Genomic DNA, 57,671 nt, shown 5'->3' on the forward strand with positions numbered 1-57,671 from the left:
CTTCTATAAAAACAGCATTTTTATGGGTGATTAGTGTTTTGGTTTTTTCAACACCATTACCTATAAAATACACTTTTCCTTTTTCTAGATAGCTGGCAAAAGACTGTTCGTCTAGAATTTGTGCTTCAATTTCTCTTACTGTATTATAATTAGCATCAAATACAGCAGAATACACTTCCATACGTCTTGCATCAAGCATTGGTACAATAAGACCTTGTTCTAGTTTAACCTGTCTAGCAAGTGCCTCTAAAGTAGAAACAGAAATTAAAGGTTTATTTAAAGCAAAACACAAACCCTTTGCAGCAGAAACTCCAATACGCAAGCCTGTATAAGAACCAGGTCCTTTACTTACTGCAATAGCGTCTATAGCTGAAGCTTGTAAATTATTTTGCTTTAGTAAGCTTTCTATATATACATGCAAACGCTCTGCATGTGAGTATTGCTTGCTATTATCTTCTTGTAAAGCAAAAGTCTCTCCTTCTTTAGAAAGAGAGACTGAGCAGTTTGTTGTTGCTGTTTCTATGTTTAGTATTATTGCCAAAATATAGTATTAATCGTCTTGGTTTTTATCTTTTGTATCTTCTTCTTTTTTAATTTCTACAGCATCACCATTTTTTAAAGACTTTGTAACCGTGTTGTATGGTCCTGTTATAATTTCGTCGTTTTCTTGCAAGCCTTCCATAATTTCAATATTAGTATTGTCTTGCACTCCTGTTTTTACAACGCGTAATTTTGCTTTGTCTCCATCTTTAACAAAAACACATTCAAATTTTTCTTCGCTATTGCTTTCAATAGCATCTTTTTTAATTGCTTTTTTTGTTGAAGAGGTGTCTGTTTTAATAACAATAGCGCTAATTGGCACACCAACAACATTTTCACGTTTGTTGGTAATGATATCTACAGTTGCAGTCATACCTGGTCTAAAAGGCGAGTAATTTTCACTCTTTCCTTCTAATAAATCTTTATACGATTCTTCAAGTATTCTAACTTTTACTTTAAAATTTGTTACCTGATCAGAGGTTAAAACACCATCTGCAGAGTTTGCAATTTCAGTAACTAATCCTTTAAATTGTTTTTTTAAATATGCATCTACTTCAACAATGGTAGAGTCTCCAATATTAACTTTTACAATATCGTTTTCATTAACATCAACCTCAACCTCCATGTTGGTTAAATTAGCAACACGCATAATTTCTGTTCCTGCCATTTGTTGTGTACCAACTACACGCTCGCCCAACTCTACATCTAATTTAGAAATAGTACCAGACATTGGTGCGTAAATATTAGTTCTGTTTAGGTTGTCTTTAGCTTCATTTACAGTAGCAGCAGAACTTTGCACATTATAATAAGCAGACTGTTTGTTTGCTTGTGCTATTTCATAAGAAGAAATTACTTTGTCCCAATCTGCTTTAGAGATGATTCCTTTTTCATATAACTGTTGGTTTCTATCGTAGTTTGCTTTTGCTTCTTTAAGTGATGCTTCGGCCTGATTTAAACCTGCACGTACATTTTGTAAAGCGGCTTGTGTTCTGCTTAAACTAGATTGGTAAATATCTGGATTTACACGAACTAATAAATCTCCTTTTTTTACTTGTTCTCCTTCTACAATAGGAAGTTCAATAATTTCACCAGAAACCTCACTAGAAAGTTTTACTTCTATTTCTGGTTGAATTTTTCCAGTAGCAGAAACGGTTTCCACAATATCAATTTTAGTAATTTTTTTGGTTTCTACTTCTTTAAAATTACCTTGTTTACCAAACCATCCTGCTTTTTTTCCTCCAATTAAAAGAGCTAGCAATACAATTACTGCAATTACAATTATGGTTACTGTTTTTTTACTCATGGTTGTTAGTTTAATGCTGTAATAGGAATTCCGAAATAGAATTCTAATACTTTCAATTTAAAAATATAATCATATTTTGTTCTTACTACTTCGCTTTGTGCGTTTTCTAATCTATTTTTTGATTGATTAAAATCAAAAGCATTTAGCATACCTACATTATATCTTTCTTGCGAATAATTGAATGCTAGACTTCTTGCTTCTTCTGTTTTTAAAGCTGCTTCATATGCTTTTAAAGCGCCTTTAGCATCATTATAAGCTTGGTATACGTTAGTTTCTAAATCAAGATTTGCTTGTTCTAATTGATACTGTGCACTTAAAACATTTATTTCATTACGTTTTACATTATTTTTTACAGAAAATCCGTTAAAAATAGGAATGCTTAAACTTAGTGAAAATCCGTGACTTTTATTGTCTGAAACTTGGTCTGTAAATTCTGGTGTATCAAACAATTGAGATTTAAAATAATTGGTACCAAAGCTGTAAGAGCCACTTAATGTTGGTTGTAAAGCACCTTTAGCTATTTTAAGGTTATATTGGGCTATTTCACTATTGTTTTCTGCAATCTTAATATCATATCTAACTTCTTTTGCTTTGGTAATAATAGCTTGAGCTGACTGGTTTAAAATAGATGTTGGTGGTACTTGATAATCATTATCTACAATATCAAAAGTTTCATAATCTTCTAATAAAAGTAATTGTGCCAAACTAATTTTAGATAAAAGAATAGCATTTTCTGCATTTACCACTTGTTGTTCTTGAGTTGCAATGGTTGCTTGAATTTCTAGCAAATCTCCTCTTGGTAAAGCACCTGCCTCTACTAAATCATTAGTACGCTGTAATTCTTGTTGGCTAATTTCTTGTTGCGCTTGTAATACTTTTAATTGTTCTTTATTAAATAATATTTGAAGAAAAGCATTTGCTATGTTTAGCGACATGTTATCTTTTATATTATCTAGTTGATATTGGCTAGCTAATATTTCTAGATTAGAACGACGTAATTGGTTTACGTTTCTTAAACCGTTATAAATATTTACCCCAGAACTAATACCTCCACTAAGGTTTCTTGTTGTAGAGTTTACGGCATCAAAAGTAACTGGATCTTGGTTTAAACCTATATTCCAAGAATGGTTTACACTTGCATTAAGCGATGGTAAAAAGTTACCAAAAGCATCCTTTTTGTTAAGCTCTGTATTTTGTAAATCTAACTCACTTTGTTTTACAGATATATTATTATCTAAGGCATATTCAACACACTCTTGAAGGGTCCATTTTTTATCTTGGGCTTGTGTAGTAATGCTTAAAAAAGCAAGTAGTATAAAAATAAGTTTTTTCATAATAAATGATAAGTCTTTATAAATGTAAATCTGTTACAAATATTTTTTATTAATTCTCTTGTGCGTATTTAGGAACACCTTGTACTTGGTTCCAAACCTTTATTTTATCTTCTTTAGTAATGCCACTTTTTACTTCTACAAAAATACCATCACTAATCCCTAGTTCTATCTCTTTTTTATCAAATTGTTGGTCACCTGTTTCTATTTCTACAAAAGGCTTTTTTGTTTCAGAATCATATTGTACTAAGGCTTCTTTAATAGCCAAAACATTTTCTACTTTATCTAGAATAATAGACGCATTTGCACTTAAACCTGCTCTTATAAATGTAGAATCTATTTTTTGAAGGGTTCCTTTAATTTCAAATTGAATAGCGCCATTTTCGGCAACACCTTTAGGAGCAATATAATCTAAAACAGCATCAAATTTTTTATCTTCAATAGCACCAACAGTGATTTCAAGTGGTAAACCTTCTTTTATTTTACCTACTTCACTTTCATCTACCTTACCTTCAAAAATCATTTTTTTAACATCTGCTAAAGATACAATAGAAGTACCTTCGTTAAAATTATTAGCTTCAATAACCTGGTTTCCTTCTTTAACAGGAACATCTAAAACCATTCCTGAAACGGTTGCTCTTACTTGGGTTTGTGCAATATTACCTAAACCACTTGTGGTTCCTGTTTTAACAATATCATAATTCTGTTTTGCTGTATTTACATTTATTTTGGCTTGTTCAACACTTTGTTTTGCTTGTAAATAACTGTTTTCAACAGCTTCAAAATCATTTGCAGAAATAACACCTTTATCAAATAATGCTTTTTGACGATCATAACTTGTTTGTTGTGTTTGAAGGTTAATATTAGCAGTTTGTAAAGCTGTTTGATTAATAGCAATACTTCCTTTTGCGTTTGTTAATGAAGACACATTAGGGATTACTCTAATTTGCGCTATTAAATCTCCTGCTTTTACATACTCTCCTGCTTCCACAAAAATTTCTTCAACCACACCAGAAATATTAGACTTAATTAAAACCTCGTCTTTTGGTAAAATACTTCCTGTAGCAACCGTTTTTACGGTTATGGTTTCTTCACTAGCTACATCTGTAGTATAGGTTACTGGGTCTTGTTGGTTTTTTTGCCATAAATAATATAGAGCTGTACCAAATACAAGAACTATTAGTGTTAATACAATTATGGTTTTGGTTCTTTTCATTTTTTGATAATTTATACTTTTGATTAATGATTACTTTTATTTTTTATGTTTCGATCCTATTTACCAATAGGAAGGAACATTGTTTTTTTTTTCTATTTCATGTATCTTCAACTTTTCACTGTATAATAATTACTCCATACGTAAAGCATCTACAGGTTTCATTTTGGTAGCACTATTTGCAGGAATTAGACCTGCTAACAAACCAGAAATAATTAATATAAATAATGCTGTAAAAATAACAGACATGCTAACACTTGGGTTTGCAAAGTTCTTTACAGGACCAATTTTATCTAATGTATAGTTGAGAATAAAAATAACAAAAGCGGCAAAGGATATACCTACCATTCCTGAAATGATAGTTAACAATAAACTTTCTTGTAATACTTGTGATTTTATAGACCAAGGAGAAGCACCTAAAGCGCGTCTTACACCAATTTCTCTAGTACGTTCTTTTACTACAATAAGCATAATGTTACTAATACCAATAATACCAGACATAAGCACTAAGGCGCCTACAAAATAACCTACAACAGACAGAATAGAAAACAATCCGTTTATACGACCAAAAGCTTCCGACAAATCAAAATTACCAATAGCACGATCATCATCCGGATGTACTTTATGGCTAGCTTTCATTAGTTCTAATATCTTTGGTTTAACAGAAGTTACTGAAATCCCGTCTTTAGCAGTAATTGCCATCCAACCAACACTATCTCCTCTATTAAATGCTTGACCAAAAGTAGTAAAAGGCATAAAAATAGTATTTGCATCTTCCTCTTGATCACCACTATTTGCAGCTTTAAAAGTACCAATCACCAAAAAGTTAACGCCATTTACTTTTATATAAGAACCTAAAGGATCTTCGTCTTGGTCATACATAGCTTTCACTACATCTTCACCAATAACACAAACTTTACGTTTACTATCTATGTCTGAGTAACTAATAAAGCGACCTTGAAGAATATCCATTGGTTGTTGATTAATAAATTCTGGATAGTCACCATAAATAGAAAAAGCCCCAGTTTTTGTACCTCTAATCACATTATTTGCACCATTAAAACCCCCTAATTGGTGTCTGGGCGAAACGTATTTTAATTCAGGGATTTCTCGTTTAAGCGTTTCAACATCGTTTAATTTAAAATTAAAGCGTCTTCCTTTAGGCAAGCCTTTATATGCTTTTGTAGTACTTTGAGTCCACATAAACATAGAGTTTGTAGCAAAGTTTCCAAAATCTGCAGTTACACCATTTTTTAATCCATTAGTTAGTGCAAGAAGAAGTACTAAAATGGTAATTCCCCAGAACACACCAAAGGCAGTCAAAAAAGTTCTAAACTTATTTGCTGTAAGTGCTTGTAATATTTCGTCCCAACGGTCTCTATTAAACATATTATTCGTCTCTTAATGCTACAATTGGTTTAATTTTGGCGGCTCTATATGCTGGAATAAATCCTGCCAAAGCTCCTGCAAATACTAAAATAAAAACAGTGGTTATTGCTATATTAAAATCTACTTGTGGATATTTTATAAACTCACTATTAATTAAAGGCCCTACAATTTCAAGTAATCCTAAACCTAAAATAAGTCCAAATAACCCTGAAAACATGGTTACAAAAACAGACTCTTGCAAAATCATACTAACAATAGACCAAGGCTCTGCGCCTAAAGCTTTACGTATACCAATTTCTTTGGTACGTTCTTTAACAATAATTAGCATGATATTACCAACACCTACAACTCCTGCTATAATAGTACCAATACCTACAAACCAAAAAACAGCAGCAATGGTTCCTATTAAAGAATAAATATCTTCTGCACGTTCTAGGGTATTATATACTCTTACAGCATTAGTATCATCAGGAGCAATGGTTTGCCTTAATTTAAGATCATTTTCAATAGCCGCAGAAATGGCTTGAGATTCTGCTACAGCTTGGTCAAAATCATCTGCCATTTTTAAGGTAAACATCATGTTTCTAATATTATCTGCACCATTAAAAGCCAGTTGTGCAGTAGGTAATGGTAAAAACACTTTGCTTTCGTCTCGTTCTCCTCCTGGATCATAAAAAACACCTACCACTTTAAAGCTAATACCATAAAGTGAAATATTTTTATCTAAAGGGTCTTCGTCTTTAAATAAATCTTTTGCTACTTTATTACCAATTACGGCTACTTTTTTTAAGTTATCTACATCAGCAATATTAATAAACCGACCTTTGCTTATATCTGCATTTTCAATAAATTGATTTCCTGGTAAGATACCTTGAATTCTATAATTTCCAGATTCATTTTTGTAGTTTACTAAACCTCCCCAAATAGTATAAAATGCAGATTCATTTTCAATGCTTTCGGCATATTTATTAGAAATAGCATTAAAATCATTGTTTTTTAATTGAATACGTCTACCAGGATTTAAACCTTTATATTCTTTGGTTGTTGTACCAGCCCAAACACTCACTAAATTAGTAGCATCTCTTTCAAATTGTGACTTAACACCATTTTGAATACCTGTGCTAAAGCCTAAAAGTATGATTAATATAAAAATACCAGAAGCTACAGAGAGACCAGTTAAAAACGTACGAAGTTTGTTTTTACTTAAAGTTTCAAATATTTCTTGCCAACGTTCTAAATCAAACATGTGCTATAGCTCTTACTTGTTCTACCTTACTATCATCTATAATTAAACCATCTTTTAAGTTTACTATACGTTTAGTCATTTGTGCAATATCTGGCTCATGGGTAACTAAAAGTATGGTTTTACCTTCATCATTAATACCTTGAATAAGGTCCATTACTTCATAAGAAGTTTTGGTATCTAAAGCACCTGTTGGCTCATCTGCCAATAACACTTTAGGATCACTTGCTAGTGCTCTTGCTATAGCTACACGCTGTTTTTGACCACCTGAAAGCTCACTAGGTAAGTGGTGAGACCATTCTGCCAAACCAACTTTTTCTAGATAATGCATGGCTTTATCTGCGCGTTCTTTTCTTTTTGCTCCTTGATAATATAAAGGCAATGCCACATTATCTAATGCAGATTTATAATTGATTAAATTAAAGGATTGAAAGATGAATCCTAAAAATTTATTTCTGTAGTTAGCAGCTATTTTTTCGTTTAGATTTTTAATTGGAACATTATCTAGTGTATAAGAACCTTCATCTGCTTCGTCTAACATGCCTAATATATTTAGCAAGGTAGATTTACCAGAACCAGAAGAGCCCATTATAGATACTAATTCACCTTCTTTTACATTAAAATTAATTCCTTTTAACACATGAAGGGAATTGTTTCCCATATGGTACGATTTATGTAAGTCTTTGATTTCTATCATATTGAAAAATTAGCAATTACAATATTACTTAAACATTGAAATAATTTGTGCCAAAGAACTGTTAAGAAACATTAACACTACAGAAGTAAGACTCTTAAAACGAAAAAATGTTACAGTAAAATAAATTATTCTGCTTTAGACTTTGAAAATTTTTTGTAGATAAAATAAGCGATTCCGGCTACCAATATGTACGGAATAGCCATTAGATACACAATACCATTATTAACTCCTTCTGCTGTAGATTGGCCATCTTCACTCTCAAGTACTGCTCTACACATGGCACATTGGGCATTTGTTTGCAAAAAGATAAACAAAGAGAAAATAAAAAAAAGAATTTTTTGTTTCATACTAGATGGTATTAAAATATTACACGACGCTTAGTATAACATTTAATTGATATAATAAGGTGATATCATAAGATAAACAATAACACCTGTAACAGCAACATATAACCATAACGGAAAGGTTATACGTGCTATTTTTTTATGTCTTTCAAAATTTTTGGTGATTGCTCTTACATAAGTAATTAGCACAAAAGGTATGATTACAATAGACAATAAAATATGTGTAATAAGTATAAAGTAATAAACATATTTAACAACTCCTTCTCCTCCAAATTTAGTAGAATCACTTGTCATGTGATAAGCTACATAAAGCACTAAAAACAAGGCGGAACACATTACAGCTGTGGTCATTAAGTTTTCATGAAGAATAACATTTTTTTTACGTATAGCAAAAAAAGCGATTACTAAAATAATTGCAGTAAAACCGTTTATTGTAGCATAAAGTGGTGGTAAAAAAGTTAGAGGCTCTACATTTGGTATTCTAACTCCAAATAAAATGGCGACAACAATTGGTACAACAATAGATAAAGTAACTATCCATTTATTATATTTTTGCTCGTCTTGTATGTTTTGATCTTGACTCATAATTGTTACTTTTCTATTTTAGTTTTAAAAAAGAAATACTAGTTCTTTACTTAAATTGAATAAGGTATAGTATACTATTATTCGTTTAGTAGTTTGTTAATATCTTCTTTAAGCATGGTAATTTGCTGTTCCTGACCTTCATCATCTACTTGTTCTTCTTCAGATATCATTCCGTTATAATAAATAATAGGATTACCATTTACTAGTCTAGAACGAATAAAACCGTTTTTATCTACTAAAGCAAAGTTTCCAGAGTGCTCAAAACCACCTTCTACTTCTGCTTCTTCTGCTGTGTATAAATTAAAACCTTTATTAGCTAAGTCATAGATTACCTCTTGATCTCCTGTCATTAAATGCCAGTTAGGATTAGTTATTCCATATTTTTTAGCATAATCCTTTAATACTTCTGAGGTGTCATGTGCTGGATTTATAGTAAAAGAAGCAACACCAAAGTTTTTATTATCTGGAAATGTATTTTGAATATCTACTAAGTTTCTACTCATTCTTGGGCAAATGGTAGGGCAGGTTGTAAAGAAAAATTCAATAACATACACTTTACCAAGGTAATCTTTGTTGGAAATGGTTTTACCATCTTGATTTTTAAAACTAAAGTCTGGTACTTTTTTAGGTTGTCCATTAATTTCTAGAAATGCTAAATCTGAAGTTCTTATGGTTCTATCTTCATTAGAAACACTTACGCTTCTACTCTCTTCTCTAGTAATATCTTTATTAGTAACTCTATCTACTATTTTAGGTATAAAAATAATACCAAATACTAATATGGTTAGCGCTATACCAATATATGAATAATTTGATTTTTTGCTCATGTTGCTATTATGTATAATTTAAAAATAGGAAAACCTTAAATTAAAAGACCACTTAATGGTATTTTAGGTAACATTCTCTTTATTTTAAGTGTATTATTCGGTTAGGTTTTTTAAATCGTTTGCTCTTCTGGTTTCCGAATTGAAATTCCCTTTACGTTTTTGTCTGTATTCTGTAAAAAGAATTCTTACATCTTCACTCATTTTATTTTTAAGCTCTGCTACTTCAATACAATTGTAAGATTTTAATTGGTATGCAGGCTTGTTTTTTGCTTTCTCATTATCTGTTCTATCATCTATTCGTCCTCTTAAATGTAATTCTTTATCAATAATAACCACATCATTAGTAGCAAGGTTTGCGTCTAAATCTTTAATTAGGTGTAGGCTATTATACACTTTTTTAATTTCTTGTTCGGAAGCAAAAACGTATTTCCAATACTCTAAGTATTCGTATTTACTAAGTTCCTTTTTAAGTTGCTCCACTTGAGATGTAGCACTTTGTGGAACAACCATAACTATTTGAAATTTTTTAAAACCTTTAAACTTATCATACATCAACTCTTTTAAGTTAGACATAGCAATAAGTTTATCTATGGGTTTGTTACCTAAAAATCCAAGAATAGTAATATGATCTTTAAGTTGAATAGTATCTTTTTCTAAGGAAGAAAACGAAGTAATGTCTAAAACATTATCTTCTAATATATCTAAAGCAATGTAATTGTGTTTTGCAGGATATAAAAACAGTAAAAATAACACTGGAAGGAAAAATAAAATTCCAAGTATTACATTTCTTTTAATCAGCTTTTTGTTCATAGTACAAAAATAAAAAAAGGTGGTTTAATAACCACCTTTTATATATAATTTAACTGAAAATTCTTGTACTAAAAATCGGTTTTAATGAAACCTGTTCTGTATACAGACTCAATATAACCACCTTCTTGTAAAAGAATAAATACAAGGTAAAATATTAAGAATACTGCAGTCCATACTACCATTCGTCTTAAAGGTTTTACTTCATCACGCATGTGCATAAAATCCCAAGTAATGTAATATGCTTTAACTATGGTTAAAATAATAAATATCCAGTTTAAGGCTTTCATACCTAAAACGTGCCCCATTAAAGCTTCTGGTTTTAAAATACCTAATACAACTTCTATAACAGTTACAAAAGTTAAGAATGCTAATACACCCCAAATTTTAGCTGTATTGGATTTAAATTTCCATAACCCTCTAAATATCTCTAATTTATGTTCGTGTGCCATTTTTTTTAAATAAATCTTTAATTAATTAAACTAGGTAGAAGAAAGTAAATACAAATACCCAAACTAAATCTACAAAGTGCCAGTAAAGTCCAACTTTTTCAACCATTTCGTAGCTTTTACGTCTTTCATAAGTTCCTAAAATAACATTAAAAAATATGATAATATTTAGTACAACTCCTGAAAATACGTGAAAACCGTGAAAACCTGTTATAAAGAAAAAGAAGTCTGCAAATAAAGGAGAACCGTATTCATTTACATGAAGGTTTGCACCTTGTACAAATAGTTTTCCGTTTTCATTTAATTGTTTTATAGACTCTTCTCTAGACAATACTGTTTTCTTGCCTTCTGCATTTAAAATTTGTGTTCTTACTAAAACCTCTGGATGCGCTTCTAAACCTTTCGTTATTTCAGACATTGTAAATGCTGGCAACTCGCTTTCGCTTTCAAACCACAGACCATTTTTACTTTGGTGTTGTGTTCTTTGTCCAGCTTCTACTTTAGCAAAATCTGCTACAGCTACTCTGTGTCCATCAGTATCAACAAACTGTAAAATATTACCACCTTTAGTTTGTACAGCACCAAATTCACCTTTAATAAAAGTATTCCATTCCCAAGCTTGAGAACCAACAAATATTAAACCACCAATTACTGTTAAAAACATATAAATGGTTACTTTGGCTTTATTTAAATGGTGACCTGCATCTACAGCAAGTACCATGGTTACTGAAGACATAATAAGTACAAATGTCATGAAAGCAACATAATACATTGGTGCTTCTACACCATGTAAAAAAGGAAAGTGAGTAAACACTTCATCTGCAATTGGCCAAGAGTCAATAAACTTAAATCTTGAAAAGCCATAGGCTGCTAAAAAAGCGGAAAAGGTTAATGCATCGGAAAGGATGAAAAACCACATCATCATTTTTCCATAACTTGCCTTAAGAGGTTTATTTCCTCCTCCCCAAGTTTTACCTTCTGTTCCAGTAGCTACTGTAGTATTCATATAATTGGTTTAGTTATTAAAGTTGCACAAAAATAATCATTTTATTTATCTAACGAAATATACAACAGTAAATTTTAAAGACTATAAACAAGCTTTAATGTATATTAAATAAATGATCTTTAAAAATGGGTTAAAAATTATCTAACAAAATATAAAAACAAAAAGAGATATACCCATAGAATATCAATAAAATGCCAAAAAGTTGCTGCTAGCTCAAAGCCTAGCATATTTGTTGCATTATACTTTTGTTTAAAATGATTATAAATTACTACTAACAAGCAAATAAGACCTACAATAACATGTATAATATGCACCATTGCTATTAAATAAATATAAGACATAGTAATATTACTGGCTGCACCAGTAAAATAATAACCTAAATCTATGATTTGCTGAAAGCCTTGAAATTGGTTAACAATAAAAACAACACCTAACGCTAAAGTGGCTAATAACCAAATAGTTGTTTGTTGTCTGTTATTATTTTTTAGAGCACGTTTTGCTAAAATAAAAGTAATACTACTTATTACAATTACAACAGTACTCATAATAAAAGCATTAGGCAGTACAAATTCTTTTAACCAATCTGGCCTAGCACTACTTACTACAAAAGCACTTGTCCATCCTGCAAAAGACATTACTAGTGAAATTATACCAAACCAAAGCATCATCTTTTTTGCTCTGCCGTGTTTTTCTTTTAAAGTACCTTGAGTTAAATCCATAATTAACGTAAAAATTTATCTAATACATACACTATTTGTAGTAGTGTAATGTAAGAAACACTAGCAAGCATTAATGTTTTTGCTGCCTGTGTTGTTAATTTTTTATATAATTGAAAAGCATAATATAATAGTCCTAAACCTAGAAGCCCTACAATAACTGCCGAAACAGGTGTTATATATAGTTTTCCTGTAAAACCAAAGGCAGGAATTAGCGAAGCTAAAACCGTCCAAACGGTATATATAATGGTTTGTGTTGCTGTTCCTTTATCTTTTTTTCTGGTAGGTAACATAAAGAAACCTCCTTTTTTATAATCGTCAAACAAAAACCAGCCAATTGCCCAAAAGTGTGGAAACTGCCAAAAAAACTGTATGGCAAATAAGGTTCCTGGTTCTATACCAAAATCATTGGTAGCTGCAACCCAACCTAACATAAAAGGTATTGCTCCTGGAATAGCACCTACAAAAACCGATAATGGTGTTTTTGTTTTTAATGGTGTATACACACAAGCATATAAAAAAATAGAAATCGCTCCAAACATGGCTGTTTGCGGATTTATGATATATAAAATAACAATACCTAAAACAGTAAAAACAGAAGCAATGGCAAAGGCTGTGTTTACAGACATGCGTCCTGCAGCAACAGGTCTATTTTTAGTTCTATCCATTAAAGCATCTAGATCTTTTTCTATAATTTGGTTGAACGCATTAGATGCTCCAACCATAAAATAACCTCCAAAGGCTAATAAAATAAGGGTTTTATAGTCAACAGTATCTACACCTAATAAATAACCAGCAAGCGAAGAAAACACTACACTTAATGCCAAGCGCATTTTGGTAATTTCTTTAAAATCTGAAATTATGCTATGTTGTACTGTAGATGTGGCTGTTGTACTCAAATAAAACGCTTTGTTTTGCGAGTGCAAAGATACTTTGAAAAGTTTGTTTTACAAATCAAAATACCAATTAAATAAATCGGTTCTAATACCAAAATTAAACCAAACGGTATTATTACTAAAAGTAGTTGCCGTTTGTGCTTCTGGATTAAAATCTCTAAAGGTGATATCTGCAAATATCTTTAAATTGGTTGCAGGATTAATTAAGTAGCCTGCTTGTAGGTTTGTATAAAAGGTTTTGGTTTTGTTACCTTGACCAACTGTTACACCTGTATCACTTGGTCTATTGTTATAGCTTAGGTAAATATTATTACCATAACTAATGGTATCATCAAAATCTAAACCTCTACTTCCTATATTTATTTTTGCATTTGCAAACCAGCGTTTATAGTGGTAACGACCAATTAGCACCAACTCGCTAAAGTTTGCTCCCCAAAGATGCGCCATAGATTGGTTGTTATGCCCATAATTTAAAAAAGTACTGTTATGCGAATAAGTATAAGGCCTTACTCTGTTATATTCTGCTTGCAACATTAGGTTATTTACTTTAAAAGCGTTGTAATATTTTAGCCCTAATTGGTAACCAAACTTATTTTTCCAGCTTTTTTCGCCACCAGTAATATCACTTAAAGAAAACTCATCTAACACAAACTGGCTGTATGCATTGATGTTATCGTTAATTTTATATTTTGCCGATAACCCCATGATTGCATTTCCTGCATCTTGCCCAGTTTCAAACTCTATAGCACGATAAAAAATAATTGGGTTTAGGTAATTAATATCAAAACCTCTGTTTTGTGATTTTGCCCAAACAATAGATTCAAAAAAACCAATATTTAAACGTTTTGTAGCATTCCAACTTAAAAAATGGGTTGCCATGTATTTACTTAAATACGCACCTTCTTCATCTGTTCCTGCTGGTGTAACATCTTTTAACCACATCCAGGTATTGGTATATTTAATTTTCCAGAATTTGGTATTGATCTTTAAAAATGGTGAAGGACTAGCCACATCACTTACAAATAAAGAACGATACCCATCACCAATAAAGTTTTTACCATGACCAAACTGCACGTTTAAAAAATTGGTTGGTGAATAGGATAAATATGCTTCTGCAACCGGATAATCATAACCATCGTCTTTAAATCTTTTTGCAATACCACGACCAGGAATAATTGCAACTTCATCTGAAGCTTTTATAGATTCTGCATATTGGTTATAATATTGTGCAAAGCGACCTTGACTTTCATACACCGAAGCATAGAAACTAAACTTTTTTCCCAATCCTCCTTGAATATACAGTCCTCTAGTATTATTGTAGGTTGAACTAAAATCTGCATCTGTATCTTTACCTACTTCTAAATCAAAAATAGGGTCTATAGTAAACCAATAATCTTCTGCTTGATAACGTACTAAATGTTCATTCCATAATTTTCTAGAAAGCAAGGTTTCATTTCCTTTTTGTAATTTTTCATTTTCTGCTTCAAAATTGTAATAATTTGAAACGTCTTCATATACAAATGGCTTAGACGCAGTATGGCTATTGGTACCAACTAAATTTATATTTCTATCAAATTTAGCATAAGCACTATGCGTAAAAGGTATGTTTAATTGGCTAGTGAACTCTTTATTAGTATATGGAACCAGTTTTTTATTTACACTATCATACTCTGTTTTAACAACCTCTTCAATAGATTGTTTTGTATTTTCTTCTTTTTCCTCTAAACTATGCACACTTGTGGTTTGTACATTTGCATTTGCAATTTTAGTTGCTTGATTTATAATAGGAATTTGAATAGGAATAGAATATTGTTTAAAAGTAGCTTTACCATTATAAGTACCTGGTTTAACTTTTGGTATTGCATTAAAAACACGAGTTGCTTCTTCTTTTAGCTCTTGATACATAGCATCTACATAAATAACACGGAAGGCTCCTTCTTTATCTACTTCAAAAAGAACAACGACTTGACCTATATAATTATCTTCAGTTACTATTTCTGGTGTTTTGAAGGTGTTATAAATGTGATTTAACACATTAGTATCAAAACAATTTTGAAGGTTATTAATTTCTACAGATTCGCAATTAGGGAAAACTGGTGGCTTTTCTATAAATGTTTCTTCTTGCGAAAAGGAAAATATTGGAAGCAGAAGAAGTAAAAGAATGAATCTCTTCATAGTAAGTTTGCTATTTTATATAAAGTGGAAAGATACTATTTTTTTATAATTGTAAAGATTAAAAAAAAGTCGTTAACAATAACTTATTAACGACTTTTATATTATAATAAGGGTATTGTTACTTCTTTAATTTTGTGCGTTAAAAATTATGGGTTGCGAATATACCACAGATACATTTTTATTATGTTGTTTCCCTGGTTTCATTTTAGGCAATTTACCAATTACCGATTCTGCTTCTAACTTTAAGGCTTTATGCTTAGATATGGCAGTAACTTCTGTTATTTCACCATACTGATTAATTTTAAAACCAACGTTTATTCTTTGTCTACCAGACAAACCTAAATCACCAGCAATATCTGTATCAAAATATTTTTGAATATGTTTTGCTATATGTTTAGACATACATGCTTTTCTTTGGGCATTAGTTGTAGCGTTTTCACATCCTGGAAAAACAGGAACCACTTCTACAAAATCTACAGAGATTATTACAGGTTCTTCTGGCTCTTCTACTAAATCTCTAAAATCAGGTTCATTTGGTAATAGCGTTGTCGTTACTGGTTCTGTAATAATTTCTGGAGTATCTGCAACAGCATTATCATCTTCACTAATTACAGGGTTAGTAAAAACAATAGGTTTCTTTTTCTTTACAACCGCTACTTTTTGCTCTTCATAAACCTTAAATTTTTCGGGTACATAATCTATAGGTTCCTCTATAGTTTCTGTAAATTCTATAACATAGTTTTTACTAGCAAATTCCATTTCCAGCAGTACATAACTAAACAGTAAGCATACAATTAAACCAACCTGAAAATAAATGGTTGTGTTTTTTTGTAAATTTGCATCATGCTTTTGTGAATTTTTCACGTTTTCCTCTTTTTGGCCATTGAGGTCGTGAGATTTCATTTGATTTCTCATAATATTAAAAGTTTATATGTTAATATTATGCTAAATTCACAATAAGCATACCAAAAAAGAAATCCCGTTACAAATAATGTAACGGGATTTTAATTTATGAGTAAAAACGTATTGTTTAGTCTTGTACTTGAAATGATATTGGAAAACCGTAAGGTACTGTTACAGGTTTACCACGTTGCATACCTGGTTTCATTTTAGGTAATTGACTTACTACTTTTACAGCTTCTTGTTCTAGTTTTGGGTGTGGTGCTCTTGCTCGTACACTTACAATGTTACCACTTTTATCAACTTTAAACTGAATACTAATTCTGTGTTTACCAGCATTTAAACCTAAATCTTGGGCTAGGTCTGTATTAAACTTTCTGTTTACAAATTTGCTAATTTTTTGAGACATACATTTTTTTCTTGCGTTGTTGTTAGGTTCTCCTTCACAACCAGGAAAAACAGGAACATTTTCAATAACTGCAAATGGCACCTCAATATCTTCCTCTACTTCTTCAATTTCTTCAACTTCTTCAACCTCAACAATTTCTTCTTCTTGACTTGTTTCTGTAGATTCAATTACGGTTTCTTCCACTTCTACTTCATCCTCAACAACCTCAATAACTTCTGGTGCTGCTGGTGGTGGTGGTGGTGGTGGTGGTGTTTGTATTTGTTCTGTAATTGGTACTTCTTCATCTAACTCTTCGTCAAGATTTAATTGACCTATATCAATTACAGTCTTATCATAAGTTTTATAATTAATTGCAAAATTTGTTAATAATAACATTAATGCTAAACCTACTAAAAAGTAGAGACCACTGTTTCTACCAACGTTTGCTTTAGGATTTTTCTTAAGTTCCATGTTTCTATTTTTTACTTGATGCTAAAATAACCAATTATTTGGCAAAAAAGCAAGGGTTTATTATTTTTTAACTAGTGCTTTCTTAAACAGTAAGAGAATTATTATAGTTAAGCTCACTCCTAAGGTGTTAGCTAAAATATCATTATTGTCTGCTACTCTTGTTTCTGTTAATACACCTTGTAGTATCTCAATAATTATACCAAAGACAACAGAAACGATAGCTGAAAGGAGTAATGCCTTATTAAAAGCCCACTTAAAATTATTGCTAAATGTAAGAAACCAAAACAACGTTAAACCACTGTAAGCAATAAAATGTAATATCTTATCTGAATTGGAATAATTTAAATCTGGTAACCCTGTAACACTTATTAAACTAACTATTGTTAACATACAAGTGTAAAACAAAGCAATAACAAAAGTATATTTTTTAAGCACCTATAAGTGTTTTATACGCATCTGCACTCATTAAATTTTCAACCTCTGCAAGGTCTGAGCATTTTATTTTTATCATCCAACCATCTCCATAAGGGTCTGTGTTTACTTTTTCTGGCTCGTCTTCTAGAGCTTCATTAAAGTCTGTTATTTCTCCTGAAAGTGGTAAAAATAAATCGGAAACCGTTTTTACAGCTTCTACGGTACCAAATATTTCTTCTGCTTGTAATGTTTCGTCAACCGTTTCAACTTCAACATATACAATATCACCTAATTCACTTTGTGCAAAATCTGTAATACCTATTGTTGCAATATCACCTTCTATTTTAACCCATTCGTGATCTTTAGTATACTTTAATTCTGATGGAATATTCATTTTATTTTATTTAATTATTAGTATTGGCAAATGTATTTAATTGTCTTTTAATTTTAAACTTTTAATTACCAAAATTGTATCTTAATGTTAAACCAGATCTAATGGTTGTTTGCGGAAAGGAAGTAGAAATTGCATATTCTGAAAAAGTATAATCAAAGTAAAAAATACCTGTTAGGTTTTTACTAAACGAATAATCTGCAGTAAACTTACCACTCCATAGCGATTGGCCAGAGGTTATTTGAGTGTTTTCTAAATCTAAATATCTAATAATTGTTTTATTATCTCTAAATGAAACATCTGCTTTAAGGTTAATATCACTAATGATTGTTTTATTAGGTCCTGCAAGTTTAGATTTCATTCTAACATCTTTAATTCTATATCCTAAACCTACTGTATATTCTTTACCTTGAATTTCTGTCACTAAATTATTATCAAAACTTAAGGAAAGCATTCTGTCTTTTTTCATTTCTAAAAGCACTTTAATAGCACTTTTAGATTCAAAATCTATACGAAATAAAGGACTAAACATTTCTGTTAGGTTAATATTACTGTATAAGTTTTTATTTTTAAAATCTCCGTTTTGGTCTAAAGCATCTGCGGGTTGGTTTATATACTCTTCTGATGCATCAGGTTCTACATAATCTAAATTTGTACTAAACTGGTTAATGGTGTAGGCAGATCGATACCCATGAGATAAAGAGAAACGCTTAAATCGTTTTTTAAACCAGTTCAATTTCATAAAACCAGTATACTTTAAATCCCAGTTTGGAATTGGTATATCTCTTAAGGCACTTGTTTTTGTTTTACTTGCATCTTGGCCTTGGTATGCTGCTAAAAAGGATGGTAATAATACAGCCTGACTAGTTTTACTAAATCCTTCTGGAAATCCATCTGCATCTCTAGTAAAGGTGTTATTACCATAGAATTTTTCAGCTAGTCTATTTGCTATTACTAATCTGTTTGATCTAAAATCTTCAAAAGATTTTGATTCATTTTCATCACTTTTACTAAATGCTGTTTTAATTAACGCTGTAGAAATAGTAAGGTTTCCGTAAGTGTTTGGTGTTAAGGATTGGTACTCTAAATCACTATCTACGATATAGTTTTCGGTTAAATTTTCAGAGTAAATTCTATTACCTACTATATCAATTTTAAGATCATTAAAGGGTTCTACATTAACAGCGTAATCAAATTGTTTTGCATGTGTTTCTGTATATTGTTCATTAAATTCTGGGTATTGTGTTAACCAACCATTACGTGCTGCTAATGCTCTAATATCATTTTGACTACCAAAGGTGTAACCAAAAGTAGGTTTTAGAGTTCCTGCAAATCCTGGTGTTTGTAAATATCCAGGAAGATAGGTACCATTAGATTCGTTATAATTTAACTGAATACGTTTAACACTTGTTAGTAAACCAATACCAAAATTTGCTAGTTTACTTGGTTTTTTAGTTGTTTTTTGTTTGTTTTCTTGGCCTGCTACTCCTGGAGGAGTTGCTCTTCTTGCTCTTTCTGCTCTACTTACTTTACCGCTATTTCTACTTCTTGTTTGTTTTATACCAATGTATTTGTAAAACTTGCTCATATCTAAACTAGCATTAATATTATGCTGGTTTGCATTAGATATAGAGTTACCTAAATCATACGTTACTCCGTCTAGCTCTATATCGCTATATAAATCAGAACCTTTTTGCCATTGAAACTCTCCGCTATAAGTATAGGTAGCATCAATAAAACTAAAGGTTGGTATTTTATTTATTGGTATTTGGTAATTTACACCAAGTTTTTGGTATTGTGTATTTGGGTCTCCAAAATCAAAAAAGTTATCCCAAACATCAAGTTCTGGGTCTTGACTTCCGTTTAAATCATTATCTATATAATAATTTCTAACAATTTTATTACTAGATGCCGTATAGTTAAAACTTAATGATTTTGTTAAATTGTAGTTTAAAGTATATTGAAAATCATAGGTATAGTACCTGCTAAATAATTCTTCTAAACCAATATTATCTCCTGTTAAATCTACATCTCTAAATTTTTGTTTATTAAACTGTCTATTAAAATTAGAGCTAACTGTAAAGCTTGATGGCAAAGGATTAAAGTTAAAATCTTTTAATAGTTTCCAGTATTTACCTGTAAATAAAGAGTCGTTCTTTTTAAATGGCTCAATAGAAACTGGCGCAAAATTATAGGCATAGTTTGCTCCTGTACTTACTTGTTGATCTAATGATCTTTCTATTTCAAAATCACGATATTCTTCTTTATTGTATGCGTAGTTAAAAGTTAGATTTTCTACATCATAAAATTGCGGTTTTTTATCTGTAGTTCTATTTTTTCTTACACCAATAAAGCTAATACTTTTTCTTTTGGTATAGGTTTGTGACTGTTCTAAAATTTGGTCTTTTTCTTCTTGTGTTTCTGCTGCATCTATTCTAGTCTGTAGTTCAATATCTTCATATAACTGGTCGTACTTAGGTGTAATACTTTCTTCTCCTTGTCCATAATTAAAAGGTATTTGTATTCCCCATTTTTTTGGTAATAATTGACCAACGTTAACATTAGTAACTACATCATATTGTTGTACGTCTTCTAAGCTACGTTCTTGCGGACCTTGTTCAATAGATCCAAAACCTGAGGTGCTATAACTACCAGATGCACTAACACTTGCAAAATCTGCAATGTTTGCATCTGCACTTACAATAGTAGCCCAACCTCCTTCATTATCCATATCTGCAAGACGAAGCTCGTTAAACCAAACTTCACCACATTTATCTGAATCGCTAACATTTTTTACACCAACCATTAAGCTTCTTATATCACCAAAACTAGGACTACCAAATATAGCTACACGTTGTTGCCCAACAACATATTCTGAAAATTCTGAAACAGGGTTATCACTTAAAACGCCATCTATTACATCATAAAATGTAGCTTCGGTAGCACTAAAATTATCTGCAATTGCTTTTGCTTTAATTTCTTGAATCACTTCTAAATCTACATCTAGTTCATTTGTTTCAGGCCAAAGCTCTGAACTTGTAGTTCCTGTAGAAACACTTAATGGTATTTCTATTTGATAATAGTTTTGAGAAAGGTCATTACCCATTCTAATAAAACCTACTAAATCTCCATCATCTAAATCAGATCTATCCTCTCCTTCTTCTGCATGCATAAACATTTTTAAATGTTTATACTGCCTCATATCTACACTTATATTTTTATAAACTGCTCTAGCATCATGAGACTCTAAGTTACAAACATTAACGACTAAAGATTGTTCGTTTTGTGTAATAACGGTGTTGTTATTATATAATTCTTCAGCCTCTACTCCTGGAGGAGATTCATAATCGCCATCGTTTTCTAATGTACTTATTACACCAATACTAAAATCTGTATTTACATCTAATTCTGGATCTCCTAAATCTTCATCTAAAGTTTGTGTGTACCTTCTCCATTCACTACGTACTAAATCTAAAGAACCAAATCTAAATACAGTTGGTTGGGTAAATTCTTTTACATACATACGTGCAAAACGTATAGAACGTAAATCTGCAATACCACCAATAGCATTTGTGAAGTCTGAAACTGGTACTCTAAATTGATACCAAACAGGAACCACAGTCTGACCATTAGGTAAGCTTCTAGTTTCTTCGTCTTTGATATCTACTATGTAAGGGTTGTTAAGATTTAAATCTGCTGGAGTAAGATCTAATTCATACTCATAATAACTATCAATGGTATTCATTGTGTTATCTCTGTTAATATCTTCTACATCTGGTAGTGTAGTGCTACCTCTATTTGTATTACTAAAAGTATCTGGTGAATTCCCTTCTACATTATTATACTTTTTATATCGTTCAAAAATATCTCCTTCTGTATTTAAAAAATAGGTGTAATTATCATTAGATGGATCTTCTAAATTTGCAAATGCTGGATCTAAATTTCTTTCTTCAATATCATCATAGCCATCATACCCAACATCTTGGTTAGTACGCTCGTCTCCTGTTGAGTCAAATGCATAAACTAAAGATTGATTTAATGGCACTACACTTCCCCAATCTGTTGGTGTAAAAACACTAACATTACCATCATCAGGTAAGCCGTTTTCGTATAATTTTCTACCATCTTTAATAATATCTTCAGAGATGTTACCAAGGTTAAACACTAATTTACCTCCTGGATTAGCAGTATTTTCTTGAAAAGGATCTTGTAACCAAAACTCAATATATTCTACATTTGCTTGTTCAAAGTCTGTAGAGGTTAGTTGGCGTGAAATTCCTGCCCAAGAATCTTGAGGTTGTGTTAAAATGCCATTTGTAATATCGATATCATTTGTTTGAAAATTATAAGGACCACGTTCTGTTGGGTAATATGCTAAATCTAGTGTAGTTAAAACTGTTGTTTGTCCTTGTGCAATATCTTGTTCTGGAAAAAGCTCATTTATAAATACTCTTGAGGTATACAAACCAGACATATCATCATCACTTATTCCGTCTGGTCGTTGGCTACTATAAAAAGTTTGGTCTATATGATACCAGTTTAACATGGCTCTATTATAACCATTGGTTATATTTTGCACATCATAAACACTGGTTCCGTCTACTTGAATTGGTCTACTTGATAAATACCAAGAGCTTGCAGATTTTAAATCTATTGCACTTTGAGATCCTTCAAAATCATCAATATAAGAAGTTACCTCGCCATCAAAATCTGTTCCGCTAGGTGATCCTGGTTTTAATGCAGCAATCTCACCTCTAACCGAAAAATTTGATGGTACATCTGTATCTATATTAGGTAGTTTATTTACTAATCTTGTTAAGAACGGAACTTCTGTAGAGTAGTTTACATTTAACCCATAAATTTGATTACTTATAGGTTCGCTATTGTAATTTGCTTTTTGGGTTACAGGTCTTTCTTTTAAACCAATATAGGTAGCACCAATTACAAAATTTTCATTAAACTTATGTTCTATATTTAAACCAAAAAAACGTTTAGATGTTTGCCCAAAAATAGAATTATTTTCTGTTGTTACTTGAATAGGTGTGTTTGAAGCCTTTAAAGCTTCGTCTAAAATTTGCACAGTTCCTAATTGATAGTTTACTGTATAATCAATACCTTCTACTAACACACGACCTCCTGCTGTAACAACCACAGAACCTCTAGGCACGTTAAATGCTCCTATAGAAATACCATCACTACCAGAAGAAGTATAACTACCTTTTATTTGAAATTTATTTTTTTCAACTTCTTCTAGTGCTGCTGTTTTAGTTTCTTTATATAATACATCATACACATACTTGGCTTGATTGGCGTTATACGAAGTATTTATTTCATAATTTTCACTTCCTAAAGCTAAAACATCAAAAAGGTATTCTCCAAAAGGCTCTACTTTGGTAAAAACTATTTTACCATTTTCTGGAAGAATAGTGATACCAGAAACATAATCAAAGAAACCATCTCCTCCTACCTGAGGGTCACCATTATAGTTTAATTTATCTAAATGAAATAAACGAATTAATGGTGTTTCTGTTATTTCAGAATCATCAGCAGTAGTTGTTGTATTTGCATCAAAGGTTGGAAAATCTGTTCCTGCAACAGGTGTAATAAAGTTTACTGCAGAACCTTCGTTATAAAAAATATTTAATTTAAAATCTTCTTGACTTAATTGGTATGCTCCAGTATCATAAATATTTTTCATCATTAAATCCCAAATTGGTTGTGATGTAGAAGTTATTGGGCTTTTTAATAATTTTAATACTAAATTGTTATTGGTAACTGAGGTAACATCGCCATTAGAGTCTGTGGTAACTCCTGTTGCATCTACACCATCATTAGCAAATTCCCCTACTTGATATACCTGTCCTGCTACAGTAAATTGAAATGCTACAGCTAAAACTTCGTCACTATTTAAACGTTGGTTTAAAGAAATATAACCTAACTGTGTATTTAATGTATACTCTTGATCTTGTGTTAGTTTTCTAGCATTTTCTAGTTTTGCATAATCTGCTCCTTCTGTAACTCCGGCAACATTTATACCTGATTGTACAGTAGCAATATCTCTAATTAAGTCGTTAAGTTGTGATCCTGCACCACCAATATTTGTTGGGTCAAAGGCATTATTACTATTATCTGGATACGCATTTGGCCCTGCAGTTACAGTAACAGCAGATCCTACATGTTCAGATTCCCCTAAATCTTGTAAACCAACAATATTTCTTACATTTTCTGTACTACTACTGCTATTGGTAATCCAGACTTCAATTTTAGTGATTTGTACTTGCGTGTTTATAAATGGATAGTTATTTAAAGTATTATCATAGTTATCTCTAAAATAATGTGCTAAAAAGAAGTGTCTGTTTTCATCATAATCTCTAGCGTAAAAATCAAATTCTTCTAAGGTTCCTCCTCCTTGTGCAATTACGGTTTGGCTATCTGATTTTTGTTCAGAAAAAACCGCTGTTATACTAGTATTACCAAACTGTAATTGTGTTTTTACACCAAATAAACTTTGCGCGCCTGTAATTAAAGAACTGTTAAGCGGCATGCTTACATTACCTACCTCTATTTTTTGAATAATATCATCTTCTGTAGGTGTATATTCTAACTTTACTAAATTTTGAAAATCAAAAGTAGACTCGGTATCATAATTTGCAGTTACTTGCAAACGTGTTCCTACTTTACCTAATAAGCTTAAACTTATACGTTGGTCAAAATCAAAAGTAAAATTACTTCGGTTGTTAGGTGAAAATGAAGGATTGTCTTGTTTTGAAAAAAGGACTCCTAAATCCATTTCTACCGATCCTTGTGGAACAATTTCTATGGTATTACTTCCAAAAATGGTTTCAAAAAGTCCGGAATTTACATAAAACTCTGGGAGTAGATTTTTTTGTTCTTCTTCACTTCCTTCTTTTTTACCCTCAAAAGCATCTACTTTTTGTTTGTAGTAGTTTCTTAAATTTTCTTTAGCTACTAAATCTTGATATTCTTTTGGTGTTAAAATTACGGGATAATTAATATTGAAACTCCCAACAGACTCTGTGTAAATATATCTATCTGTAATAGGATCATAGGTATACTGCGAAACAATACTAGTTGGATTAGGCATTTGCATAGTACCTAAGCTAAAACCAGTACTTGTAGAATCTTGTGGTGTTGGCACTTGTGACCATGCTACAAAAGATAACAAAACTGCAGTTAAAGTAAAAAATTGCTTTTTAATTGCGTTTGCCGATTTATAGTTAGTTGTATTCAAATCTTATTATAAATTTTTTAAAGCCTGCTTTATAATTGCTTCAACGTTTGCTTCTGGTTGCGTTGCAATTACTTTATCTATCACACGTTCTGCCTGCTTTTTATTAAAACCAAGAACTTCTAAAGCTGATAACGCTTCATCTTTACTTGTATTGCTTTTTGCTATTGAAACTTCGTCAATATCATAAATTTTTAACACTTTGTCTTTTAAATCTAAAATAACGCGTTGTGCAGTTTTTGCTCCTATTCCTTTAATAGATTGAATTAAAGCAACATCACCAAGAGCTATTCCTTCTCTAACCTGTTTTGGTGTTAATGAAGACAACATGGTTCTAGCTATATTTGCGCCAATACCACTAACAGAAATAAGAAGCTTAAACATGTCTCTTTCTGCTAAAGAAGAAAACCCAAAAAGTGTATGCGAGTCTTCTTTTACTTGAAGATACGTGTACAGTTTTAGGTTTTCTTGATCAGGAATTTGTGCGTATGTATGTAAAGAAATATGAAGTAAATAACCAATACCATTGCAATCTATAACTACATCTGTTGGTTTTTTTTCTACTAATTTTCCTTGTATGTGTGTAATCATGTAAACTTCGCGTTAAACTCTCAAATGTAATAAAATTATTGTGCATTTCCATTGCGATATGCTAAATCATAATGAAATGTTAATTTTAATCGATAAAACACGAATTAATTATTCGTTTTTTTATTTTTTTTTGCCTCCCATTTTTCTTTTTCTTGTGCATCTATTACAGCAATTGCAGCCATATTTACAATTTCATCAACACTTGCTCCTAATTGAAGGATATGAACTGGTTTGCGCATTCCCATCATAATTGGCCCAATTGAATCAGCTTTATTTAATACCTTAAGTAGTTTGTAGGTAATATTAGCTGCATCTAGATTAGGAAAAATTAAGGTGTTTACTTTTTTTCCTGCTAATTTTGAAAACGGAAAAATCTGTTTTATTTTTTCACTATCTAAAGCAAAATCTGTTTGTAATTCACCATCAACAACCATATCTGGATAGGCTTTATGAAGCATAGAAACAGCCTCTCTTACTTTTGAAGCTTTATCGTTAGTTGAAGAACCAAAGTTAGAATAACTTGTCATTGCCATAACAGGATCCATACCAAACATTTTTACAATTCTAGCAGTCATTTTAGCAATTATTGCTAAGTCTTTTGCTGTAGGATCTATATTAATAGAGGTATCACTTAAAAACAAAGGACCTCTTTTTTTAGTCATCATTAAATTAGTTGTAGCAACACGTGTTGTTCCTGGTGCCATACCAATAAGTTCTAGCATTGGTTTTACAACTGAAGGATAACTTCTTGAATACCCAGAAATAAGTGCATCTGCATCTCCTTCATTTACCATCATTGCTGCAAAATAATTACGCTCACGCATTATTTTTTGAGAAGAATAAAGAGTTACACCTCTACGTTTTCTTTGTTGCCAATATGCATCTGCATATCTGTTTTTTCTTTCTAATTCTTCATCTGACTTAGGATCGATAATAGAAACATCTGCATCAAACTCAATCTCTTCTTTTAGTCTTTCAATTTCGTCTTTTCTTCCTAAAAGAATTGGTATAGCAATACCTTCTTCATAAACAATTTGTGCTGCTTTTAAAACATCTAATTGGTCTGCTTCAGCAAAAACCACACGTTTTGGATTGGTTCTAGCTCTATTAAGTAAGAGTCTTACTATTTTATTATCACTACCTAAACGCTCTAATAATTCATCTTCATATTTTTGCCAATCTTCAATAGGTTCTTTTGCAATACCACTTTCCATAGCAGCTTTAGCTACAGCAGGAGGTACCGTTGCTATTAATCTAGGATCAAATGGCTTGGGTATAATATACTCTTTACTAAAGGTTAATCTGGTTTCTCCATACGCAATATTTACTTGCTCTGGCACAGGTTCTTTTGCTAATTCTGCAAGCGCTTTAACCGCTGCCATTTTCATTGCCTCATTAATTCCTGTAGCACGAACATCTAAAGCGCCTCTAAAAATAAAAGGAAATCCTAATACATTATTTACTTGGTTAGGATGGTCACTTCTACCAGTTGCCATAATAATATCATCTCTAGTATCTACAGCTAGTTGGTATTTAATTTCTGGATCTGGATTAGCCATTGCAAAAACTATTGGGTTTTTGGCCATGACTTTTAACATTTCTGGCGTTACAATATCTGAAGTAGACAAACCTATAAAAACATCTGCATCTTGCATTGCTTCTAGTAATGTATCTATCTTTCTATGTGTAGCAAACTCTGCTTTTTGCGAGGTTAAATTATCTCTATCATCACGAATAACACCTTTGCTATCTAACATGACAATGTTTTCACGTTTTGCGCCAAATGCTTGGTATAAACGCGTACAAGAAATTGCAGCTGCTCCTGCTCCGCTTACTACTATTCTAGCTTCTTCTATTTTCTTTTCAGAAAGTTCTAAGGCATTTAATAATGCAGCTGCAGAAATAATTGCAGTACCATGTTGGTCATCATGCATTACAGGAATATCTAATTCTTCCTTTAAGCGTCTTTCTATTTCAAAAGCTTCTGGAGCTTTAATATCTTCTAAATTTATACCTCCAAAAGTTGGTGCTATATTTTTAACTGTAGCAATAAATTCTTCTACGTTTTCTGTATTTACTTCAATATCAAAAACGTCAATTCCAGCAAAAATTTTAAATAACAGTCCTTTTCCTTCCATTACTGGCTTAGATGCTTCAGGGCCAATATTTCCTAAGCCAAGAACTGCTGTTCCGTTAGAAATTACAGCTACTAAGTTTCCTTTTGCAGTATATTTATAGGCATTATTTTTGTCTTTTTCAATCTCTAAACAAGGTTCTGCTACACCTGGAGAATATGCTAAAGATAAGTCTCTTTGTGTTGTATATTTTTTTGTAGGTACTACTTCTATCTTTCCAGGAGTTGGCTTTGCGTGATATACTAAAGCTTCTCTACGTTTGCTTTGTTTGCTCATAAAAAATGATTTAACTATGACTTGCAAATGTAACTTTTTATGAGGAAAGAGAATAGAAAAACAAATAGAAATAGCTTATTATAAAAACACTATTATAATGTATTGTATATTATTTTTTACCGTTGTGTTTAACGAAATACTGCAATATTTAAATACACATAAAAAACAAAAGTCTTAAAAATCAAAGGGTGATTTTTAAGACTTTGTAAATAAGACTAGTTATGTAAAACTAATCCATTAACACTATTGCACCTTCTGGTTTAGAAAAGAAATCTTTAGTTACTGTTGGAGAAAAACTAAGATCACTTACTTCTATTTTTGTAATATACTCTCCTAATCCGTCTGTATCATTAGTAGACCAATAGGTTTTAAATCCGGTTGCAAACACAATGCCGTCTACCGTTGTTGTTTCTTGTAGTACTGTAGTTTTTTCTGGAGCATGCCCTCCATTTGGAAAGTATTTAGGGTACGAAACAATATATTTAATAGCACTTACCAAGTTTGTTTTTGCATTTACATAAAGAATATAATAATCATCAGGAGCAGAACCAACACCAGCATCATAAGTAGCTTTAATTACCTTTTGTGTTTCTCCTTGAAATTGTTGTTCTGGTAATAACTCAAGACTTACACCAGCACCATCAAGAACAAAAGGGTGTCCTGAAAAATACAATGGAGTTAAAGCCCAAAATTTAGTATCATAAGTAAAGGATGTACTATCTTTAGCTTTTACCCATGATTCTTTACCATCCCAACCAAAAGTAGATGTTGTATCTGTAACACTGTTATGTCTTGCTTTATTACTCCAAGTATCAATTGTTTGGTAAGAGTCTCTAATACCTTTACCATTTACTGGTAAATAATTAAAACGCATAGATAAATACCCATTAGAATACCATGTTTTTAACCCTCCATGTGCTTGCATTGCACTCCATAAAACTTTTCCTGCTTCTGATGCATTAAGCCTTTTATTGGCTGCCGCTACTCTTTCTTGTATCCAAGAATCTGGTATGTTATATTTTGTTTCTAGTGTATCTACTTCAATGCTTGTAGTAGTTTCTTTTTTTGAAGTTTGTTTACAAGCTACAAGGCTTAGCGCTAAAAATAAAATTAGAAGGCTGTACGGTTTTTTCATTATCTATTTTCTTTTTTATTTATTAATTACATTTGGTCGAGATACCTATTTAGACCTTTCAAAAATAAATTAAACTATTTTAAAAAATCAATATTACGTGTTAATCCAGAAAACTTTGTGCGTTTTACAGCAGAATTTTTAAATACTTTAGTAAAGGTATCTTGTGTTATTTCTTGCCAATCTTTTTTGGTCATTTCTAACAATTCTGGGTGTGGATTAAAAAGGGGTTCGTTATGTGGTTTTGCGAATCTATTCCATGGGCAAACATCTTGACAAACATCACAACCAAACATCCAATCATCAAAAGTACCTTTCATACTAACTGGTAATTGCTCTTTTAATTCAATAGTAAAATACGAAATACATTTACTGCCATCTACCACATAGGGTTCTGTAATAGCTTGTGTTGGGCAAGCGTCTATACATGCTGTGCATGTACCACAATGATCTGTGGTTATAGCGTCATATTCTAAATCTAGGTCTATAATAAGTTCTGCTATAAAGTAAAACGAACCTGTTTGTTGTGTAAGCAGATTGCTGTGTTTACCAATCCATCCCAAACCAGATTTTGCAGCCCAAGCTTTGTCTAAAACTGGTGCAGAATCAACAAAGGCTCGTCCATGAACTTCGCCAATTTCTTCTTGAATGAATTGTAAAAGTTGTTTGAGTTTATTTTTAATTACAAAATGATAGTCTGTACCATACGCGTACTTAGAGAGCTTGTAAGTGTCTTGGTTTTGTAATTGAGAAGGGTAATAATTTAGTAATAATGAAATAACAGATTTGGAGTCCTCGACTAGTTTTGTAGGATCTAAACGTTTATCAAAATGGTTTTCCATATACTGCATGTTACCATGCATGTTTTGGTTTAACCAGTTTTCTAATCGAGGTGCTTCTTCTTCTAAAAATGCTGCTTTACTAATGCCACAAGACAAAAAACCGAGGCGTTTGGCTTCGGATTTTATACTGCTGGTATATTTTTGTTTTGTGTTCATTGTTGCATTAACGATTGAGCAATTGTTGGAGCTCATCTCTGATAGCGACTTGCGAAAGCGTGACCTACCGAAGCTTTTTTTGCGTAGGTTGGGAATGCCCTAAAACAAACCGCCTTGTGTTGGACCTTTTACTCTTCCTAGGTGTTTATAAGCAAGTGCTGTTACTTCTCTTCCGCGAGGTGTTCGCATAATGAATCCTTGTTGGATAAGAAAGGGTTCATAAACTTCCTCAATAGTTTCGGCGTTTTCACTAACTGCTGTTGCTAAAGTGGTAATACCTACTGGTCCGCCTTTAAATTTATCTATTAAAGTGGTAAGTATTTTATTGTCCATTTCATCTAATCCATGTGCATCTACATGTAGTGCTTCTAAGGCATAACGTGCAATTTTAATGTCTATACTACCATTTCCTTTTATTTGTGCAAAATCACGAACACGACGTAATAAAGCATTTGCTATTCTTGGTGTACCTCTACTTCTACCTGCAATTTCGACTGCAGCTTCCATAGAAATAGGAACATTTAATATTTGCGCACTACGCTGTACTATGGTGGATAATAATTCGGTATTGTAATATTGTAATCTGCTTTGTATACCAAAACGTGCTCGCATTGGTGCTGTTAATAATCCAGAACGTGTGGTTGCACCAATTAGGGTAAATGGATTAAGATTGATTTGAACCGTTCTTGCGTTAGGTCCTGTTTCTATCATGATATCTATTTTATAGTCTTCCATTGCAGAATACAGGTATTCTTCAACAATTGGGCTTAGTCTATGAATTTCATCTATAAATAAAACGTCACGTTCTTCAAGGTTTGTGAGTAAACCTGCTAAGTCTCCTGGTTTATCTAAAACAGGACCTGAGGTTACTTTTATACCCACTTCTAACTCATTGGCAAGAATGTGTGCTAAAGTGGTTTTACCTAAACCAGGAGGTCCATGAAAAAGGGTGTGATCTAAAGCTTCTGCTCTACCATTTGCTGCTTGAACAAATATTTGTAAATTTTCTAATACTTGATCTTGACCAGTAAAATCATCGAAGGATAATGGTCTTAATTTTTTTTCTACATCAAATTCTTCAGGAGAAAAATTTTGGTCTGTTGGATCTAGGTTTTCGTTCATAGCTTTTCCTAGGTAGGAGGAAATCTCTTTTATGGTTTTATAAAAATCTACAAATTTTTTTAAAGCTTTGTAGGTTACTAAAACAAATATAATGAAAAAGCCTCTCTAAAAATAGAAAGGCTTTTAAGTTTTATTGTTACCCTAAGTCAAGCTCAGGGTGTTTTATTTTAATGTTGAAGTTCTTCTTCTCCTTCTTTTAAAGGAACATTCTGAGGCACGAAATCTACATCATGACCTGGTTTAGAATAATCATAAGACCATCTGTATACATGAGGAATTTCACCTTCCCAATTACCATGTACATGTTTTACAGGTGTTGTCCATTCTAAAGTTGTAGCTCTCCATGGGTTTTGCACTGCGCGTTTACCAAAGAACATACTACTAAAGAAGTTATATAAATAAATTAGCTGTACTGCTCCTCCAATTAAAGCAAATATTGTAATGATTACGTTAGTATTTGCTAAATCATCAAATAAAGGAAAGTTAGAGTTGGTATAATAACGTCTTGGTAAACCAGCCATACCTATAAAGTGCATTGGAAAGAATACACCATAAGCACATATAGCTGTTATCCAGAAGTGAATGTACCCTAGGTTTTTATTTAACATTCTACCAAACATTTTTGGATACCAATGGTAAATTCCTGCAAACATACCGTAAAGAGCAGATATACCCATTACTAAGTGGAAGTGTGCAATTACAAAATAAGTATCGTGAACGTTAATATCTAAAGCAGAATCACCAAGAATAATACCTGTTAAACCACCTGTAATGAAAGTAGAAACAAAACCAATAGAAAACAGCATAGCTGGATTCATTTGAATGTTACCTTTCCATATTGTTGTTATCCAGTTAAAAGCTTTAACGGCTGATGGTATTGCAATTAATAAGGTTGTAAATGTAAATACAGAACCTAAAAATGGATTCATACCTGAAACAAACATATGGTGACCCCAAACTATAGTAGAAAGGAATGCAATTGCTAAAATTGAAGCAATCATTGCACGATATCCGAAAATTGGTTTACGTGAATTTGTTGCCATAATCTCAGATACTAATCCCATAGCAGGTAAGATTACGATATATACTTCTGGATGCCCAAGGAACCAGAATAGGTGTTCAAATAATACTGGAGAACCACCTTGATAATGTAACACTTCACCTTGAATAAATATATCTGATAAGAAGAATGAAGTACCAAAGCTTCTATCCATTATTAATAGTAGACAAGCAGATAATAATACAGGGAAAGATACTACACCAATAACAGCTGTAATAAAAAATGCCCAAATAGTTAAAGGTAGTCTAGTCATAGACATTCCTTTTGTACGTAAGTTAATTACAGTAACAATATAATTTAATGAACCTAATAAAGAGGAAGCAATAAATATTGCCATAGCTACTAACCATAGTGTCATACCCATTCCTGATCCACCAGAAGCCATTGGTATTGCAGATAGTGGAGGATAGATAGTCCAACCAGCAGCCGCAGGTCCAGCTTCTACAAAAAGTGAAATTAACATGATAACACTAGATAAGAAAAATAACCAATAAGAAACCATGTTTAAGAAACCTGAAGCCATATCTCGTGCACCAATTTGCAACGGAATTAATAAGTTACTAAAAGTACCACTTAATCCTGCTGTTAGTACAAAGAATACCATAATAGTACCATGAATAGTTACTAATGCAAGATAGATATCTGCATCCATAACTCCACCTGGAGCCCATTTACCTAATAATGCTTCAAAAATTACATTTGGCTCTTCTGGCCATGCAATTTGCATACGAAACATTAGTGACATGATTACCCCTATAACTCCCATGATTGTACCAGTAATTAAATACTGTTTTGCAATCATTTTATGATCTATACTAAATATATATTTAGTGATAAAAGTTTCTTTATGGTGATGCTCTTCGTGTGCTTCGTGATCGTGTGTATCTGCGTGTGCTGACATAATTTAATATTCTTTTGTCTTATTAAATTTAGTTAATTAGTGAGTTTTTAAAAGCTTTTTGTTCTTTTATCCAAGCGTCATACTCTTCTTGAGTTTCAACAATAATTTTCATTTGCATGTTGTAATGTGATTTTCCACAAATCTTATTACATAATAACAAATAATCAAAATCATATCTTTCTAGAGCTTCTTCTCCTTTAGCAATAAGTGCTTTACTTTTTTCTGCTCTTATAGTATTAATATTTGCAACCTTATCAATCATATCTGGATTTTGGCGCATATCTGCTGTAGTTACTGTTGGCGTAAAACCAAACTGTGTAATCATACCAGGAACACAGTTCATTTGTGCTCTAAAGTGTGGCATGTAAGCAGAGTGTAATACATCTTGTGAACGCATTTTAAATAATACAGGACGACCAACAGGTAAATGTAATTCTGTTGTAATAACATCATCTTGTGCATAAGGGTCTGCTTCATCTACACCTAAAATATTAGCTCTATCAATATCAATTAAACGTACGTTAGCTTTTCCTAAAGTATTATCTTCTCCTGCATATCGTGCTTTCCAGTTAAACTGTTGTGCATATAGCTCTACTACTAAAGGATCTTCATCTTCATTTACATTCATGATACTTGACCATGTAAATAAACCGTATATAATTAAACCAGCTAATACAATAACAGGAATAATTGTCCAGATAAACTCTAGCGTATTATTATCTGCAAAGTATAAAGCTTTTTGTCCTTTTTTACCTTTATACTTAAAAGAGAAGTAGTGTAAAAGAAATTGTGTTATAACCTGAACGATAAAAATAAGTATCATTGAGATGGTCATTAAATTATCTATTTCAGGACCATGGGCAGATGCTGAATTAGACATTAATGGTAAATCACCTAATTCTACTAAACTCCAAATTGTTATTATATAAATGAAGGCTAGAAAACCAATCATTAAATAACCGTTTAGGCTATTATCTTTATCTGTTGCTATTTGGCTATTTGAGTTACCTACTTGAGCTAAATCAAATATTTTAACCATTTGCCAAATGGCAATTGTTATAAATACTAATACTAAAATTGTTAATAAAGCAGTCATTGTTGTCTTTCGTCTTTATTTATATTTTATTAATAATGGAAATGTTCACTTTCTTTTACAAAAGGATTTCGTTTTGCTAATAATGGTGCTTTTGTTAAAGCATTAAATACTACATATATGAATAACCCTGCAAATAGAGATAATGCACCAAGTTCAGGAATACCAATAAACCATCTATCACCAACCGTTGCTGGCATAATCATATTGAAAATATCGATATAGTGTCCTATTAAGATAACAATACCAGCCATAACTACAAACCAAGGAATACGTTTATAATCACTATTCATTAATACTAGGAATGGGAATACTAAATTTAGTACTAACATACCAAAGAAAGGTAATCTATAGTCGTTAATTCTAGTAACAAAGTATGTTACCTCTTCAGGAATATTAGCATACCAGATTAACATAAATTGTGAAAACCATAAGTAAGCCCAGAAAATACTAAACCCAAACATGAATTTAGCTAAATCATGTAAATGACTATCATTTACTAATTCTAAGTATCCTTTAGATTTTAAGTATAGAGAAATAAATGCGATTACAGTAATACCACAAACCATCATTCCTGCTAATACATACCATCCAAATAAAGTAGAGAACCAGTGTGGATCTACACTCATAATCCAATCCCAAGACATCATTGATTCTGTGTATAAAAAGAATACTAAGAATGCTGCTGAGATACGGAATGTCTTTTTAAAGTTCTTATTATCATTTGCGTTATCTTGAGCAATAGAGAATTTACGAGAAAACTGTCTGTATAAAACCCAACCTGCAATAAAAATTAAACCTCTAATTGCAAATCCCCACGTATTTAACCAACCCGATTTTCCTTGGATTAATTTATCATGCGCTACTACTTCTGGGTCCATCCAAACAAATATATTGTAATGACCAATTGTACCTGACGCAACTGCAATTGCTAATACTATTAAAGCACCAGGAAGTAAGTAGGCAGTGATACCTTCCATTACTCTAAATAAAACAGGAGACCAACCAGATTGTGAAGCCCATTGTACTGCATAAAATGCTAAAACTCCTAAAGCAATCATCATAAAAAAGAATGCTGCTACATATAATGCAGCCCAAGGTCTGTTAGCAATTTGATGTTGTACGTGTTCTACGTGTTTTTTGTGTTCATCTACATGTGAAACAGTTTCTGTTGCATGTGTATTTTCTGTTGCATGAGTATCATGTGCTTTTTCTGTTACTGCATGTGCAGTTTCTTCGCCATGACCACCACCATGATGTGCTTCTTCAGCTAATATGGTTTCAACGTCTTCAAAAGATTTATGAGAGGTCATAAAACCATATCCAACTCCTAATAATCCTAAAATCATTAGTGCGATAGAAAATGTCTTTAATTTATTTGAGAATGTGTACATATCTATATATAAACTTTATCTAATCTTATTTTTCTAAATCTGCTTTCAATTGTAAAACATAAGCAACAACTTGCCAACGTTCTTCTTCATTTAATTGGTTAGCATAAGAACCCATTGCGTTTTTACCATAATAAATAGTATGGTATATACTACCTGCATTAATTGCTCTACCAGCATCATCATAACTTGGTATACCTAGTATTTTTTCACGTTTTACTAAGTTACCTTGTCCGTTACCTTTATTACCATGGCAGATACCACAATAAATATTATATAACTCTTTAGCTTTAGCTTCATCATATTGATCTGCACTTAAAGGGCTTAGTAAATTTGCTTTAGCTTCTTCATAACCAGCGGTAGAGTTTTCAATTTCAAAAGGAGTAAACCCTCTTGGTACTGTTCCTTCTACTGGTAATTGTGCTTCTACACCATTTGCAAAAGCAGTTGATTCTCCATATGCTTCATAAGGTACAGGTTCATACATATTAGGCATGAATTGATAGTTAGGTCTAGAATCTTTTTTACAAGATACTATTGAACTTACTACAAGTACGAATACAAATATTTTTATTAAATGCTTCATATTAATGTTCATCTTCTTTATCAATAATATTTACTTCTACAGCACCTGTTTTTTGTAACAGATTGGTTAATTCGTTTTCGTTACCATGAACTGCAATTTCCATTAAGAAATGATCATCTGTTGTTCTTGGATCTGGATTTTCAGCTTTTTTAAATGGCCACATTTTACTACGTAAGTAAAATGTAATTACCATTAAATGTGCTGCAAAGAATACCGTTAACTCAAACATAATAGGCACAAATGCTGGCATGTTTTCGATATAACTAAAACTTGGTTTACCACCAATGTTTTGTGGCCAATCTTCAATCATAATAAAATTCATCATTACAATTGCTACAGTTAAACCTACACATCCATATAAAAAAGATGTTATTGCTATTCTAGTTGGTGCTAATCCCATTGCCTTGTCTAGTCCGTGAACTGGAAAAGGTGTATATATTTCTTCAATGTGATGCTTTTCAGCTTTAACTGTTTTTACAGCATTCATTAACACATCGTCGTCTGTATAAATAGCGTGAATTACTTTTGAAGCTTCCATATGCTACTTTTAGTTTATTAGTTTTTTAGCTTGTCCTGCCCAATCATCGCGTTCTGCTCTTCCTGGGAATGATTCTGTGATAGAATCTAACAAATTATATTCATTATTTGTCATCTTACTTACTTGTAAGAATGTATAAATTCCAATACTATTTAATACCTCTTCCATCTTTGGTCCAACACCATTAATCTTTTTTAGATCGTCAGGAGTTTGTGTATTAGGATCAAAAGTTCCAATAGTACCTAAAAGGTTAGTAACGCTTTCAGAGTTATCTTTAGAAGGAGTTTCTTTTACAACTTCAACTTGAGGTTTAGTAGTAATTTTCTTTTTACCAGAAGTTCTCTCATCTGTACCTGTACCTACTAAGCTATCTCCTCTTTCTCTAATTTTTTTATAACGTTCACCAGAAGATTTTAAAATAGTTTTAACCTCTGCTTGCGCAATTACTGGGAAAGTTCTAGAGTATAATAAGAATAATACAAAGAAGAAACCAATGGTACCAATAAATATTCCTATATCTACAAATGTAGGTGAGAACATTGTCCATGATGATGGTAAGTAATCTCTGTGTAATGATGTAACAATAATTACAAAACGCTCAAACCACATTCCTATATTTACAATAATAGAGATAAAGAAAGAGAACATAATACTTGTTCTTAGTTTTTTAAACCACATGAATTGTGGAGAAAATACGTTACAAGTCATCATTGCCCAATAAGCCCACCAGTAAGGTCCAGTTGCTCTATTTAAGAATGCAAATTGTTCGTATTCTACACCAGAATACCAAGCAATAAATAACTCAGTAATATATGCTACACCTACTATAGAACCTGTAATCATGATTACAATGTTCATTAATTCGATGTGTTGTAATGTAATATAGTCTTCTAAATTACACACTTTTCTCATTATAATAAGAAGTGTGTTTACCATTGCAAATCCTGAGAATACTGCTCCTGCAACAAAGTAAGGAGGGAAAATGGTAGTATGCCATCCAGGAATAACAGATGTTGCGAAGTCAAAAGATACAATAGTATGTACAGAAAGTACTAAAGGTGTTGCTAAACCAGCAAGTACTAAAGATACTTCTTCAAAACGTTGCCAATCTTTTGCTCTACCAGACCAACCAAAACTTAGTAAAGAATAAATTTTCTTTTGAAATGGTTTTACTGCTCTATCTCTAATCATTGCAAAATCTGGTAATAAACCTGTCCACCAGAAAACTAGAGATACAGATAAGTAGGTAGATATTGCAAATACATCCCAAAGTAATGGGGAGTTAAAGTTTACCCATAGAGATCCAAATTGATTTGGTATTGGTAATACCCAATAACCTAACCAAGGTCTTCCCATGTGTATGATTGGAAATAAACCAGCTTGTACTACAGAGAAAATTGTCATTGCTTCTGCTGAACGGTTAATTGCCATTCTCCATTTTTGACGGAAAAGTAATAGTACTGCAGAAATTAATGTTCCTGCGTGACCAATACCTACCCACCAAACAAAGTTAGTAATATCCCAAGCCCAACCAACGGTCTTGTTTAAACCCCAAGTACCAATACCTGTAGATACTGTGTAAAGTATACACCCTATTCCCCAAAGAAAAGCTACTAATGCTATAGAAAATACTATCCACCATTGCTTATTTGCTTTACCTTCAATAGGTCTTGCCACATCCACAGTAACGTCGTGGTATGATTTTTCACCTGTAACTAAAGGTCTTCTAATAGGTGCTTCGTAATGAGACGCCATAATGCTTTATAATTGTTTCTTAATTAATTTTTTATGCTTCAGTTGTATTTCTCACTTTTGTATGATATTGAACATTAGGTTTTGTCCCAACGTGCTCTAACAAGTGATACATACGTTTATCTTCTAAAAGTTCTGCAACTTTTGAATCTTTATCGTTAATATCTCCAAATACCATTGCTCCACTACTACATGCTGCAGAACAAGCGGTTTGGAATTCACCATCTTTAATTTCTCGTCCATCACGTTTTGCATCAAGAATTGTTTTCTGTGTCATTTGAATACACATAGAACATTTTTCCATTACACCACGAGAACGAACAACTACATCTGGATTTAAAACCATGCGTCCTAAATCATCATTCATATGATAATCAAACTCATCGTTACCATTGTATAAGAACCAGTTGAAACGACGTACTTTATACGGACAGTTGTTTGCACAATATCTTGTACCTACACAACGGTTATATGCCATATGATTTTGCCCTTGACGACCATGTGAAGTTGCAGCAACTGGACAAACAGTTTCACAAGGTGCATGGTTACAATGTTGACACATTACTGGTTGAAAAGCTACTTGTGGATTATCTGAAGCTTGTTCTAATTCTCCAAACTCACTTAATGAACTACTTAAACCAGAAATATTATCTTTCTTTTCATTATCTCCAGCAAAAGATTCTTCTGAAGAATAATATCTATCAATACGTAACCAGTGCATATCACGACTACGTCTAATTTCTTCTTTACCTACTACAGGTACATTGTTTTCTGCGTGACATGCAATTACACATGCTCCACATCCTGTACAAGCGTTTAAGTCGATAGATAAGTTAAAATGATGCCCAATAGAACGATCAAACTCATCCCAAAGATCAGCATCTTTAGAAGTTACTGGAATTTCTTCATGATTATAAGAAACTACAGGTATTGCGTTAAAGTGAGATTTATCTTTGGTATTAAATATTTCTAAAGTTGTTTCTTTAATAATATCACCACGTCCCATTAATGTGTTGTGTAATTGTACACAAGCAAATTCATGTTCACCAGGAATAACTTTTAAAGATACATTGCTTTGAACAGTATTAAAGTTTTGGTAAAAAGGGAATGCATTTTTACCTGTTTGCATTTCTTCTTTTAAACCGTTTTTACGACCAAAACCAAAAGACATTCCTAAAGAACCAACCGCTTGACCTGGTTGAATAATTACTGGAACTACTTCTGTAATACCATTTACCGTTAATTCTACTAAACTAGAGTTTAAACCACCTGTTGCAACATGCCAGTTTTTAACACCAAATTTCTTAGCATCTTGAGCAGACATGGTTAAGTAATTATCCCAAGTTGTTCTAGTAATAGGATCTGGAAACTCTTGTAACCATGGGTTATTTGCCTGTTGGCCATCTCCCATTCCTGTTTTAGTGTATAGTGTTAACTCTAATTCTGATGTTTTTGCAGAAGCAGCTAAAGCTCTTGCCGCATCACCACCAGATGGGGTAGAAACACCTGATAAAGTACCAACATTAGATGTTGTAGTTGAAGTTGTTGTATATGAATCTTTATCTTCTTCTTTTATACCTACTCCTACAGCAGCATCATGAATGATTCCGCCAACCCAAGTTCTATCTTTTTTATCATTTAATTTACTAGTAATTTCCGTGGTTGTAGATGAACCAGCATTTGCTCCTCCAAAAGAGGAACCTGCAACAAAAACACCATCATGTAATGCTTTGTTAAAAGAACCACCACTAACTATACTAGTTTTCCAATTTTGCTTGATATAGTCATGAAAAGATTCTTCTTTTCCTGTCCACTTTAATAAAGCATCTTGAAATTGTTTTGTATCGAATAAAGGACGAATAGTTGGTTGCGTTAAAGCAAAATGTCCTTTTTTCATTTCCACATCTCCCCAAGATTCTAAATAGTGAGGTGCAGCAGCAATATACGTTGCTACAGATGCTGTTTCGTCTGCTTTCATTGAAAAACAAACCGAAGTTAAGTTTTCATTTTTTAATCCTTCAGCAAAATCTGAAGCATTTGGTAATGTATATAATGGGTTTACACCACTCATAATTAAAGCACCAACTTTACCTGCTTTCATATCAGCAACTAAAGCATTTACCGCTTTATCATTTCCTTGTCTTGTTTGTATAGGTGAAGTAATATCAAAAGCTTTAGCTTTTAAAGCTTCGTTAATTTCTAAAACTACTGTTTGCGCATTAACATCTTGTAAACCTGTTACAACAACACCATTGCTACCTGCTTTTTTAAGCTGAGAAGCTGCTTGACGTACTGCTTTATCTAATGCTTCTGGTAAATCTCCAGAAACAGAACCTCCTACTACATAAGAGTATAATTTAGCTAAGGCTATTTTTTGTTGTGTTGGTGTTAACGGAACACGCTTATCTGCATTTGCTCCTGTTAATGACATGTTAGATTCAAACTGAATATGACGAGACATTTTTCCATGATTTGGAACTTTGTTCTTAGCATATCCGGAATCAAATCCTCCACCTTGCCAATCTCCTAAAAAGTCTGCACCAACAGACACAATTGTCATTGCTTTAGAGAAATCATAATTTGCTAAAGCACGTTCTCCGTACTTAGCTTGGTAAGCATCTAATGCAGCAGATTCTGAAACAGCATCATAAACTACATGACGAACATTACCATATTTTTCTTTAAACTCTGAAATTAATTTTGAAGTTGACGGACTTGCAAAAGTTTGAGTTAATAATACAATGTCTTTACCAGAGCCCTTAAGAGCTTCTAGTTTTTGCATCACTGCATTATCAAGTTCTGTCCATGAGATAGCTTCCTGGCCACGCATAGGACCTTGAACTCTTAAACTATCATACAATCCTAAAACCGAAGCATTAACTCTGGCATTGGCGCTACCATTAGCAACTGCCATAGAATTGTTTTCGATTTTAATAGGACGACCTTCGCGAGTTTTAACTAAAACAGATGCAAAATCAAATCCGTTTGCAATAGTAGTTGCATAGTAATTAGCAACACCAGGAATAATTTCTTCCGGCTGCACTACATAAGGAATTGATTTAATAACTGGTCCTTCACAGGCAGCAAGAGATGCTGCAGCTGTACTAAAACCAACATATTTTAAGAAATCACGACGAGTCGTTGAAGAAGACTCTAAAGTGTCTTTATCTCCTAAAAATTCGTCTGTAGGAATTTCTTCTACAAATTCGTTTTGTTTTAGCGTCTCAACAATAGAGCTATTTTCGTTTAGCTCCTCAACACTTTTCCAGTATTTCTTGTTTGATGACATATTATATAATTGAATTACTTCTTATTAATTTTATTTAAAGTTTTAAATCCCTTTTAAGAGATTTCCACTTTCGTGGAAATTACTAAACTAGGTTTAGTAATGACATTTACCACATTCTAATCCACCCATTTGCGCAGCAGTTAACTGCTCTACACCATATTTTTTAGATAATTCTTCGTGAATTTTTGTATAGTATGCGTTGTCTTTTACTTTAACGTTTGTTTCTCTGTGACAGTTAATACACCATCCCATTGTTAATGGAGCATGTTGAGATACTATTTCCATTTCTTCAACTGGACCATGACAAGTTTGACATTCTAAACCTGCAACAGTTACGTGTTGTGAGTGGTTGAAATATGCAAAGTCTGGTAAGTTATGAATACGCACCCATTTAACTGGCTGTGGTGTTCCTGAATATTTTTGATCTGCATCATTCCAACCTGCGGCTGCATATAGTTTTTGAATTTCACCATCATAAAACTCTTTTGTATACTCTGCAGTAGTTTCTCCTGTGTATTCGTATACCGATTTATGACAGTTCATACAAACGTTTAACGAAGGTATACCAGATGTTTTACTAACTCTAGCAGAAGAGTGACAGTACTTACAGTCTATACCATTATCACCTGCATGAATTTTATGCGAAAAATGAATTGGTTGTACTGGTTGGTATCCTTGATCTACTCCTACTTGAGATAAGTAACCATATACAAAATAAGCACTAGCTAATAAAAAGAATATTACAGTTACTAATACTAAAAACTGATTTTGAGCAAACGCTTTCCATAACGGAACACTTTTATCTTCTGTCTCAATATCTACTCCTTTAGCTTCAGCAAATTTACGAAGCGTCTTGTTTACTAATATTAATGCAAATGCTAATAAAGCAAACAATACAGCTAATGCGCCTAAAATTAATTTATTAGAAACACTATCTCCACTTCCTGACGCTTGCGTTGCTCCTACCTGCGTAGTAGCCGCAGCAGCAGGTGCTTTAGCTTCTTCAGCAGTGTATGCTAAAATATTACTAATATCTTCATCTGATAATTGAGGGAAAGCAGTCATTGCAGCTCCTCCAAACTCATTATAAATCTTGTTTGCATAAGCATCACCAGATTTAATTACGCCTGAACTATTACGTATCCATGCAGAAAGCCAATCTCTATCTAAACCTTCATCATCAGACAAACGTTGCTCTACATTACGCAAAGCAGGACCTGTCATTTTCTTATCTAATTTATGACATGCTGCACAATTAGCATTAAATAAAGATTTACCCTTAGCAGGATCGCCTTCTTGAGCAGAAAGCGTCATGGAGAATGTTAGTAAAATAACTAAGCTTAAACGAAAGATTGTTGCACTTAACTTACGGTGAATCACCTGTTTCATATTATTGGTTGAATTAACTTCTAAACTTTGGTATGGTTTTTTCATTTAGTAAAACAAAAAATACAGTTATAAAATCTCAAGCAAAAGTAATATTAAAAGTCGATTTTAGAAATGTTAGCGAAGTGTTAATTGCTAATTTAGAGAAATTCTAAATAACAAAACACCTAACTAATTAGTTTATAACATATACATTTGCATTAAATATATTTGAAAATGAAATTACTAAAAACAAAACACACATTACTTTTAAGTATTATAACTTTTTGCATAACAAGCATTTGCAACGCACAGGAAGGTGTTATTAGTATAAATCAGGATGAAGAAATCACTCGTTTATTAGAGTTAAAAAAAGAGATTAATACTAATGAAGATGCTAATGATAGATATAAAATACAGATTTTTTCAGGCAGAAGAGGTGCAGCAGAAACAGAACAAACAGATTTTAACAACGAATACGTACAATGGACAAGTAAATTAGTATATGAAACTCCTAATTATAAAGTTTGGGTAGGAAGTTTTAAAAGTAGATTAGAAGCAGATAGAGCGTTATTGAAAGTAAAAAACAAGTTCCCAAATGCTTTTATTTTTAAACCAAAAATTAAAAAAGAACTTTAGATTCTAATAAAAAAAGCGACCATTGGTCGCTTTTTTTATTTACATACACTATAAAATATTGTAATACTTTTTAAAACACCAATGAATTTTTAATAATTGTTTCGCTAGCTAAACGTAACGCTATTAAAAAAGCATTAGCGTATTACCTAGTAAACTTTTTGAACATAGATTCATTACATATAGTACCATTTAAACACACAACTGCCTATTGTAATTCAAGCAAAATGCTCACAAAAGACAAAAACCTTTTTACAATTTAAAAACTTCATAAAATAAAAACACCTTCAAAATTTAATAAAAATTGAAGGTGTGTAAGTGTAAAAAAAATGTGTTATTCAATTATAATTTTCCTGACAGTTTTCTTTTTTCCAATGATTATTTTTACAAAATAAAGACCTGGTGCATTTTTTGAAACATCTATAGTTTTTGCATCTTTAACAGTATAAATATGCTTTCCTAAAATATTATAAAGCGAAATCTTATCAATGTCTTTATTATAAAAATCAACAAACAAAATGTCTTTTACAGGATTTGGATGTATCATTATAGCATCATCTAGTTCTAAATTTTCAACAGATAAAGTGGTATCTTGTACATCTCCTGTAATAGAAATAATAGCACCGCAAAGCGTTTCTGTAACGCTAGTTTCTTCTACCCAGCTACCTAAGTTTAAACTTGGTGGATTTGGTAAAGATGCGCTGCTATTATAATACAAAACATAGGTGTTCTCAAATGTTCCGTTACCATCGTCTGCAAAGATTTCCCAACGAGAGACAGTATTATTCCAAGCGATTTGCAATTCGCAATTTCCTAGACCTCCACAAGGGGAGTTTTCATCTACAGGATTCGTTTCAAAAGTATTTCTACCTGTTGCATCTAAACTTTTCTGATTAAACGTATAATCAGCAGTTTCTAACAAATAATGACATGCGTTTAAAGTTATTGTTTGCGCAAATACGTTTACGCCAAGCACAAAAAACAATAAAAATATTATATTTTTTTTCATAATACATGCTTAATTACTTGTTGGATAATACCCTGAGACACAAATAACATATCGAAGTGTGGTATACGGTTGCATATTATTTACTGCTGTACCACTACCTGTATTACCAATCATATTCTCATTCATAACAGTAGCAGTAGTACTTTCTCCTGTAGAATACTCTTTGTCTAGCAACTTGGTACCTGCTGGGTAATTATTTGTTGGAGATTCACTATCACCATCTTCTACCACAGCATTAACTGAGTGGTTATGTGCTGGTAAATTTGCCTCTACTAGAGTGGTTGTATGTAAACCTCCTTGATTACCTTGTGAATAGCTTGGAAGCCCTGGACCAGCACCTTGCCCAATAGGCACACGACCTCTTAAATCTGGTAAAGCAAAAGTAGTTATACCATCACCACCATATTGAGTTCCTAAAAGGCTAAACAAAGCTGTATTTTGTGCAATTGGTAATAAACTACCATCACATTCCATCCAACCACTTTGTACAAAATACACTGCTGTTAATTTAATATCACCTAGATATGCATCTTGTGCGTTTACAGTATTGACAAAAAAGAAACATAAGCATACACTTAAAGTTGTAATTAGTTTTTTCATAAAAAAAAATTTAAAGATTAATAGATTCTAAATTTAGTTATTTTATAATAATTTCTAAATAGCAACCATAATTTTTATTCAATAAAAAAAAAGAGCGACCAATAGGTCGCTCTTATAATTTGTATATAAAAAAATTTATTTCAGTTTCTTTTTAACTTCTACTTCATGGAAAGCTTCAATTATATCGCCTTCTTTAATGTCGTTGTAGTTCTTAATTTGGGTACCAAAATCATAACCTTTAGAAACTTCTTTAACATCGTCTTTAAAACGTTTTAAGGATGCTAATTCACCTGTGTATACAACTACGCCATCACGTATTAAACGTATACCAGAGTTTCTCATTATTTTACCAGTTAATGCCATACAACCTGCAATGCTTCCAATTTTAGAAACTTTAAAGATCTCTCTAATTTCTGCTGTACCTGTAATTTCTTCTTTAAGCTCTGGAGATAACATACCTTCCATTGCGTCTTTAAGATCATTTATAGCATCATAAATAATGGAGTACATTCTGATATCGATTTCTTCGTTATCTGCTATTTGACGAGCATTACCCATTGGACGCACATTAAATCCTATAATAATAGCATCTGAAGCAGTTGCTAATAATACATCACTCTCTGTTATAGGCCCAACACCTTTATGAATAATATTTATTTGAATTTCTTCGGTAGATAATTTCTGGAAAGAATCTGTTAACGCTTCTACAGAACCATCTACATCTCCTTTTAGGATGATGTTTAATTCTTGGAAATCACCAAGAGCGATACGACGACCTATTTCATCTAGAGTAATATGACGTTGTGTACGTACAGATTGTTCACGTTGTAATTGTGTACGTTTTGTAGCAATTTGTTTTGCTTCACGTTCGTCTTCAAATACATTAAATTTATCACCTGCTTGTGGTGCACCATCTAAACCTAGAATAGATACTGGAGTGGAAGGACCTGCTTCTTTAATATCATTTCCACGTTCATCTTGCATTGCCTTAATCTTTCCGCTGTTTTTACCAGCTAAAACATAATCACCAATACGTAATGTACCTGCTTGAACTAATATGGTAGATACATATCCTCGACCTTTATCTAAGAATGCTTCTACAACTGTTCCTTGTGCTAATTTATCAGGATTTGCTTTTAACTCTAATAATTCGGCTTCAAGTAATACTTTTTCTAAAAGTTCTTTTACACCTGTTCCCATTTTAGCAGAGATATCTTGTGATTGAATTTTACCTCCCCAATCTTCTACTAAAAGGTTCATTTGTGCTAAACCACTTTTAATATTTTCTGGTTTTGCGTCTGGTTTATCAATTTTATTAATTGCAAATACTATAGGTACTCCTGCTGCTTGCGCGTGAGAGATTGCTTCTTTAGTTTGCGGCATGATATCATCATCTGCAGCTGCAACAATAATAGCGATATCTGTTACTTGGGCTCCACGAGCACGCATTGCTGTAAATGCTTCGTGACCTGGAGTATCTAAGAATGCTATTTTTTGTCCGTTGTCTAAAGTTACTCCATAAGCACCAATGTGTTGTGTAATACCTCCTGACTCTCCTGCAATTACATTTTCTTTACGTATGTAATCAAGAAGCGATGTTTTACCATGATCAACGTGACCCATTACTGTTACAATAGGAGCACGAGGTTTTAAATCTTCTGGTTTATCTTCAACTTCTTCAATAGCTTCTTCAATATCTGCAGTTATAAATTCTACTTTATATCCAAATTCTTCTGCAACTATAGAAAGTGTTTCTGCATCTAAACGTTGGTTCATAGTAACCATCATACCAAGAGACATACAAGCAGATATAATTTGTGTTACTTGCACATTCATCATGGTAGCAACCTCATTTGCTGTTACAAATTCTGTTACTTTAAGAATCTTGTTTTCTGCTGCTTCAATTTGTTGATCAATTTCAGATTGTTCTCTGTGTTGATCTCTTTTATCTCTTCTGTACTTAGCACCTTTACCCTTACTAGATTTACCTTGCAGTTTTTCTAGGGTTTCACGTACTTGTTTTTTAACGTCTTCTTCGCTAGGCTCTTCTTTTACAATATTTCTTCTTCCTTTGCCTTGTCCTGGTTTGTTTCCTTTGTATCTGTTGTTACCACCTGAGTTATTTCCTCCAGTTCTATTATCTCCTGGTTTAGAAATTCTACGACGTTTACGTTTATTATCTGAAGATTTATCGTCTTTCTTAGGGTCTTCTTTTTTCTTTTTAGGTTTATTAAATTGACTTAAATCAATTTTAGTACCTGCAATTTTAGGACCAGTAAGTTTTTGGTATTTTGTTTCTACCCTTTCTTCTTTAAAGGGTTGATCTTCTGCTTTAGTAGTTTTTTCATTTTTAGCAGCTGCTGGTTTTTCAACCTTATCTACTTTTTCTGTTTTCGCTACTTCATCTACCTTTTCTACTTTGTCAACCTTCTCTACTTTGGTAACCTTTTCAACCTTAACTGGTGTTTTTGGTTTTTCGGTTTTAGTAGGTTGTACTTCCTCAACTTTTTTAATTTCTTGAGGTTTTTTAGTTTCTTGAGGCGTTGTAGGAGCTACTTTTTCTTTAGCCGTTTCTTGCTTAACTTCTTCGGCTTTCGGTTTTTGCTTCTCTTCTACTTTTTTAGATTTACCATCTAAATCTATTTTACCAACTTGTTTTGGTCCAGACAGTGTAGACTTAGCTTTAACAATTTGTTGTTGCTGCTGCTTAGCTGCTTCTCTAATTGCTTCTGCTTTTTGCTTTTCTTCTAATTCTTTCTCACGTTGTTCACGTAAAGCTTCTTTTTCTTTGAGTTTAGCCTCACTAACTTCTTGAGACGCCATTCTTTTGCTAGCGTCTGTTTGAAATTCGTTTGAAAGAATTTGGTAAACTTTTTCTGAAATTTTTGTAGTAGGACGCTTCTCTATTTCGATGCCTTTAGATTCTAAAAAATCTACTGCACGATCGATAGAGATGTTAAGCTCGCGTAATACTTTATTTAATCTTACTGTTCCAGCCATAAATTGCTTGTAATATAACCTAAAATGTGTTAGTCTTCAAATTCTGCTTTAAGAATTCTAATAACTTCGTTTATTGTTTCTTCTTCTAAATCGGTACGTTTCACCAAATCTTCAACCTCTTGTTCTAGTACGCTTTTAGCTGTATCTAGTCCTGCTTTGCTGAATTCATCAATAATCCATCCGTCTATTTCATCAGAGAATTCGCGTAATTCTACATCTTCTTCTGCTCCTTCTCTAAATACATCAATTTCATAACCTGTTAGTTTTCCTGCTAAACGTATGTTGTGACCACCACGACCTATAGCTTTACTTACTTCTTCTGGTTTTAAAATTGCTTCTGCTCTTTTATTTTCTTCGTCAATTTTAATTGATGTTACACGAGCAGGACTTAATGCTCTTGTAATATACAATTGTAAATTGGTTGTATAATTGATTACATCAATATTTTCATTTCCTAATTCACGAACTATACCGTGAATTCTAGATCCTTTCATACCTACACATGCACCTACAGGATCAATTCTATCATCATACGAATCTACAGCTACTTTTGCTTTTTCGCCTGGAATACGTACTACGTTTTTAATAGTAATTAAGCCATCAAAAACTTCAGGAATTTCTTGCTCGAATAATTTTTCTAAAAATGCTGGTGCAGTTCTAGACATTATTATTGCAGGTTTATTTCCTTTTAACTCTACACTTTCAATAATTCCTTTTACGTTATCTCCTTTACGGAAAAAATCTGAAGGAATTTGTTTGTCTTTTGGCAAGATGATTTCGTTTCCTTCATCATCTAAAAGTATAACAGCTCTGTGACGAATGTGGTGTACTTCGGCTGTATAAATTTCACCAATTAACTCTTGAAATTGTTTATAAATATTGGTGTTATCGTGTTCGTGTATTTTAGATATTAAGTTTTGTCTTAACGCTAATATAGAACGACGACCAAGGTCTATTAATTTTACTTCTTCAGAAACATCTTCACCAACTTCAAAATCTGGCTCAATCTTTCTTGCTTCTGTTAAAGAAATTTCTTGATTTGGCTCTTCTACTTCACCATCTGCTACTACTATTCTATTTCTCCAAATTTCTAAATCTCCTTTATCTGGGTTTATAATAATATCAAAATTATCATCATCTCCAAATTTCTTTTTTAATGCATTTCTAAAAACATCTTCTAAAATTGCCATTAAGGTTACACGATCTATTAATTTATCGTCTTTAAATTCTGAAAAAGAATCAATTAACGCAAGGTTTTCCATAACTCTTTAAATTAAAATTTTATCATAACTTTTGCTTCTACAATATTTTCATAGGCAATATTTGCCTGTTTTTGCACGGTAACTTTACCTTTACCTACTGGTTTAGGCTCTCTACTTTTCCATTGCAAAGTAATTTCTTTTTCAGTAGCCTCTATTAGCGTACCTTCTAAGTTTTCTGTTTTTGTTTTCACTTCTAAAAGCCTACCAATGTTTTTTACATACTGACGTTTATGAGTCATTGGAGATGTTGCTCCTGCAGACATAACTTCAAGAGAAAAATCTTGTTCTTCTCGATCTAAGCTATTTTCAATTGCTCTACTAATAAAGATACAATCTTCTACAGTTACACCATTATCACCATCTAAAATTATTTTTATAGCGTTATCTGTTGTTATAGTTAAATCTATAAGAAATAAATCTGGCTTCTCTTCTAAGCTTGCGTCTAATAAGTCTTTTACGGTATTCTTAAACATTTTTTGGTATAAAAAGAGGGGACTTTTCGTCCCCTCATCCTTTTCTTTTTCGTTTCAACGGTGCAAATATACAATTTTTATCTTGATTTACAAAAGTTGTTGAAACACAATAGTTAGAATACACTTAATTTATAGTATTTGAGTAAACATTAACTTCTTTATACAACATATCCCCTTCTTCATTTAGCCCATTAATTATAATTTTCAAGCCCTCATTACCCTCTTTAGCAACTGTAATAAAATTATCTTTATTCGGCATTATGGTAAACTCTGGCACCCAATCTACAGTATCATAATACATCTTAGCACGAGAACTACTAAATTGGAGTGGCTTATACTGAAAAGGAGTATTATTTATTTTAAAACCAAATGCTGTTTGACTCGTTGTTGCACGTGTATCTTTTGCATTAACAACTTTTGCTTTCTTTTTTTTTAGTTTAATTTCTACAACTCCTGAAGCACCACGAATACCATAACCTGCTCCTGACCTATTTAACCTAACATACTCTACATCTTCAACATACAGATCATTCAAGACAGATAAATCTGAATTTAATGGTGCGCCATCTATTAAAACATAGGCTTGATTAGAACCTAAAAAAGTATTTATTCCTCTATTGGTAAAGACTACTGTACTTGGCGATATTTCACTAGTCTTTCTTGTTTCAATATTAGGTATTTGATCTAAATATTCAAAAATAGTACAGCCTTTGCATTGTATGGGATTTTTTTTAGTTGTTTCTGTAAAACCATTACCCAATTCTTTTGGATTATTAACATAACCAATAGAATCTAAGCTTGTTATTTTTTTATTTTCCTTTTTAGCAAAAAGCATAATTTCTTCTAATTGCTCTTCTCCTCTATTTACATAAATACTATCTTCTACATTAAAGTGAATGTTTTTTTCTTGATTGACATTATACTTTAAAATACTATCTGCCTTATATTTTGTTGTAATTGGGTTTATTGTAAATTTTGCATCTTGTATTACTCCTGCAGAATTTAACAATGCTAACTTATATTGACTAGGATGCACCAATAACAAATTAGTAAAAGCAAAGGTTTTTTCGCCTTTTAACTCTTTAAACAATACAATATTGTTTTCTTTTGAAGTTAGTAAAACTTTACAACCATTTAAATTATTTAAACTAGTGTTTACCAAACCACTAATAACAAGACCGTTTTCTGGTTTAATACTTATGTTATTAGCTTGCTGTATTATAACATCCTCTTTAAAACCTTTACTAATTTGTAACAATATATCTTTATCTTTGAGAGATGTTGCATGGCTTAAAATTGCTTTTGCATCTTCCTTACTTAATTCTACATAAGGCTTAATCAAGTATTCTGCCTTAATATTACTTCTGCTATTGTACATTTTTGTTTGATCTGTTAATACAGAAATACTTGCGTTTGCCTTTATATATTTATTTAATAGATTTATTTTTAACTGAATAGAATCTTTTGTCTCTTTTGCTTTTTCAATACTTAATGATATATCCTTTTTCTTATTAAAAAAGAAATTTCTACTAACTAATTGTTTGTTCTTATTATTAAAAACAGTGAAAGTATTTACACCATTAAACAGACCTTCTTTTTCAATTTTTAAAGCATAATTATTATACTCTGCATCTATTACTATTGGTATAACCGATTTTAAAACTCCGTTTCTATGCACCACAGCATAAAGACCTTCACCGGAAACATACTCTTTATTTGTTTCAGTATTGGTTACTATTTTAAAAACCACTTCTTTATCTGTAGTACTTTTATAATCATAATGAATTACAAACCCTTTTTCACTCACTAATGGCAATGATTTAATGTACTCTGTATTATTTACTATGGTTTTTAAAACATAGCTTTTACCAATATAACAAGGCAACTCTACAGCTCCTACTCCATGATTATTTGTTTGCAATCTTGCTTTAACCATTTGTGATTCTTGCTCCACAATACTAGCACTTACCTGTATTGGTTTACCATTTAAAACAGCTTTTACATACACTGTATTATACGCTCTACCAAGCAATATATTGCTTTCTGGTACTATTTCTAGCTGCAAAATAGAAACCTCATCTTCTGGAACACTATTTTTTACTGTTATTTTATTTTCATTAAAACCAGGCTGCTTCTCTGTTACATTAACCACTTCTATTTCTTTAATGTATGTAGAATTAAAATTTAAACCATACACTGTACCTAAAGCAATATAGTATGTCCCTGTGTTATAAGAAGCATCTAAACCAATAAACCCATTAACCATTCCTTTTTCTACAAATACCAAGTCACTTTTTATTAGCTCTTTTTTATCATTATAAATATTTACATGTAGGTTAGAAGTTTTATAATTAGGCACACCTGTTACATCATTTACAACATATATTTTATACCATATTTTTTCACCCGAAAAGTATAAAGACTTATTGGTATGCATAAAAAACTTCTCTTGATTAGCATTATTAAAAATAGTTTGACTATTGATAAAGTTTGCGACTAATTCTTGCTCATTTTCCTGAGAATAAATTACTAAACTAAAGAAGCAAAATAACAATGTGATTTTTTTCATTTTAACAACTCATTATTCCTCTAAATTTAGGAAAATCCATACAATATAAAAAATTGTCATTTTTATTTCTTAAATTTAAGAAGCTATTATTCTTAACTAAACTTTTAAATAAAATGAAAAAAATACTTGTACCAACAGACTTTTCAGAACAAGCCAATTACGCTCTTGAAGTTGCAGCAATGTTAGCAAAAAAAAATAATAGTGAAATTTACTTACTACACATGATAGACATACCTTTAAGTCAGATACCAGAACTTGGAGGCAACACTGCAGACAGCATTCCTGAAGCCATGTTTTTTATGAAACTTGCACATAAAAGATTTGAAGATATTTTAAGCAAAAACTTTTTAAAAGACATTAATGTTCATGAAACCGTAAACTTTTACCAAACATTTGAAGACATAAAAAACACCTGTAAAGAGCACAATATAGATATGATTGTTATGGGTTCTCATGGAGCCAGCGGCTTAAAAGAAATGTTTATTGGCTCTAACACAGAAAAAGTAGTACGTGTTTCTGACGTTCCTGTTTTAGTAATTAAAAACAAACACGAAGACTTTATTATTAATGATTTTGTTTTTGCTTCAGACTTTAAAAAAGACAACAAAGAAACATACAAACAGGCTACAAAATTAGCAAAAGCTTTTAACGCAAAAATGCATTTATTATTAGTAAACACGCCTAGCAGATTTACAACCACGCCAACTGCCAATGCTAGAATAGCAGATTTTATTAAAGAATCTGATTTTAACAACTACAACATTACCGTTTTTAATGATGAATCTGTAGAAAAAGGAATCTTAAACTTCTCGCATAGTATAAATGCAGATTTAATTGGTATTAGCACACATGGCAGACAAGGAATTGCTCATTTTTTTAACGGAAGCATTAGCGAAGACTTAGTTAACCACGCCAAAAGACCTGTTATCACCTTTAAAATATAAGCTATAATCACATAGTAATTTTAAAAACAGATTTTTTACCAGCTAATTTACAACCAGTTAAAACACAATACTCACAACTATTCACCTTAAATATATTGCAAAAAAAAATCCTTACTTGTTTAAAGTAAGGATTAAATTTAATTAATGTTGGCCCACTAGGGCTCGAACCTAGACTCTTCTGCACCAAAAACAGACGTGTTGCCAGTTACACCATGGGCCAATATCTCAAATTGAGAGTGCAAATTTAACACAAACTTTTGTTTGCGCAAATTTTTTTTAAAAAAATTTAAATAAATTTTTATTTTTTTTCAAAACAGCACTTTTTCATTCCTTTAGAAGTTCCTTTTTCTTTAAGGTACAAATACTCTTTATCAATTTAGTTATGAAAAACTTAAAATCTATGTTACTTTCATAATTATTATTAAATTCGCCATGCTAATTCAGACTAATACATGACACAATTCAATTTTAAAAAATGGAATACTATTCTAGGATGGTTTTCTTTTTTAATCGCTTTAATAACATACAGCTTAACGGTAGAACCTACAGTAAGTTTTTGGGATGCTGGTGAATATATTTTAACCGCTTCAAAATTACAAGTAGGTCATCCTCCTGGAGCTCCTTTATTTCAAATGCTTGGTGCTTTCTTTTCTATGTTTGCTCTTGAACCTTCACAAATAGGACTTGTAATGAACATGATGAGTGCTTTTGCCAGTGCTTTTACTATTTTATTTATGTTTTGGACCATAAGTCTTTTACTAAAAAAATTAGTACGTCAGGATGATACTTTAAGTAAAAATCAATCTATTGCAATTTTAGGTTCTGCTTTAGTAGGTAGTTTAGCCTTTACTTTTACAGATTCTTTTTGGTTTAATGCTGTAGAAACAGAAGTATATGCCATGGCTACTTTAATTATGTCTATTCTGTTTTGGTTAGGTTTACGTTGGGAACAAGACATGAATAAACCTAGAGGAAACCGTTGGCTTATTTTAATTGCCTTTGTTATCGGGCTTTCGTTTGGTGTGCACTTTATGGGATTACTTACTATTCCTGCTATCGGACTCATTTATTATTTTAAAAACTACAAAGAAATTACAGTCAAGAGTTTTATAATAGCCAATGCAGTTACTATTGCTATCCTACTTTTTATCTTTAAGCTTCTTGCTCCTAACATTTTAAGATTTTTTAGTGTTTTAGAAATTTTCTTTGTAAACTCTATTGGTCTTCCTTTTAACTCAGGAACTATTATAGCTGGCTTACTCTTAATAGCTTTTGTTTACTATAGTTTACAATACACAAGAAAGAAAAACTACATTCATTTAAACACTGGTATTCTGTGTTTAACTTTTATTATAATAGGTTTTTCAACATGGACCATGTTACCTATTCGTGCCAATGCAAATGTGGTAATTAATGAAAACAACCCTTCTAGCGCCAGAGAGCTGCTAGCCTATTATAACTTAGAGCAATACCCGGAAACACACCTGTTTTACGGACCACAATTTACCGACCAATATTCTGGTTTAGATGAAATTGAACCTTATGTAGATGATAAGCCTAAATACGAAAAAGACGAAGCAAAAGGAAAATATGTAATTGTTAACGACTATAAAAAAGCGAAACAGAATTACAACCACGAACACGCTTCTATTTTACCAAGAATGTGGAGTGCAGAAAATGCTGAAAACTACCTAATGTTTACTGGTATTTTAGATTTTAAACTAAAACCAGAATACCAATTAGAAAACGAATTACGAAGAGCAATTTCTGATTTTAAATCAGATGTAAATCAAGGACTAATAGACTATGAAGACTACAACAGTTTTTTAAAGCAATTTGGTCAATATCTTGATATTGAAAAACCATCTTTAATTAGCAATATTGTATACCTATTTGAATACCAATTAGGATACATGTATTGGCGTTATTTTATGTGGAATTTTACCGGAAAACAAGATGACATTCAAGGTAAATATGATAATCACGGAAACTGGATTAGCGGAATTAACTTTATTGACTCTTTGCATTTAGGGCAATCACAAGAAAACCTACCAGGAGACGTTAAAAACAACAAAGCCAGAAACACCTATTACTTTTTACCATTAATTCTTGGTCTTATTGGTTTGTTCTTTTTATTTAATAAAGATAAAAAAGTATTCTGGACTATGCTTGTGTTTTTCTTATTTACTGGATTAGCAATTCAAGTATATACCAACGTAAGACCTTTTGAGCCTCGTGAACGTGACTACTCTGTTGTTGGTTCGTTTTATGTATTTGCCCTATGGATTGGTTTTGGGGTTTATGCTATTTATGATACCCTTAAAAAACAAATATCCTCAAAAATGTTAGCGCCTGCAATTACAGTAGTGTGCTTAATTTTAGTTCCAGGAATTTTAGCTGCAAACAATTGGGATGATCATGATAGATCGGGTAAATACACTGCAGAAGCTATGGCTAAAATGTATTTAGACTCTTGTGATGAAAACGCTATTTTATTTACCATTGGTGATAATGATACTTTTGCACTTTGGTATGCCCAGGAAATTGAAGGCTACAGAACCGATGTTCGTGTAATTAACACCAGTCTTTTTCAAACAGATTGGTATATAGACCAAATGAAACGTAAAGCGTATGAAAGTGACCCAATACCTTCTCAATTTACGCATGACCAATACAAACATGGTACTCGAGATTATATCATGAAAAGACAAATCTCTAAAGACACCATGTTAATTAAAGATTTCTTAGATTTTGTAGGAAGCGATAATCCTAAAACAAAATTTAAATACATTATTCAGCAACAAGGAGATAACCCTAATGACTATCCAAATCAATTAGTAAACTCTAATTATTTTCCTGTAGAAGATGTTGTCATTCCTGTAAATAAAGAAAATGCTTTAAAATATGGAATTGTAGACCAAAAAGATGCAGATAAAATAGAAGACTATATACAAATTAAGATTACAGAAAGCGCATTGTATAAAAACCGTCTTCTTATGCTAGATATTGTTGCTAATAATGACTGGAAAAGACCTATTTATTTTACAGGTGGCGCATTTAGTGAAGATGATTATATCTGGATGAAAGACTACCTGCAACTAGATGGTATGTGTTACAAACTAACACCTATAAGAACTCCTGTAGACAGAGCAAACCCATTTGATATGGGAAGAGTAGATAGTGAAAAGATGTACAATATTGTAAAAAAATGGGATTGGGGAAACAGCAATAGTCCAGACATTTATCACGATGTTGAAACCAGAACTAACTCAATTACTTACAGAGGAAACCTTGCTCGTTTAATAGAACAATTTATAAACGAAGACAAACCAGAAAAAGCCGAAGAAATTGCAGATTTAGCGATGGATAAAATGCCTGTAGACTACTTTGGTTATTACACTTTATTAGAACCTTATATAAGTGCTTATTATGAAGTTGACGCAAAAGAAAAAGCACGTAAACTATTTAAAGATGTAAGTGTTAAATACCAAGAAAACTTAACCTACTACAGCACGTTAGACCAAAGAAAACAACGTGAACTTGGTGAACTTATTATTACAGATATAGAGCGATATAAGGCTCTTGTAGATGTTGTTTTAAATTATGATGATGAAC

Annotated in this window: 43 protein-coding genes and 1 tRNA gene (2 of these 44 running past the window's edge); 3 read left to right on the top strand and 41 right to left on the bottom strand. The window is 32.0% G+C overall.

Going from position 1 to position 57,671, the window contains the following annotated elements; all coding sequences use genetic code 11:
- The 34 genes from tsaB to KO494_RS11090 all read right to left on the bottom strand — a co-directional run.
- Positions 1–541, bottom strand: partial view of a tRNA (adenosine(37)-N6)-threonylcarbamoyltransferase complex dimerization subunit type 1 TsaB gene (tsaB, locus tag KO494_RS10925; RefSeq protein WP_215967634.1) — the 5' portion only. 137 nt of this gene lie to the left of the window's left edge; the window shows 541 of its 678 coding nt (coding positions 1–541); its start codon is at positions 539–541; the stop codon falls past the left edge of the window.
- A 9-nt stretch (positions 542–550) separates the two neighbouring features.
- Complete coding sequence (locus KO494_RS10930) at positions 551–1,843, bottom strand: efflux RND transporter periplasmic adaptor subunit (RefSeq protein WP_215967635.1); 1,293 nt, start codon at positions 1,841–1,843, stop codon at positions 551–553.
- Positions 1,844–1,848: 5 nt separating this feature from the next.
- Positions 1,849–3,177 carry a TolC family protein gene (locus KO494_RS10935; RefSeq protein ID WP_215967636.1) on the bottom strand — a complete coding sequence of 443 codons (1,329 nt, stop codon included), beginning with the start codon at positions 3,175–3,177 and terminating at the stop codon, positions 1,849–1,851.
- Positions 3,178–3,226: 49 nt separating this feature from the next.
- A complete protein-coding gene (locus KO494_RS10940) occupies positions 3,227–4,390 on the bottom strand; it encodes an efflux RND transporter periplasmic adaptor subunit (RefSeq protein ID WP_215967637.1) in 1,164 nt (387 codons plus the stop codon).
- A gap of 129 nt (positions 4,391–4,519) precedes the next feature.
- Positions 4,520–5,776: an ABC transporter permease gene (locus tag KO494_RS10945; protein ID WP_215967638.1), complete on the bottom strand. Its 1,257-nt coding sequence runs from the start codon at positions 5,774–5,776 to the stop codon at positions 4,520–4,522.
- Between the two features lies 1 nt (position 5,777).
- Positions 5,778–7,022 carry an ABC transporter permease gene (locus KO494_RS10950; RefSeq protein WP_215967639.1) on the bottom strand — a complete coding sequence of 415 codons (1,245 nt, stop codon included), beginning with the start codon at positions 7,020–7,022 and terminating at the stop codon, positions 5,778–5,780.
- Positions 7,015–7,716 (bottom strand): ABC transporter ATP-binding protein, encoded by a 702-nt coding sequence (locus KO494_RS10955; RefSeq protein WP_215967640.1) that lies wholly within the window; start codon positions 7,714–7,716, stop codon positions 7,015–7,017. Before KO494_RS10955 ends, KO494_RS10950 begins: the two co-directional genes overlap by 8 nt.
- A 125-nt stretch (positions 7,717–7,841) precedes the next feature.
- Positions 7,842–8,063 carry a hypothetical protein gene (locus KO494_RS10960; protein ID WP_215967641.1) on the bottom strand — a complete coding sequence of 74 codons (222 nt, stop codon included), beginning with the start codon at positions 8,061–8,063 and terminating at the stop codon, positions 7,842–7,844.
- Positions 8,064–8,105: 42 nt separating this feature from the next.
- On the bottom strand, positions 8,106–8,645 hold the full coding sequence (locus tag KO494_RS10965; protein ID WP_215967642.1) for a DUF420 domain-containing protein: 540 nt from the start codon (positions 8,643–8,645) through the stop codon (positions 8,106–8,108).
- A 77-nt stretch (positions 8,646–8,722) separates the two neighbouring features.
- Positions 8,723–9,472 (bottom strand): SCO family protein, encoded by a 750-nt coding sequence (locus tag KO494_RS10970; RefSeq protein WP_215967643.1) that lies wholly within the window; start codon positions 9,470–9,472, stop codon positions 8,723–8,725.
- 93 nt (positions 9,473–9,565) lie between these two features.
- Positions 9,566–10,282 carry a hypothetical protein gene (locus KO494_RS10975; RefSeq protein WP_215967644.1) on the bottom strand — a complete coding sequence of 239 codons (717 nt, stop codon included), beginning with the start codon at positions 10,280–10,282 and terminating at the stop codon, positions 9,566–9,568.
- Positions 10,283–10,350: 68 nt separating this feature from the next.
- The gene (locus tag KO494_RS10980; RefSeq protein WP_215967645.1) at positions 10,351–10,731 is read right to left on the bottom strand and encodes a cytochrome C oxidase subunit IV family protein; all 381 of its coding nucleotides are present in this window, start codon (positions 10,729–10,731) and stop codon (positions 10,351–10,353) included.
- Between the two features lie 25 nt (positions 10,732–10,756).
- Positions 10,757–11,734 (bottom strand): cytochrome c oxidase subunit 3, encoded by a 978-nt coding sequence (locus tag KO494_RS10985; RefSeq protein WP_215967646.1) that lies wholly within the window; start codon positions 11,732–11,734, stop codon positions 10,757–10,759.
- 137 nt (positions 11,735–11,871) lie between these two features.
- Positions 11,872–12,453 (bottom strand): cytochrome c oxidase subunit 3, encoded by a 582-nt coding sequence (locus KO494_RS10990; protein ID WP_215967647.1) that lies wholly within the window; start codon positions 12,451–12,453, stop codon positions 11,872–11,874.
- A 2-nt stretch (positions 12,454–12,455) separates the two neighbouring features.
- Positions 12,456–13,349 (bottom strand): heme o synthase, encoded by an 894-nt coding sequence (gene cyoE / locus KO494_RS10995; protein ID WP_215967648.1) that lies wholly within the window; start codon positions 13,347–13,349, stop codon positions 12,456–12,458.
- 48 nt (positions 13,350–13,397) lie between these two features.
- Positions 13,398–15,521, bottom strand: a complete 2,124-nt coding sequence (locus tag KO494_RS11000) for a gliding motility protein RemB (RefSeq protein ID WP_215967649.1) — start codon at positions 15,519–15,521, stop codon at positions 13,398–13,400.
- Between the two features lie 126 nt (positions 15,522–15,647).
- Positions 15,648–16,436, bottom strand: a complete 789-nt coding sequence (locus tag KO494_RS11005; protein WP_215967650.1) for an energy transducer TonB — start codon at positions 16,434–16,436, stop codon at positions 15,648–15,650.
- Between the two features lie 115 nt (positions 16,437–16,551).
- Entirely contained in the window at positions 16,552–17,280 is a 729-nt protein-coding gene (locus KO494_RS11010) for an energy transducer TonB (RefSeq protein WP_215967651.1), read from the bottom strand.
- A 60-nt stretch (positions 17,281–17,340) separates the two neighbouring features.
- Positions 17,341–17,670: a VanZ family protein gene (locus KO494_RS11015; protein WP_215967652.1), complete on the bottom strand. Its 330-nt coding sequence runs from the start codon at positions 17,668–17,670 to the stop codon at positions 17,341–17,343.
- Positions 17,671–17,707: 37 nt separating this feature from the next.
- Positions 17,708–18,088, bottom strand: coding sequence for a glycine cleavage system protein GcvH (gene gcvH / locus KO494_RS11020; protein ID WP_215967653.1), 381 nt, complete (start codon positions 18,086–18,088; stop codon positions 17,708–17,710).
- 61 nt (positions 18,089–18,149) lie between these two features.
- Positions 18,150–25,337, bottom strand: coding sequence for a cell surface protein SprA (sprA, locus tag KO494_RS11025; RefSeq protein ID WP_252730369.1), 7,188 nt, complete (start codon positions 25,335–25,337; stop codon positions 18,150–18,152).
- A 6-nt stretch (positions 25,338–25,343) separates the two neighbouring features.
- A complete protein-coding gene (gene ruvA, locus KO494_RS11030; RefSeq protein WP_215967654.1) occupies positions 25,344–25,925 on the bottom strand; it encodes a Holliday junction branch migration protein RuvA in 582 nt (193 codons plus the stop codon).
- 104 nt (positions 25,926–26,029) lie between these two features.
- Complete coding sequence (locus KO494_RS11035) at positions 26,030–28,336, bottom strand: NADP-dependent malic enzyme (protein WP_215967655.1); 2,307 nt, start codon at positions 28,334–28,336, stop codon at positions 26,030–26,032.
- A 229-nt stretch (positions 28,337–28,565) separates the two neighbouring features.
- A complete protein-coding gene (locus tag KO494_RS11040; RefSeq protein WP_215967656.1) occupies positions 28,566–29,471 on the bottom strand; it encodes a hypothetical protein in 906 nt (301 codons plus the stop codon).
- A gap of 74 nt (positions 29,472–29,545) precedes the next feature.
- Complete coding sequence (gene queG / locus KO494_RS11045) at positions 29,546–30,466, bottom strand: tRNA epoxyqueuosine(34) reductase QueG (protein ID WP_215967657.1); 921 nt, start codon at positions 30,464–30,466, stop codon at positions 29,546–29,548.
- 99 nt (positions 30,467–30,565) lie between these two features.
- Positions 30,566–31,588, bottom strand: a complete 1,023-nt coding sequence (gene ruvB / locus KO494_RS11050) for a Holliday junction branch migration DNA helicase RuvB (RefSeq protein WP_215967658.1) — start codon at positions 31,586–31,588, stop codon at positions 30,566–30,568.
- Between the two features lie 167 nt (positions 31,589–31,755).
- The gene (locus tag KO494_RS11055; RefSeq protein ID WP_215967659.1) at positions 31,756–33,549 is read right to left on the bottom strand and encodes a cbb3-type cytochrome c oxidase subunit I; all 1,794 of its coding nucleotides are present in this window, start codon (positions 33,547–33,549) and stop codon (positions 31,756–31,758) included.
- A gap of 28 nt (positions 33,550–33,577) precedes the next feature.
- Entirely contained in the window at positions 33,578–34,645 is a 1,068-nt protein-coding gene (locus KO494_RS11060; protein ID WP_215967660.1) for a cytochrome c oxidase subunit II, read from the bottom strand.
- Positions 34,646–34,674: 29 nt separating this feature from the next.
- A complete protein-coding gene (locus tag KO494_RS11065; protein ID WP_215967661.1) occupies positions 34,675–36,036 on the bottom strand; it encodes a quinol:cytochrome C oxidoreductase in 1,362 nt (453 codons plus the stop codon).
- A 25-nt stretch (positions 36,037–36,061) separates the two neighbouring features.
- A complete protein-coding gene (locus KO494_RS11070; RefSeq protein ID WP_215967662.1) occupies positions 36,062–36,619 on the bottom strand; it encodes a cytochrome c in 558 nt (185 codons plus the stop codon).
- A gap of 1 nt (position 36,620) precedes the next feature.
- On the bottom strand, positions 36,621–37,157 hold the full coding sequence (locus tag KO494_RS11075) for a DUF3341 domain-containing protein (protein ID WP_215967663.1): 537 nt from the start codon (positions 37,155–37,157) through the stop codon (positions 36,621–36,623).
- 9 nt (positions 37,158–37,166) lie between these two features.
- Positions 37,167–38,912, bottom strand: coding sequence for an NrfD/PsrC family molybdoenzyme membrane anchor subunit (nrfD, locus tag KO494_RS11080; RefSeq protein WP_215967664.1), 1,746 nt, complete (start codon positions 38,910–38,912; stop codon positions 37,167–37,169).
- Positions 38,913–38,943: 31 nt separating this feature from the next.
- A complete protein-coding gene (locus KO494_RS11085; protein ID WP_215967665.1) occupies positions 38,944–42,198 on the bottom strand; it encodes a TAT-variant-translocated molybdopterin oxidoreductase in 3,255 nt (1,084 codons plus the stop codon).
- A 93-nt stretch (positions 42,199–42,291) separates the two neighbouring features.
- Positions 42,292–43,587 (bottom strand): cytochrome c3 family protein, encoded by a 1,296-nt coding sequence (locus tag KO494_RS11090; RefSeq protein WP_215967696.1) that lies wholly within the window; start codon positions 43,585–43,587, stop codon positions 42,292–42,294.
- 213 nt (positions 43,588–43,800) lie between these two features.
- Here KO494_RS11090 and KO494_RS11095 point away from each other — a divergent pair, with 213 nt between their 5' ends.
- Positions 43,801–44,202 (top strand): SPOR domain-containing protein, encoded by a 402-nt coding sequence (locus KO494_RS11095; protein ID WP_215967666.1) that lies wholly within the window; start codon positions 43,801–43,803, stop codon positions 44,200–44,202.
- Positions 44,203–44,533: 331 nt separating this feature from the next.
- Here KO494_RS11095 and KO494_RS11100 read toward each other — a convergent pair whose 3' ends face one another.
- The 6 genes from KO494_RS11100 to KO494_RS11125 all read right to left on the bottom strand — a co-directional run bounded on the left by KO494_RS11100 (position 44,534) and on the right by KO494_RS11125 (position 53,112).
- A complete protein-coding gene (locus KO494_RS11100) occupies positions 44,534–45,208 on the bottom strand; it encodes a T9SS type A sorting domain-containing protein (RefSeq protein ID WP_215967667.1) in 675 nt (224 codons plus the stop codon).
- A 9-nt stretch (positions 45,209–45,217) separates the two neighbouring features.
- A complete protein-coding gene (locus KO494_RS11105) occupies positions 45,218–45,808 on the bottom strand; it encodes a phage tail protein (RefSeq protein WP_215967668.1) in 591 nt (196 codons plus the stop codon).
- A gap of 135 nt (positions 45,809–45,943) precedes the next feature.
- Positions 45,944–48,808, bottom strand: a complete 2,865-nt coding sequence (gene infB, locus KO494_RS11110; protein WP_215967669.1) for a translation initiation factor IF-2 — start codon at positions 48,806–48,808, stop codon at positions 45,944–45,946.
- Between the two features lie 29 nt (positions 48,809–48,837).
- Positions 48,838–50,070, bottom strand: a complete 1,233-nt coding sequence (gene nusA / locus KO494_RS11115) for a transcription termination factor NusA (RefSeq protein ID WP_215967670.1) — start codon at positions 50,068–50,070, stop codon at positions 48,838–48,840.
- A gap of 11 nt (positions 50,071–50,081) precedes the next feature.
- Entirely contained in the window at positions 50,082–50,543 is a 462-nt protein-coding gene (gene rimP, locus KO494_RS11120) for a ribosome assembly cofactor RimP (RefSeq protein ID WP_215967671.1), read from the bottom strand.
- Between the two features lie 124 nt (positions 50,544–50,667).
- A complete protein-coding gene (locus tag KO494_RS11125) occupies positions 50,668–53,112 on the bottom strand; it encodes a hypothetical protein (RefSeq protein WP_215967672.1) in 2,445 nt (814 codons plus the stop codon).
- A gap of 113 nt (positions 53,113–53,225) precedes the next feature.
- On the opposite strand from KO494_RS11125, the gene KO494_RS11130 reads away from it, so the two are divergent.
- Entirely contained in the window at positions 53,226–54,056 is an 831-nt protein-coding gene (locus tag KO494_RS11130) for a universal stress protein (protein ID WP_215967673.1), read from the top strand.
- A 147-nt stretch (positions 54,057–54,203) separates the two neighbouring features.
- Here KO494_RS11130 and KO494_RS11135 read toward each other — a convergent pair.
- A tRNA-Gln gene (locus KO494_RS11135) sits at positions 54,204–54,276 on the bottom strand.
- A gap of 232 nt (positions 54,277–54,508) precedes the next feature.
- Here KO494_RS11135 and KO494_RS11140 point away from each other — a divergent pair.
- A protein-coding gene (locus KO494_RS11140) for a DUF2723 domain-containing protein (protein WP_215967674.1) crosses the window boundary here: on the top strand, positions 54,509–57,671 show its 5' portion. It continues 143 nt past the right edge of the window; 3,163 of the gene's 3,306 nt are visible here — the first part of the coding sequence; its start codon is at positions 54,509–54,511; its stop codon lies beyond the right edge, outside the window.

It is taken from the genome of Lacinutrix sp. C3R15 (assembly GCF_018860825.1).
In the GTDB taxonomy this organism is placed as follows: Bacteria; Bacteroidota; Bacteroidia; order Flavobacteriales; family Flavobacteriaceae; genus Oceanihabitans.

What these genes read in the sequence shown, in the direction of transcription:
- KO494_RS10980 (WP_215967645.1), bottom strand. Translation starts at nt 10,731, where the DNA reads ATGGCACACGAACATAAATTAGAGATATTTAGAGGGTTATGGAAATTT.
- KO494_RS11095 (WP_215967666.1), top strand. Translation starts at nt 43,801, where the DNA reads ATGAAATTACTAAAAACAAAACACACATTACTTTTAAGTATTATAACT.
- KO494_RS11125 (WP_215967672.1), bottom strand. Translation starts at nt 53,112, where the DNA reads ATGAAAAAAATCACATTGTTATTTTGCTTCTTTAGTTTAGTAATTTAT.
- KO494_RS11100 (WP_215967667.1), bottom strand. Translation starts at nt 45,208, where the DNA reads ATGAAAAAAAATATAATATTTTTATTGTTTTTTGTGCTTGGCGTAAAC.
- KO494_RS10965 (WP_215967642.1), bottom strand. Translation starts at nt 8,645, where the DNA reads ATGAGTCAAGATCAAAACATACAAGACGAGCAAAAATATAATAAATGG.
- KO494_RS10970 (WP_215967643.1), bottom strand. Translation starts at nt 9,472, where the DNA reads ATGAGCAAAAAATCAAATTATTCATATATTGGTATAGCGCTAACCATA.
- KO494_RS11060 (WP_215967660.1), bottom strand. Translation starts at nt 34,645, where the DNA reads ATGACTGCTTTATTAACAATTTTAGTATTAGTATTTATAACAATTGCC.
- KO494_RS11000 (WP_215967649.1), bottom strand. Translation starts at nt 15,521, where the DNA reads ATGAAGAGATTCATTCTTTTACTTCTTCTGCTTCCAATATTTTCCTTT.
- ruvA (WP_215967654.1), bottom strand. Translation starts at nt 25,925, where the DNA reads ATGATTACACACATACAAGGAAAATTAGTAGAAAAAAAACCAACAGAT.
- KO494_RS11035 (WP_215967655.1), bottom strand. Translation starts at nt 28,336, where the DNA reads ATGAGCAAACAAAGCAAACGTAGAGAAGCTTTAGTATATCACGCAAAG.
- KO494_RS10940 (WP_215967637.1), bottom strand. Translation starts at nt 4,390, where the DNA reads ATGAAAAGAACCAAAACCATAATTGTATTAACACTAATAGTTCTTGTA.
- KO494_RS11005 (WP_215967650.1), bottom strand. Translation starts at nt 16,436, where the DNA reads ATGAGAAATCAAATGAAATCTCACGACCTCAATGGCCAAAAAGAGGAA.
- KO494_RS11105 (WP_215967668.1), bottom strand. Translation starts at nt 45,808, where the DNA reads ATGAAAAAACTAATTACAACTTTAAGTGTATGCTTATGTTTCTTTTTT.
- ruvB (WP_215967658.1), bottom strand. Translation starts at nt 31,588, where the DNA reads ATGAACGAAAACCTAGATCCAACAGACCAAAATTTTTCTCCTGAAGAA.
- KO494_RS11130 (WP_215967673.1), top strand. Translation starts at nt 53,226, where the DNA reads ATGAAAAAAATACTTGTACCAACAGACTTTTCAGAACAAGCCAATTAC.
- KO494_RS10950 (WP_215967639.1), bottom strand. Translation starts at nt 7,022, where the DNA reads ATGTTTGATTTAGAACGTTGGCAAGAAATATTTGAAACTTTAAGTAAA.
- gcvH (WP_215967653.1), bottom strand. Translation starts at nt 18,088, where the DNA reads ATGAATATTCCATCAGAATTAAAGTATACTAAAGATCACGAATGGGTT.
- KO494_RS10990 (WP_215967647.1), bottom strand. Translation starts at nt 12,453, where the DNA reads ATGGATTTAACTCAAGGTACTTTAAAAGAAAAACACGGCAGAGCAAAA.
- KO494_RS11055 (WP_215967659.1), bottom strand. Translation starts at nt 33,549, where the DNA reads ATGTCAGCACACGCAGATACACACGATCACGAAGCACACGAAGAGCAT.
- KO494_RS10930 (WP_215967635.1), bottom strand. Translation starts at nt 1,843, where the DNA reads ATGAGTAAAAAAACAGTAACCATAATTGTAATTGCAGTAATTGTATTG.
- KO494_RS11010 (WP_215967651.1), bottom strand. Translation starts at nt 17,280, where the DNA reads ATGGAACTTAAGAAAAATCCTAAAGCAAACGTTGGTAGAAACAGTGGT.
- KO494_RS10935 (WP_215967636.1), bottom strand. Translation starts at nt 3,177, where the DNA reads ATGAAAAAACTTATTTTTATACTACTTGCTTTTTTAAGCATTACTACA.
- infB (WP_215967669.1), bottom strand. Translation starts at nt 48,808, where the DNA reads ATGGCTGGAACAGTAAGATTAAATAAAGTATTACGCGAGCTTAACATC.
- queG (WP_215967657.1), bottom strand. Translation starts at nt 30,466, where the DNA reads ATGAACACAAAACAAAAATATACCAGCAGTATAAAATCCGAAGCCAAA.
- KO494_RS10955 (WP_215967640.1), bottom strand. Translation starts at nt 7,716, where the DNA reads ATGATAGAAATCAAAGACTTACATAAATCGTACCATATGGGAAACAAT.
- rimP (WP_215967671.1), bottom strand. Translation starts at nt 50,543, where the DNA reads ATGTTTAAGAATACCGTAAAAGACTTATTAGACGCAAGCTTAGAAGAG.
- KO494_RS11015 (WP_215967652.1), bottom strand. Translation starts at nt 17,670, where the DNA reads ATGTTAACAATAGTTAGTTTAATAAGTGTTACAGGGTTACCAGATTTA.
- KO494_RS11075 (WP_215967663.1), bottom strand. Translation starts at nt 37,157, where the DNA reads ATGGAAGCTTCAAAAGTAATTCACGCTATTTATACAGACGACGATGTG.
- KO494_RS11040 (WP_215967656.1), bottom strand. Translation starts at nt 29,471, where the DNA reads ATGAAAAAACCGTACAGCCTTCTAATTTTATTTTTAGCGCTAAGCCTT.
- KO494_RS11090 (WP_215967696.1), bottom strand. Translation starts at nt 43,587, where the DNA reads ATGAAACAGGTGATTCACCGTAAGTTAAGTGCAACAATCTTTCGTTTA.
- KO494_RS11085 (WP_215967665.1), bottom strand. Translation starts at nt 42,198, where the DNA reads ATGTCATCAAACAAGAAATACTGGAAAAGTGTTGAGGAGCTAAACGAA.
- KO494_RS11065 (WP_215967661.1), bottom strand. Translation starts at nt 36,036, where the DNA reads ATGTACACATTCTCAAATAAATTAAAGACATTTTCTATCGCACTAATG.
- KO494_RS11070 (WP_215967662.1), bottom strand. Translation starts at nt 36,619, where the DNA reads ATGAAGCATTTAATAAAAATATTTGTATTCGTACTTGTAGTAAGTTCA.
- nusA (WP_215967670.1), bottom strand. Translation starts at nt 50,070, where the DNA reads ATGGAAAACCTTGCGTTAATTGATTCTTTTTCAGAATTTAAAGACGAT.
- KO494_RS10960 (WP_215967641.1), bottom strand. Translation starts at nt 8,063, where the DNA reads ATGAAACAAAAAATTCTTTTTTTTATTTTCTCTTTGTTTATCTTTTTG.
- nrfD (WP_215967664.1), bottom strand. Translation starts at nt 38,912, where the DNA reads ATGGCGTCTCATTACGAAGCACCTATTAGAAGACCTTTAGTTACAGGT.
- KO494_RS10945 (WP_215967638.1), bottom strand. Translation starts at nt 5,776, where the DNA reads ATGTTTAATAGAGACCGTTGGGACGAAATATTACAAGCACTTACAGCA.
- KO494_RS10975 (WP_215967644.1), bottom strand. Translation starts at nt 10,282, where the DNA reads ATGAACAAAAAGCTGATTAAAAGAAATGTAATACTTGGAATTTTATTT.
- KO494_RS10985 (WP_215967646.1), bottom strand. Translation starts at nt 11,734, where the DNA reads ATGAATACTACAGTAGCTACTGGAACAGAAGGTAAAACTTGGGGAGGA.